At 51.4% G+C, this 57,671-nt stretch carries 52 protein-coding genes and 2 tRNA genes (1 of these 54 running past the window's edge); 11 read left to right on the forward strand and 43 right to left on the reverse strand.

Annotated elements, in window-relative coordinates; genetic code table 11:
• Position 1: 1 nt before the first annotated feature.
• From SC127_RS07850 to tam, 8 genes are all read right to left on the reverse strand, one after another.
• Positions 2 to 75: transfer RNA gene (locus tag SC127_RS07850), tRNA-Arg, on the reverse strand.
• An 8-nt stretch (positions 76 to 83) separates the two neighbouring features.
• Positions 84 to 176, reverse strand: a tRNA-Ser gene (locus tag SC127_RS07855).
• Between the two features lie 283 nt (positions 177 to 459).
• Complete coding sequence (gene csrA, locus SC127_RS07860) at positions 460 to 645, reverse strand: carbon storage regulator CsrA (protein WP_008927091.1); 186 nt, start codon at positions 643 to 645, stop codon at positions 460 to 462.
• A gap of 248 nt (positions 646 to 893) precedes the next feature.
• Positions 894 to 3,521: an alanine--tRNA ligase gene (gene alaS, locus SC127_RS07865; protein ID WP_332625926.1), complete on the reverse strand. Its 2,628-nt coding sequence runs from the start codon at positions 3,519 to 3,521 to the stop codon at positions 894 to 896.
• A gap of 135 nt (positions 3,522 to 3,656) precedes the next feature.
• A complete protein-coding gene (locus SC127_RS07870; protein ID WP_243079083.1) occupies positions 3,657 to 4,169 on the reverse strand; it encodes a regulatory protein RecX in 513 nt (170 codons plus the stop codon).
• 119 nt (positions 4,170 to 4,288) lie between these two features.
• Positions 4,289 to 5,359 (reverse strand): recombinase RecA, encoded by a 1,071-nt coding sequence (recA, locus tag SC127_RS07875; RefSeq protein WP_215845776.1) that lies wholly within the window; start codon positions 5,357 to 5,359, stop codon positions 4,289 to 4,291.
• A gap of 95 nt (positions 5,360 to 5,454) precedes the next feature.
• Positions 5,455 to 5,949: a nicotinamide-nucleotide amidase gene (pncC, locus tag SC127_RS07880; protein WP_243079082.1), complete on the reverse strand. Its 495-nt coding sequence runs from the start codon at positions 5,947 to 5,949 to the stop codon at positions 5,455 to 5,457.
• Positions 5,950 to 6,052: 103 nt separating this feature from the next.
• The gene (gene tam / locus SC127_RS07885; RefSeq protein ID WP_332625927.1) at positions 6,053 to 6,829 is read right to left on the reverse strand and encodes a trans-aconitate 2-methyltransferase; all 777 of its coding nucleotides are present in this window, start codon (positions 6,827 to 6,829) and stop codon (positions 6,053 to 6,055) included.
• A gap of 162 nt (positions 6,830 to 6,991) precedes the next feature.
• Between tam and SC127_RS07890 the strand changes: the two genes are divergently transcribed.
• On the forward strand, positions 6,992 to 7,879 hold the full coding sequence (locus SC127_RS07890; RefSeq protein WP_332625928.1) for a dihydrodipicolinate synthase family protein: 888 nt from the start codon (positions 6,992 to 6,994) through the stop codon (positions 7,877 to 7,879).
• Positions 7,880 to 7,914: 35 nt separating this feature from the next.
• On the opposite strand, the gene SC127_RS07895 is transcribed toward SC127_RS07890, so the two are convergent.
• Positions 7,915 to 8,250 carry a zinc ribbon domain-containing protein YjdM gene (locus SC127_RS07895; protein WP_332625930.1) on the reverse strand — a complete coding sequence of 112 codons (336 nt, stop codon included), beginning with the start codon at positions 8,248 to 8,250 and terminating at the stop codon, positions 7,915 to 7,917.
• Positions 8,251 to 8,333: 83 nt separating this feature from the next.
• The gene (gene mltB, locus SC127_RS07900; RefSeq protein WP_332625931.1) at positions 8,334 to 9,416 is read right to left on the reverse strand and encodes a lytic murein transglycosylase B; all 1,083 of its coding nucleotides are present in this window, start codon (positions 9,414 to 9,416) and stop codon (positions 8,334 to 8,336) included.
• A 366-nt stretch (positions 9,417 to 9,782) separates the two neighbouring features.
• Between mltB and mutS the strand changes: the two genes are divergently transcribed.
• Positions 9,783 to 12,326, forward strand: a complete 2,544-nt coding sequence (gene mutS / locus SC127_RS07905; protein WP_332625932.1) for a DNA mismatch repair protein MutS — start codon at positions 9,783 to 9,785, stop codon at positions 12,324 to 12,326.
• A gap of 197 nt (positions 12,327 to 12,523) precedes the next feature.
• Here the strand turns inward: mutS and SC127_RS07910 are convergent, their stop codons facing one another.
• The 14 genes from SC127_RS07910 to cysG all read right to left on the reverse strand — a co-directional run bounded on the left by SC127_RS07910 (position 12,524) and on the right by cysG (position 24,377).
• A complete protein-coding gene (locus SC127_RS07910) occupies positions 12,524 to 12,739 on the reverse strand; it encodes an SDR family oxidoreductase (protein WP_332625934.1) in 216 nt (71 codons plus the stop codon).
• A 184-nt stretch (positions 12,740 to 12,923) separates the two neighbouring features.
• Positions 12,924 to 13,916, reverse strand: coding sequence for an RNA polymerase sigma factor RpoS (rpoS, locus tag SC127_RS07915; RefSeq protein WP_215845769.1), 993 nt, complete (start codon positions 13,914 to 13,916; stop codon positions 12,924 to 12,926).
• Positions 13,917 to 13,967: 51 nt separating this feature from the next.
• Entirely contained in the window at positions 13,968 to 15,068 is a 1,101-nt protein-coding gene (gene nlpD, locus SC127_RS07920; protein WP_243079077.1) for a murein hydrolase activator NlpD, read from the reverse strand.
• Between the two features lie 166 nt (positions 15,069 to 15,234).
• Positions 15,235 to 15,861 carry a protein-L-isoaspartate(D-aspartate) O-methyltransferase gene (locus tag SC127_RS07925; protein ID WP_215845768.1) on the reverse strand — a complete coding sequence of 209 codons (627 nt, stop codon included), beginning with the start codon at positions 15,859 to 15,861 and terminating at the stop codon, positions 15,235 to 15,237.
• Positions 15,855 to 16,616 (reverse strand): 5'/3'-nucleotidase SurE, encoded by a 762-nt coding sequence (gene surE / locus SC127_RS07930; RefSeq protein WP_332625935.1) that lies wholly within the window; start codon positions 16,614 to 16,616, stop codon positions 15,855 to 15,857. Before surE ends, SC127_RS07925 begins: the two co-directional genes overlap by 7 nt.
• Before the next feature lie 287 nt (positions 16,617 to 16,903).
• Positions 16,904 to 17,944 carry a tRNA pseudouridine(13) synthase TruD gene (truD, locus tag SC127_RS07935; protein ID WP_332625936.1) on the reverse strand — a complete coding sequence of 347 codons (1,041 nt, stop codon included), beginning with the start codon at positions 17,942 to 17,944 and terminating at the stop codon, positions 16,904 to 16,906.
• A complete protein-coding gene (gene ispF / locus SC127_RS07940) occupies positions 17,941 to 18,423 on the reverse strand; it encodes a 2-C-methyl-D-erythritol 2,4-cyclodiphosphate synthase (RefSeq protein WP_279234025.1) in 483 nt (160 codons plus the stop codon). Before ispF ends, truD begins: the two co-directional genes overlap by 4 nt.
• The gene (ispD, locus tag SC127_RS07945) at positions 18,423 to 19,139 is read right to left on the reverse strand and encodes a 2-C-methyl-D-erythritol 4-phosphate cytidylyltransferase (protein WP_215845765.1); all 717 of its coding nucleotides are present in this window, start codon (positions 19,137 to 19,139) and stop codon (positions 18,423 to 18,425) included. Before ispD ends, ispF begins: the two co-directional genes overlap by 1 nt.
• 3 nt (positions 19,140 to 19,142) lie before the next feature.
• The gene (ftsB, locus tag SC127_RS07950) at positions 19,143 to 19,457 is read right to left on the reverse strand and encodes a cell division protein FtsB (RefSeq protein ID WP_215845764.1); all 315 of its coding nucleotides are present in this window, start codon (positions 19,455 to 19,457) and stop codon (positions 19,143 to 19,145) included.
• Between the two features lie 166 nt (positions 19,458 to 19,623).
• Positions 19,624 to 19,944, reverse strand: a complete 321-nt coding sequence (locus tag SC127_RS07955) for a DUF3561 family protein (protein WP_215845763.1) — start codon at positions 19,942 to 19,944, stop codon at positions 19,624 to 19,626.
• A gap of 53 nt (positions 19,945 to 19,997) precedes the next feature.
• On the reverse strand, positions 19,998 to 20,603 hold the full coding sequence (gene cysC, locus SC127_RS07960; protein WP_243079073.1) for an adenylyl-sulfate kinase: 606 nt from the start codon (positions 20,601 to 20,603) through the stop codon (positions 19,998 to 20,000).
• A complete protein-coding gene (gene cysN, locus SC127_RS07965) occupies positions 20,603 to 22,030 on the reverse strand; it encodes a sulfate adenylyltransferase subunit CysN (RefSeq protein ID WP_243079072.1) in 1,428 nt (475 codons plus the stop codon). The genes cysC and cysN overlap by 1 nt, the downstream gene beginning before the upstream one ends.
• A gap of 11 nt (positions 22,031 to 22,041) precedes the next feature.
• Complete coding sequence (gene cysD, locus SC127_RS07970; RefSeq protein ID WP_243079071.1) at positions 22,042 to 22,950, reverse strand: sulfate adenylyltransferase subunit CysD; 909 nt, start codon at positions 22,948 to 22,950, stop codon at positions 22,042 to 22,044.
• Between the two features lie 11 nt (positions 22,951 to 22,961).
• Positions 22,962 to 24,377 carry a siroheme synthase CysG gene (gene cysG, locus SC127_RS07975; RefSeq protein ID WP_332625938.1) on the reverse strand — a complete coding sequence of 472 codons (1,416 nt, stop codon included), beginning with the start codon at positions 24,375 to 24,377 and terminating at the stop codon, positions 22,962 to 22,964.
• Positions 24,378 to 24,632: 255 nt separating this feature from the next.
• Between cysG and SC127_RS07980 the strand changes: the two genes are divergently transcribed.
• Both SC127_RS07980 and SC127_RS07985 read left to right on the forward strand, forming a co-directional pair.
• On the forward strand, positions 24,633 to 25,652 hold the full coding sequence (locus SC127_RS07980) for an aminopeptidase (protein WP_215845759.1): 1,020 nt from the start codon (positions 24,633 to 24,635) through the stop codon (positions 25,650 to 25,652).
• Positions 25,653 to 25,661: 9 nt separating this feature from the next.
• Positions 25,662 to 25,946: a YciI family protein gene (locus SC127_RS07985; protein WP_243079069.1), complete on the forward strand. Its 285-nt coding sequence runs from the start codon at positions 25,662 to 25,664 to the stop codon at positions 25,944 to 25,946.
• Positions 25,947 to 26,116: 170 nt separating this feature from the next.
• Here SC127_RS07985 and cysH read toward each other — a convergent pair whose 3' ends face one another.
• Genes cysH through cysJ form a run of 3 tightly spaced genes read right to left on the reverse strand, consistent with a single transcriptional unit; the run spans position 26,117 to position 30,377 of the window.
• Positions 26,117 to 26,851 carry a phosphoadenosine phosphosulfate reductase gene (gene cysH / locus SC127_RS07990; protein ID WP_215845757.1) on the reverse strand — a complete coding sequence of 245 codons (735 nt, stop codon included), beginning with the start codon at positions 26,849 to 26,851 and terminating at the stop codon, positions 26,117 to 26,119.
• A complete protein-coding gene (cysI, locus tag SC127_RS07995) occupies positions 26,848 to 28,572 on the reverse strand; it encodes an assimilatory sulfite reductase (NADPH) hemoprotein subunit (RefSeq protein WP_215845756.1) in 1,725 nt (574 codons plus the stop codon). Before cysI ends, cysH begins: the two co-directional genes overlap by 4 nt.
• A complete protein-coding gene (cysJ, locus tag SC127_RS08000) occupies positions 28,572 to 30,377 on the reverse strand; it encodes an NADPH-dependent assimilatory sulfite reductase flavoprotein subunit (RefSeq protein ID WP_215845755.1) in 1,806 nt (601 codons plus the stop codon). Before cysJ ends, cysI begins: the two co-directional genes overlap by 1 nt.
• Positions 30,378 to 30,675: 298 nt before the next feature.
• Here cysJ and queD point away from each other — a divergent pair, with 298 nt between their 5' ends.
• Positions 30,676 to 31,035 (forward strand): 6-carboxytetrahydropterin synthase QueD, encoded by a 360-nt coding sequence (gene queD / locus SC127_RS08005; RefSeq protein ID WP_215845754.1) that lies wholly within the window; start codon positions 30,676 to 30,678, stop codon positions 31,033 to 31,035.
• Positions 31,036 to 31,235: 200 nt separating this feature from the next.
• Entirely contained in the window at positions 31,236 to 31,835 is a 600-nt protein-coding gene (locus SC127_RS08010; protein WP_243079067.1) for an inorganic diphosphatase, read from the forward strand.
• Between the two features lie 33 nt (positions 31,836 to 31,868).
• Here SC127_RS08010 and queE read toward each other — a convergent pair whose 3' ends face one another.
• Positions 31,869 to 32,540 carry a 7-carboxy-7-deazaguanine synthase QueE gene (queE, locus tag SC127_RS08015; RefSeq protein ID WP_243079066.1) on the reverse strand — a complete coding sequence of 224 codons (672 nt, stop codon included), beginning with the start codon at positions 32,538 to 32,540 and terminating at the stop codon, positions 31,869 to 31,871.
• 34 nt (positions 32,541 to 32,574) lie between these two features.
• On the opposite strand from queE, the gene SC127_RS08020 reads away from it, so the two are divergent.
• Entirely contained in the window at positions 32,575 to 32,703 is a 129-nt protein-coding gene (locus SC127_RS08020) for a hypothetical protein (protein ID WP_279234007.1), read from the forward strand.
• On the opposite strand, the gene eno is transcribed toward SC127_RS08020, so the two are convergent.
• The 5 genes from eno to rlmD form a co-directional block, all read right to left on the reverse strand.
• Positions 32,690 to 33,985, reverse strand: a complete 1,296-nt coding sequence (eno, locus tag SC127_RS08025; RefSeq protein WP_215845750.1) for a phosphopyruvate hydratase — start codon at positions 33,983 to 33,985, stop codon at positions 32,690 to 32,692. The two genes, SC127_RS08020 and eno, sit on opposite strands and share 14 nt — an antisense overlap.
• Before the next feature lie 76 nt (positions 33,986 to 34,061).
• A complete protein-coding gene (gene pyrG / locus SC127_RS08030; protein WP_215845749.1) occupies positions 34,062 to 35,699 on the reverse strand; it encodes a glutamine hydrolyzing CTP synthase in 1,638 nt (545 codons plus the stop codon).
• A 229-nt stretch (positions 35,700 to 35,928) separates the two neighbouring features.
• On the reverse strand, positions 35,929 to 36,717 hold the full coding sequence (gene mazG / locus SC127_RS08035) for a nucleoside triphosphate pyrophosphohydrolase (protein ID WP_332625940.1): 789 nt from the start codon (positions 36,715 to 36,717) through the stop codon (positions 35,929 to 35,931).
• Between the two features lie 426 nt (positions 36,718 to 37,143).
• Positions 37,144 to 39,375: a GTP diphosphokinase gene (gene relA / locus SC127_RS08040; RefSeq protein ID WP_215845747.1), complete on the reverse strand. Its 2,232-nt coding sequence runs from the start codon at positions 39,373 to 39,375 to the stop codon at positions 37,144 to 37,146.
• A gap of 32 nt (positions 39,376 to 39,407) precedes the next feature.
• Positions 39,408 to 40,724, reverse strand: a complete 1,317-nt coding sequence (gene rlmD / locus SC127_RS08045) for a 23S rRNA (uracil(1939)-C(5))-methyltransferase RlmD (protein ID WP_332625942.1) — start codon at positions 40,722 to 40,724, stop codon at positions 39,408 to 39,410.
• 89 nt (positions 40,725 to 40,813) lie between these two features.
• Here rlmD and barA point away from each other — a divergent pair, with 89 nt between their 5' ends.
• Entirely contained in the window at positions 40,814 to 43,543 is a 2,730-nt protein-coding gene (gene barA, locus SC127_RS08050) for a two-component sensor histidine kinase BarA (protein ID WP_332625944.1), read from the forward strand.
• A gap of 251 nt (positions 43,544 to 43,794) precedes the next feature.
• On the opposite strand, the gene SC127_RS08055 is transcribed toward barA, so the two are convergent.
• From SC127_RS08055 to SC127_RS08080, 6 genes are all read right to left on the reverse strand, one after another.
• Positions 43,795 to 44,934 carry a glycerate kinase gene (locus SC127_RS08055; protein ID WP_243079061.1) on the reverse strand — a complete coding sequence of 380 codons (1,140 nt, stop codon included), beginning with the start codon at positions 44,932 to 44,934 and terminating at the stop codon, positions 43,795 to 43,797.
• Positions 44,935 to 45,009: 75 nt separating this feature from the next.
• Positions 45,010 to 45,894 carry a 2-hydroxy-3-oxopropionate reductase gene (gene garR / locus SC127_RS08060; RefSeq protein WP_215845744.1) on the reverse strand — a complete coding sequence of 295 codons (885 nt, stop codon included), beginning with the start codon at positions 45,892 to 45,894 and terminating at the stop codon, positions 45,010 to 45,012.
• A 19-nt stretch (positions 45,895 to 45,913) separates the two neighbouring features.
• Positions 45,914 to 46,684, reverse strand: coding sequence for a 2-dehydro-3-deoxyglucarate aldolase (garL, locus tag SC127_RS08065; protein ID WP_215845743.1), 771 nt, complete (start codon positions 46,682 to 46,684; stop codon positions 45,914 to 45,916).
• 45 nt (positions 46,685 to 46,729) lie between these two features.
• Positions 46,730 to 48,061 carry a glucarate dehydratase gene (gene gudD, locus SC127_RS08070; protein ID WP_243079060.1) on the reverse strand — a complete coding sequence of 444 codons (1,332 nt, stop codon included), beginning with the start codon at positions 48,059 to 48,061 and terminating at the stop codon, positions 46,730 to 46,732.
• A gap of 10 nt (positions 48,062 to 48,071) precedes the next feature.
• The gene (locus SC127_RS08075; protein WP_332625946.1) at positions 48,072 to 49,418 is read right to left on the reverse strand and encodes an enolase C-terminal domain-like protein; all 1,347 of its coding nucleotides are present in this window, start codon (positions 49,416 to 49,418) and stop codon (positions 48,072 to 48,074) included.
• 9 nt (positions 49,419 to 49,427) lie between these two features.
• Entirely contained in the window at positions 49,428 to 50,774 is a 1,347-nt protein-coding gene (locus SC127_RS08080) for an MFS transporter (protein ID WP_215845741.1), read from the reverse strand.
• Positions 50,775 to 51,408: 634 nt separating this feature from the next.
• Here SC127_RS08080 and garD point away from each other — a divergent pair.
• A complete protein-coding gene (gene garD, locus SC127_RS08085; protein ID WP_243079058.1) occupies positions 51,409 to 52,968 on the forward strand; it encodes a galactarate dehydratase in 1,560 nt (519 codons plus the stop codon).
• 40 nt (positions 52,969 to 53,008) lie between these two features.
• Here the strand turns inward: garD and SC127_RS08090 are convergent, their stop codons facing one another.
• The 4 genes from SC127_RS08090 to syd form a co-directional block, all read right to left on the reverse strand.
• Entirely contained in the window at positions 53,009 to 53,455 is a 447-nt protein-coding gene (locus SC127_RS08090) for a flavodoxin (RefSeq protein WP_215845739.1), read from the reverse strand.
• A gap of 11 nt (positions 53,456 to 53,466) precedes the next feature.
• Entirely contained in the window at positions 53,467 to 54,246 is a 780-nt protein-coding gene (gene truC, locus SC127_RS08095; protein WP_332625947.1) for a tRNA pseudouridine(65) synthase TruC, read from the reverse strand.
• Positions 54,246 to 54,575, reverse strand: coding sequence for a YqcC family protein (locus SC127_RS08100; protein ID WP_243079056.1), 330 nt, complete (start codon positions 54,573 to 54,575; stop codon positions 54,246 to 54,248). Before SC127_RS08100 ends, truC begins: the two co-directional genes overlap by 1 nt.
• A gap of 591 nt (positions 54,576 to 55,166) precedes the next feature.
• A complete protein-coding gene (gene syd, locus SC127_RS08105) occupies positions 55,167 to 55,712 on the reverse strand; it encodes a SecY-interacting protein (RefSeq protein WP_243079055.1) in 546 nt (181 codons plus the stop codon).
• A 65-nt stretch (positions 55,713 to 55,777) separates the two neighbouring features.
• On the opposite strand from syd, the gene queF reads away from it, so the two are divergent.
• Positions 55,778 to 56,623 (forward strand): NADPH-dependent 7-cyano-7-deazaguanine reductase QueF, encoded by an 846-nt coding sequence (queF, locus tag SC127_RS08110; RefSeq protein ID WP_243079054.1) that lies wholly within the window; start codon positions 55,778 to 55,780, stop codon positions 56,621 to 56,623.
• A gap of 294 nt (positions 56,624 to 56,917) precedes the next feature.
• A protein-coding gene (gene ppnN, locus SC127_RS08115) for a nucleotide 5'-monophosphate nucleosidase PpnN (RefSeq protein WP_215845734.1) crosses the window boundary here: on the forward strand, positions 56,918 to 57,671 show its 5' portion. It continues 611 nt past the right edge of the window; 754 of the gene's 1,365 nt are visible here — the first part of the coding sequence; it begins with the start codon at positions 56,918 to 56,920; its stop codon lies off the right edge, out of view.

Below are 57,671 nucleotides of genomic sequence, written 5' to 3' on the forward strand. Positions count from 1 at the left end.
GTGCATCCAGGAGGATTCGAACCTCCGACCGCTCGGTTCGTAGCCGAGTACTCTATCCAGCTGAGCTATGGATGCATCGGAAATGGCGGTGAGGGAGGGATTCGAACCCTCGATGCAGCTTTTGACCGCATACTCCCTTAGCAGGGGAGCGCCTTCAGCCTCTCGGCCACCTCACCAAACGCGTTCTTCCGAACTGTGCTTCTGAACTTTACAACTGCTCATCGGCACTGCGTGGCGCACATATTACTTTCTGGGACTTATAAGTCAAACAAATTTTTCCCACTGCTTGTTCGATTGAACAAATGACAGGCAATTGGCGCAAAATGACGGCAAAAAGAGTGAATAATCAACAAAGAAAGCATGCTGAAGTTAAAAAAGAGGGGAATATTGGGATAAAGAAAAAGGTAGGGATTGGGGTGAAATCGGTAGCGCCTCGCAAAATGCGAGACGCTGAATCCGTTAAACGCTCGTTTGCTGAGTTTTTTCGGCCTGGATACGCTGATAGATCTCTTCGCGATGCACAGACACTTCTTTCGGTGCATTAACACCGATACGAACCTGGTTACCTTTAACACCCAGCACCGTTACGGTCACCTCATCACCAATCATGAGGGTTTCACCAACTCGACGAGTTAGAATAAGCATTCTTTGCTCCTTGAAAGATTAAAAGAGTCGGGCCTGTTCGGACTCCCGGCATTATCCATCATTAAACGCTGAACATAGACTATGACAATTACACCAATGTAGATCGATGCGCCAATACATTCTGCTGATAGTTAGTTTAGCCGAAATACACTACATCAACCTGACTTTGTCATTACCTACTGTACATCGCATGAAAAAGCGCCGGAACAACCGTTCTGACGCTTGCTGCGATGCATTGTTTTATTTCATTACAAACGGCTGGAAACCCATGCTTCAACGCCTGCCAACGCACCATTCAGTGCTGCGGCATCAGTACCACCAGCTTGCGCCATATCGGGTCGACCGCCACCTTTACCACCTACCTGCTGCGCTAACTCTGCGACAAGTTCGCCAGCCTTTACACGATCGGTTAAGTCTTTGGTAACACCGGCAATAAGAGATACTTTCCCTTCGACTACTGTAGCCAACACAATCACCGCTGACCCCAGTTGATTCTTCAGGTCATCAACCATTGTGCGCAGCATTTTTGGCTCTACGTTGCTGAGTTCACTTACTAATAGCTTCGTCCCTTTAACGCTTATCGCATTGCTGCTCAGTGAAGCACTTTCCTGAGCCGCCTGCTGATCGCGTAATTGCTGCAACTCTTTTTCCAGTGCGCGGACATGATCAACCAAACCGCGGACTTTTTCATTCAGGTTGCTGCTATTCGCTTTTACCAGCTGTGCAATGTCGTGCAACTGGGTACTTTGAGCATTGACCTGAGCCAATGCGCCCTCGCCCGTTATCGCCTCAATACGACGAATACCTGCAGCTGTTCCGGATTCAGCCTGAATACGGAACAGGCCGATATCTCCGGTGCGTGCTGCGTGCGTGCCACCACAAAGCTCAACAGAGAAATCACCCATCGTCAGTACACGAACGCGCTGGTCATACTTCTCGCCAAAAAGCGCCATTGCGCCTTTAGTTTTCGCAGCATCAAGATCCATGACTTCAGTTTCGACTGGCAGGTTACGTCGAATCTGGGTGTTAACGATATCTTCTACCTGACGAATTTCATCCGGTTTCATCGCTTCAAAATGTGAAAAATCGAAACGAAGATATTTGTCATTTACCAGCGAACCTTTCTGAGCAACATGGTCGCCCAATACCTGACGTAGTGCTGCATGTAACAGGTGCGTCGCGGAGTGATTCAGACGAATTCGCGCACGGCGCGCTGCATCCACTTCGGCATGAAGACGATCGCCTACGCGTAACTGACCTGAAGCCAGCTTACCGATATGACCAATAGCCTGACCATACTTTTGTGTATCGTGAACATTAAATTCAGCATTATTCCCTGTCAGCTTTCCGGTATCACCTACCTGGCCGCCAGACTCACCATAGAAAGGTGTTTCGTCCAAAACCACAACGGCATCTTGCCCAGCGCTAATTTCTTCAACCGCTTCGCCAGCGACATAAAGCGCTTTGACAGTCGCGGCTAAGTCGAGATGGTCGTAACCCTTAAAAGAGGACGCTGCGTCAATACGAATCACATTACTGTAATCTGAGCCAAACCCGCTCGCTTCACGAGCGCGTTGGCGCTGCTGTTCCATCGCCTTTTCGAAGCCGGCTTCATCAATTTTCAGATTGCGCTCACGGCAGACGTCAGCGGTAAGATCAGCCGGAAAGCCAAAGGTGTCATACAGGCGGAAAACGGTTTCACCATCAAGCGTATCACCTTGCAGTTTTGCCAACTCTTCATCCAACAGCATTAATCCACGCTCAAGCGTCTTAGCAAACTGCTCTTCTTCGCTTTTAAGAATGTTTTCAACCTGTGTCTGCTGACGAGCCAGCTCTTCCCCCGCCGTGCCCATCACTTCAATCAATGGTGCGACAAGCTGGTAGAAGAATGCATCTTTGGCACCCAGCATGTTTCCATGACGTACGGCACGACGAATGATACGGCGCAATACATAGCCACGGTTTTCATTAGACGGGATGACGCCATCGGCGATCAGGAAAGCACAAGAACGGATATGGTCAGCAATGACACGCAAAGATTTATTATTAAGATCGGTTGCGCCGGTGACTTTTGCTACTGCTTGAATCAATTTCTGGAACAGATCGATTTCATAGTTGGAATTAACATGCTGAAGAACCGCCGAGATGCGCTCCAGTCCCATACCCGTATCAACGGAGGGTTTCGGCAGCGGCAACATGGTGCCGTCAGCCTGCCGATTGAATTGCATAAAGACGATGTTCCAGATTTCAATGTAGCGATCGCCATCTTCTTCGGCACTGCCTGGCGGCCCGCCCCAAATATGATCACCATGATCATAAAAAATCTCGCTGCATGGGCCGCAAGGACCGGTATCACCCATTTGCCAGAAGTTATCTGATGCGTAAGCGCTACCTTTATTATCGCCAATACGGATTATACGCTCATGAGGAACGCCGATATCATTGGCCCAAATACTGTAAGCCTCATCATCGGTCTCATAAATGGTTACCCATAAACGCTCTTTCGGCAGTTTGAACCACTGCTCGCTCGTTAACAGTTCCCAGGCAAACGCAATCGCTTCTTTTTTGAAATAGTCACCAAAACTAAAGTTACCCAGCATCTCAAAGAAGGTGTGATGGCGCGCAGTGTAGCCCACGTTTTCAAGGTCATTATGTTTACCACCCGCACGCACGCAGCGCTGCGACGTCGTTGCACGTGAATAATCACGTTTATCCTGACCGAGGAAAACATCTTTAAACTGGTTCATCCCAGCGTTCGTGAACAGCAACGTTGGGTCGTTATTCGGTACGAGGGAGCTGCTGTCTACAACCTGATGTCCCTTGCTATTAAAAAAGTCGAGAAACGCTTGACGGATCTCAGCAGTGCTCTTGCTCATAAATATCCTGAATCACGCTAACGAACGTTCCGCCTCTTCAGGCAAGCCGTAACCGTACGGCTTACATGTTCAGAGGAACAAAAAAGTGGGAATAAGATAAATTTTCTTCAGTGGGAAGTAAAATTACATCGGCTTTTAGCCATCAATATTTCTAAAAATGGATTGAATATCTTCTGATAAAAAGCCTTTCGACTGTAGAAAGCGCTGCACTTTCGCCTTCTCTTTCCATTCTTTCGGTAAGGGGAGGCCAAATTTACGCTCAGCCAGTTGCGCAGCACACTCAGCCCAATCGATATTTGTTTCCTCCATTGCTATATCAATGGCATCACGATCGATTCCTTTTTGCGTCAACTCCATGCGTATGCGTTGCGGGCCATAACCTTTGCGACTACGACTTTGGATAAAGCGCTCAGTAAAGCGCTCATCATTTAGCCAGCCATTCTCTTGACACCAATCCAGCACCTTCTCCATTTGCTCTTCAGTGATGGTTTCGGGCGTTTTTTGCTGCATGTAGGCTGTTCGCTGTACTGACTGCTGCAGCTTGCGTTTTAGCTCTTCACGGCTGTGATCGCGCATGCCAAGTACGCGCATCGCACGATCGAGGAGACGAGGAAAAGAGATGATTTGTGGTTGAGGTTGTTCAGACATACTGCTCACCTTATACAAACGGAGTGAAATTATGGCGGCAGAGCAAAGCAGATGGAAGATAAAGAAAAGAAAGGCAGGAAAAACAAACGGGAGTGAATTTCTTCACTCCCGTAAACGCATTAGAAATCTTCGTTAGCTTCGCTCGCAACGTTTTCAGCGTCATCAACAGACTCAGTTGCTGGCGCAGATTCACCGCTATTATTAAGCAGCATATCACGCAGTTTCTGATCGATTTCGTTTGCGATTGCTGGATTCTCTTTCAAGAAGTTACCCGCATTCGCTTTACCTTGACCAATCTTATCGCCGTTATAGCTGTACCACGCACCCGCTTTTTCAATCAGCTTATGCTTCACGCCCAAATCGACCAGTTCGCCAAAGATGTTAATGCCTTCGCCATACATGATCTGGAATTCGGCCTGTTTAAATGGCGCAGCGATTTTGTTTTTAACCACTTTAACGCGCGTCTCACTACCGACGACGTTGTCGCCATCTTTAATCGCACCAATACGGCGGATGTCCAGACGAACAGAAGCATAAAATTTCAGTGCGTTACCACCGGTAGTGGTTTCCGGGTTACCGAACATCACACCAATTTTCATACGGATCTGGTTGATGAAAATCAGCAGAGTGTTGGACTGCTTAAGGTTACCAGCAAGCTTACGCATCGCCTGGCTCATCATACGTGCTGCAAGGCCCATATGTGAGTCACCGATTTCACCTTCGATTTCCGCTTTTGGTGTCAGTGCAGCAACGGAGTCAACAATGATAACGTCAACAGCACCTGAACGTGCTAACGCATCACAGATCTCTAACGCTTGCTCACCTGTATCTGGCTGAGAACACAGCAGGTTATCAATATCGACACCAAGCTTTTTAGCGTAAACCGGATCCAGTGCATGCTCTGCATCGATAAAGGCACAGGTTTTACCTTTACGCTGTGCTGAGGCAATAACCTGCAATGTCAGCGTCGTTTTACCTGATGACTCTGGTCCGTAGATTTCCACCATACGTCCCATCGGTAAACCGCCTGCACCCAATGCGATATCCAGAGAAAGCGAACCGGTAGAGATGGTTTCCACGTCCATTGAGCGGTCTTCACCCAGGCGCATGATAGTGCCTTTACCAAATTGCTTCTCAATCTGGCCCAGCGCGGCAGCTAAAGCCTTCTGTTTGTTTTCGTCAATTGCCATTTCTACTCCTAATCATGCCGGGTAAACACGCACTCTGGGTGCCTGCTCTCTTTCTGTTGCCGATAATTATACTGTATAGTCATACAGTATCAAGTTTAATTTACCAGAAATTCGCTATACAACGTTTGCAGTGCCCAAGCCACTGATTGGCGTCTTACGGCTTCACGATCGCCAGAGAAATGCTGACAAAAAGCCTTCACTTTTCCTTGCGGCGCCGCAAAACCAAACCAGACAGTACCGACCGGTTTTTCATCACTGCCGCCGTCCGGGCCAGCAATACCGCTAACCGAAACCGCAAACTCCGCCTGTGCTTCACGTTGCGCGCCCAAAGCCATTTCAGTCACTACAGCTTCACTTACCGCCCCATGCTGCGCCAATGAATCTGCCTTAACGCCAACAAGTTGCTGTTTCGCATCATTACTGTAGGTAACAAACCCACGCTCAAACCACGCTGAACTACCGCTGATGTCTGTTAATACTTTGGCAATCCACCCTCCAGTGCATGATTCCGCACAGGTTACTGTTGCTCCAATTTGCTTTAATCGTTCCCCAACTTGCGTACTCAGTATTAGCAGTTGTTGATCATTCATCGCTTATCTCCGTTTAGCTGTTAGCAAAATGGTGGAATGCACCCTTTTTTTCAAGCGCAGCGGCTCAAGGAATAATCAATTTGCGCACTGCTCCCCATAATGTTTAACGTATTTTCATCGCTACGATAAAAAGTCGTGGAAAGGCCAGCAAAACTTGGCCATCAGCGTGCTTAGGATAAGCCCGGCTCAATTGCTCATGATAATCTTTAAGAAACGCGTCCCGCTGAGTCTCATTAAGCGGTTGCAGAAAGGGGCGCAATCCCGTCGCTTGTAACCATGTGATAATAGCTTGAGCATCCGACATAACGTGATAATAAGTAGTACGCCAAATGTTGACCTCACATCCTGCCTTGGTCAGCAAATCATAATAATCATCGCTGGTAAGCAACTGCTTACGCTCTACAGCGTGCGCACTCATTAAGGCATTCCAGGACGCTTTTTCGGCAACTTTTCGCATCAATTGATGCGAAGGTTCATTAAGATTGTCTGGCATCTGAATCGCCAAAGTACCACCAGCGGCAAGCTGTTTAACCAAATGCGGTAATAAGGTTGAGTGTTCGCTTAACCATTGCAGTGATGCATTAGCATAGATAACGTTCTGCGGCACATCAGGCTGCCAGGTCTCAATATCAGCATTGAAAAACTCACATTGCGGTAAACGTATACGCGCTTGAGCGAGCATCGCCTCAGAAGTATCGATGCCCGTAACCAAAGCCAAAGGCCAAGAATCGACAAGTAGTTCAGTGCTGTTTCCGGGGCCGCAACCTAAATCGGTAACCTGTGAGACCTCATCTGCGTTGATTTGTGCCAGTAACTCTCTGGCAGGACGGGTTCTTTCTACTTCAAACTTGCGATATAGCTCTGGGTTCCAATCGTGCACGGCTCACCTCTCTCTTATCAGCTGATGCGCTCAAAAACGAGATGCTTAAAAAATGAAAAGTGCGATGCATACTCCATTTTTGCATTGAGCGCTGGCAGGAAATTTTTTACTTCTTTAAATTAAAACATCGTTTCATTTATAACCCTGATTCAGGAGTAGATCGTGACTACACCTTCAGAATTTGCTGGCGTCTGGTGCCCTTCCGTAACCCCTTTTGATGAAAAAGGCGCTGTAGACATTGAGGCGTTAGGCCGCCATTTTTCACGCCTGAATGCCTCAGGAATCGATACTCTATTACTGATGGGAAGTATTGGGGAATTTGCCTCATTAACACAGCAAGAAAGGCTTTTTTTGATTCGTGAAGCTCGCCAACTTTCTCCGCTAAAAATGGTGGCTAATGTCTCCAGCACTTGCATGGCCGATATTGTTGAGTTGGCTGATGCAGCCTGGAAAAGCGGATTTGATGCGGTAATGGTCTTACCGCCCTACTATTATGGGCAAACGCAGAATCAGCTAATGCACTACTTTGAAGCGCTTGATCAGCAGTTAGGGGGAAAATGGTTTGCTTATAACTTCCCTGCCCGCACAGGCTGCGATCTTACACCAGCATTGATCAGCGAGCTGGCATCAAAGTTACCCAATTTTGTAGGTATAAAGGATACAGTGGACTGTTTGTCGCACAACCGAGCCTTGATAGAGGAAACAAAAAAGGTGCGCGGCGATTTTGCTGTGCTTTCTGGCTATGACGAATATTTGTTACCGAATCTACTGGCGGGGGGTTCCGGCGTCATTTCTGGATTAAATAACATAGTGCCAGAACTTTTTGCCAGCGCTAAACAAGCTTGGCGTAGCGGTGATCTTGCCGAACTGGTACGTATCCAACAACGTATTGGCAAACTCATGGCGATTTATACGGTTGGGGATGATTTTGTGACAACCATTAAAACAGCGGTTTCACGCCGTTTCGACTCGATGACAAGTCACTCACGTAACTATGGTGGTGCGCTGAGTATTGAGCAATGCGCTGCGATTGATCGTCTGTTTGAATGACTATCTGAACGGGCGCATAACTGCGCCCACTCAATTTAGTTCTTTTTAACAAACTCTGATTTCAGTTTCATTGGTCCGAACCCGTCGATTTTACAATCGATGTTATGGTCGCCCTCAACCAACCGAATTCCTTTCACTTTGGTGCCGATTTTAAGCGGCACAGAACTGCCTTTTACTTTTAAATCTTTGATCACAGTAACATTATCACCATCGGCAAGAAGATTTCCGTTGGCATCTCGCACCACTAATTCATCGTTGCTATTTTGGTCTTCAGTTTGACTCCAGACGTGTCCGCACGAAGGGCAGTTGAGATTATCACCGTCCTGCCAAGTGTAATCGGCGTGGCAAAGGGGGCAAGCGGGTAAAGACATAACAACTCCTGAAAACATTGAGGCAATAAAGATGAAATTAAAGGCGCGCCATCATATAACCTTACGGTTACTAAGGACAGCCTTTACAACATCGAACCCTGCCGTGCTTTACTTACCGCTTCACCTAATTGCCATACCGCCATTGCATAATGTGTGCTGTGGTTATAGCGCGTTATGACGTAAAAGTTAGGCAAACCGTACCAATATTGATAGCTTGTCCCTAAGTCAAGTCGCAGCAAACTAACTTGATTATTGCCATTTAGCGATCCCTGTGGAGAAAGGCCGGATGCGGCAAGCATGCTCACGCTGTAACTGGTTTTGAAACCATCCTGAAGTAGAGGTGCCTGACCACTTGCCGGAACAGCAATGTTTTCGCCACTCCGCCAGCCATGCTGCTGGAAGTAATGCGCCACGCTACCAATCGCATCAACCGGATCCCAGAGATTGGCATGCCCATCGCCATTAAAATCAACCGCATATTGCTTATAAGATGATGGCATAAACTGACCATATCCCATTGCACCGGCAAAAGATCCGCGTAAATCTAACGGATCATCTTGTTCATTACGCGCCATCAGTAAAAAGGTCTCAAGCTCGCTGCTGAAGTAAGCTGCTCGACGCGGATAATTAAATGACAGCGTTGCTAAGGCATCCAAAATGCGCGTTTTTCCCATCACCCGGCCCCAGCGTGTCTCTACGCCAATAATACCGACAATGATCTCTGGGGGCACACCATAAACCTGCTGCGCCCGCTGTAACGCTTCTTGATATTGATCCCAAAACGCGACGCCATTTTGAACGTTATCCGGCGTTATGAATTTATTCCGATAACGAATCCATGCGCCGTTTGGTCCACTCGGTGGCGTATAGGAAGGGGCTTGACGATCCATAAGGCGCAAAACATAGTCCAGTCGCTTAGCCTGACCAATTACCGCATGAAGCTGTTGGCGGTCAAAACCATGTTTATCCACCATTTGGTTGATGAACTGCTCTGCTGCAGGATTGCCGGCAAAGTCACCAAACATGGGTTGAACCGCATGGGAAGGCTCAAGTAAAAATCCGCCTTTAGGCGCTTTTTCAACGGCCATTTCCTGTGGTGTTTGGGGCTTACTGCTACAGGCAGCAAGCAGAGCGATAAGCGGTAGATAAGCAACCTTAAAACGCATTCGACATCCATAAGCAGGCTCAAAAGGAACCGTCATGGTAATCGTTAGAACCAGCGACATACAGGCCAAATCGCTAAAAAAAGCGGATTTTCTATCATCTTTACGTATCACATGACGCTTTTGTGAGACATCTCGGCACGTTGTATATCTGTATCAAAAAAGCGTATTCCCACGTAACGTCCTTTGTTAAGTTCTTCGCTGAAAAGGGATGTCAGATGAAGCGCTGGCGTGAATAGTGGTAACATTCACAATTTGCACTCGACCAACCGGTTGTTGCACACATCCCCATAGAAACACTTTTTCAAGCGTGGCGGGAAAGAGGAAGAGGCAACTTTGAGTAAAAATGAGATGAAAGGAGCAGAGCAAATGGACTTCAGCACCCATACGCCAATGATGCAGCAATATCTACGCCTCAAGGCTGAGCATCCCGACATCCTGCTGTTTTATCGCATGGGCGATTTCTATGAGCTGTTTTTCGACGATGCAAAACGCGCTTCGCAACTGCTGGAAATCTCATTAACCAAACGTGGCGCTTCAGCAGGTGAACCCATTCCTATGGCTGGCGTGCCCTACCACGCCGTAGAAAACTATCTTGCAAAATTGGTGCAATTGGGTGAGTCAGTCGCTATTTGTGAACAGATTGGCGATCCCGCTTTAAGTAAAGGACCCGTTGAACGCAAAGTAGTCCGTATTGTGACGCCAGGTACGATCAGTGACGAGGCGCTATTACAAGAACGTCACGATAATTTGTTGGCCGCTATTGTGCAGAGCGCGCGAGGCTATGGTTTCGCTACGCTGGACATCAGTTCAGGTCGTTTTCGCCTGAGCGAACCCGCTGACCTGGAAACGATGGCTGCGGAGTTACAACGCACAAATCCGGCTGAACTGCTCTACCCTGAAGATTTCCAGGCAATGTCTTTGATTGAGCAACGTCGTGGCTTGCGTCGTCGCCCATTATGGGAATTTGAAATTGATACCGCCCGTCAGCAGCTCAATATGCAATTCGGTACGCGCGATCTCAGCGGTTTCGGTGTTGAGCAGGCCCATTTAGGTTTACGCGCTGCCGGATGCTTGTTGCAGTATGTCAAAGATACACAGCGTACCACTCTGCCCCATATTCGTTCGCTTAGCATGGAACGACAACAAGATAGCGTCATCATGGATGCTGCTACGCGTCGCAATTTAGAAATTACGCAGAATCTAGCGGGTGGCACAGAAAACACCTTGGCTGCGGTGTTAGACAAAACCGTTACGCCAATGGGTAGCCGCATGCTAAAGCGCTGGCTACATATGCCACTACGCGATGCTCGGATTATTAATCAACGTCAGGAATCTATCGCTGAATTGCAGGATCTCTGTGAATCCCTGCAGCCTGTATTACGTCAGGTTGGCGATTTGGAGCGTATTTTAGCCCGTCTGGCTTTGCGCACAGCACGCCCACGCGACTTGGCACGTATGCGCCATGCATTTCAACAACTGCCTGAACTTAACGTTCTGTTAGGTAGCGTAGAAACTACGCAGTTAAACACGCTACGTGAGCAAATGGGTGAATTTACCGCGCTACGAGAATTGCTCGAGCAAGCGGTCATTGAATCACCACCGGTGTTGATTAGAGACGGTGGCGTCATAGCACCTGGTTATAACGCTGAGCTCGACGAGTGGCGAGCACTGGCTGATGGCGCTACCGACTATCTCGACAAGCTAGAGATTCGTGAGCGAGAAAAGCTTGGGCTGGACACATTGAAAGTAGGATTCAATGCCGTTCACGGTTATTACATTCAGGTCAGTCGCGGGCAAAGCCACCAAGTGCCAATGCACTACGTACGCCGCCAAACGCTCAAAAATGCTGAGCGCTACATTATTCCCGAACTGAAAGAGTACGAAGACAAAGTCCTCACGTCAAAAGGCAAAGCGCTAGCATTGGAAAAAGGGCTATATGAAGCTTTGTTTGACCAGTTACTGCCCCACCTTGAAGCGCTGCAGCTCAGTGCTTCCGCATTAGCCGAACTGGATGTGCTCAGTAATCTGGCCGAACGCGCCTGGACGCTGAATTACTGTCGCCCAACGTTACAAGATAAGCCGGGAATTAAAATTACAGGCGGACGACATCCAGTGGTTGAGCAGGTGCTGAAAGAACCTTTTATCGCTAACCCACTCTCTTTAGCACCGCAGCGCCGTATGTTGATCATTACCGGACCCAATATGGGCGGTAAAAGTACCTATATGCGCCAGGCTGCACTTATTGCGTTGATGGCCTGGATTGGTAGCTTCGTACCCGCTGAAGAGACTGTAATCGGTCCGTTAGATCGTATTTTTACGCGCGTAGGTGCAGCAGATGATCTCGCCTCGGGCCGATCAACCTTCATGGTGGAAATGACCGAAACGGCTAATATCTTGCACAATGCCACCGAACACAGTTTGGTTCTGATGGATGAAATCGGGCGAGGTACTTCAACCTATGATGGCTTATCACTTGCATGGGCTTGTGCCGAAAATCTGGCAAACAGAATCAAAGCTATGACGCTGTTTGCAACCCATTATTTCGAGCTAACAACGTTGCCAGAAAAAATGGAAGGCGTCGTCAATGTGCACCTTGATGCAGTGGAGCACGGCGATACGATTGCATTTATGCACAGTGTTCAGGAAGGCGCGGCAAGCAAGAGTTACGGCCTTGCTGTGGCTGCGCTGGCAGGCGTTCCTAAAGAAGTGATTAAACGTGCAAGAAACAAACTAAAAGAGTTAGAAACGACATCGACACTAACGGCATCATCAACAGTTGATGGCTCTCAGCTCCCATTATTAGTTGAGGAAACCTCCCCAGCGGTAGAAGCACTTGAAGCACTTGATCCTGATACGCTGACACCGCGTCAGGCACTTGACTGGATTTATCGTCTGAAATCGTTGGTTTAATTTTTCCCGCACACGAGCATTATCGTGTGCGGGTACTTGTTATTCCGGGTTCTTTCTCTGGTGGATTTACTGCTTTTCTCAAATTCTGTCGTGACACTATTTACACGCACTAAACGACGCTTTATCCACCATCAACGACTCAATTTTGCCCAATGATGTGTCTGCTTCCGAACTGCGGGGATATAAAACCGCGCTGACTATTTATTCAGGTAAAGCAAAACGATGTGCGGGATTTTTAACTTCATTTGCTCGGCACGCCAGTAACGCTGACTACGTTCCGTTTCAATGTTTTTTGGCGAAATCGCATGGGCGGTAATACCGAACGGCCCAAGTTCAGTAGCCATTTCACGTATGAAAAAAATCATCCCCGCCTTATTGGTGTAATAAGCCGTATGTTCGCTCAAAGCAATCATGCTCGCCTGAGGGACAATGTAACGATTCTACCGAAACCGCATACTTTCAGCTTATTGACGCAACGCTGTACAAGGAAAAAAACAGGTAGGTTTTATGCTGCCATGTGAAATATGAGCATAAAAAAAGCGGTGATTAACATCACCGCTTTTCGCATTAAAACAGTACTAATTATTCATGAAACCGTTATTCACGAAAAAGTGCTTCAATGTTGAGGCCCTGCGCCTGCAGGATTTCACGCAGACGGCGTAAACCTTCAACCTGAATCTGACGTACACGCTCACGGGTTAAGCCGATCTCACGGCCTACATCCTCAAGCGTTGCCGCTTCATAGCCCAACAGGCCGAAACGACGCGCCAACACTTCACGCTGCTTGGCGTTCAGTTCGAACAACCATTTGACGATGCTTTGCTTCATATCGTCATCTTGCGTGGTATCTTCTGGACCGTTGTCTTTTTCATCGGCCAGAATGTCCAGCAGCGCTTTTTCAGAATCTCCGCCCAGTGGCGTATCAACTGATGTAATGCGTTCATTGAGACGCAACATACGGCTTACGTCATCAACAGGTTTATCCAGTTGCTCCGCAATTTCTTCCGCACTTGGCTCATGATCAAGCTTGTGGGAAAGTTCACGCGCGGTGCGCAGGTAAACATTCAGTTCTTTAACAATGTGAATCGGCAGACGAATCGTACGGGTTTGGTTCATGATTGCCCGTTCAATGGTCTGACGAATCCACCAGGTGGCGTATGTTGAGAAACGGAACCCACGTTCTGGGTCAAACTTCTCTACGGCACGAATCAGGCCAAGATTACCCTCTTCAATCAGGTCCAGCAAAGCCAGTCCACGATTGCTATAACGGCGGGCAATCTTTACCACCAGGCGCAAGTTACTTTCGATCATGCGGCGACGAGAAGCAATGTCACCTCGTAATGCACGGCGGGCGAAGAAAACTTCCTCCTCAGCCGTTAACAAAGGAGAATAGCCAATCTCCCCGAGATAGAGCTGCGTCGCATCTAAAACGCGCTGCGTCGCACCTTGTGACAATAACTCTTCTTCCGCTACGTCATTATCACTAGGTTCGTTTTCAACGAGAGCTTTCTCATCAAAAACCTCAGCTCCGTTCTCCTCGAATTCCGCATTCTCATGTAACTCGTTTACTTTCAGCGTATTCTGGCTCATAAGCGGCTCCTACCCGTGATTCCAAGGCAGAACACCATAGGTTCTGCCGGATTATCGCTGCGGTAAATAACGCAACGGGTTTACGGATTTCCCCTTGTAACGAATTTCAAAATGTAATCTTACTGAACTGGTACCGGTGCTACCCATGGTAGCGATCTTTTGCCCCGCCTTAACTTCCTGTTGTTCCCGGACCAGCATTGTATCGTTGTGGGCGTAGGCACTCAGGTAATCATCATTGTGTTTGATGATGATTAAATTACCGTAACCCCGGAGAGCGTTACCTGCGTAAACCACCCTTCCCGATGCGGTGGCGACAACAGATTGTCCGCGCGATCCAGCGATATCGATACCTTTATTGCCACCTTCCGCAGCAGAGAAGTTATCGATAATCTTCCCATCAGTCGGCCAACGCCAGCTTCCCACCGGCGTTGAACTGTTGGTCGTACTACTGACCGTGGGTGGTGCGGTAACGGCAGGAGCTGTTGTCGTTGCAACATTTGCTCCTTTCGATGGCAGAAGTTTACTGCCGCTCGAATTACCCGAATCATCAGAATACGTAATAACAGGTTGCTGTGCAACAGCGGCAGATTTAATTTGTGGCGATGTTGGGACGCCCCCCTGCGTTGCATCGGCGACGGTAATGGCATTGCCACCCGTGATCGGCTGACCAGAGGCATCACCGATCTGCAAAGTCTGCCCTACATTCAGGCCATACGGGGCTGAAACGTTGTTACGTTGGGCTAAATCGCGGAAATCGTTACCGGTAATCCAGGCAATGTAAAACAGTGTATCACCGCGTTTAACGGTGTAAGTTTCACCTGAATAGCTACCTTTCGGAATGTTCTGATAACTGCGATTGTAAACAATTCGCCCATTTTGCGTCTGTACAGCGTTATCTGCGCTAATCATTCCACTATTGCTTTGTTGGGAAGCTGTATTATTGCTTAACATTCCTCCCTGACTTGGCATTGCGGGTACACCGCCAGAAGGGGTGTTTGGCTGATCAGAAGCCGTGTTCATACCGCCGCCATCACCAATTTGGCTAATGGGTGCTTGTGAGTTATCGCCTGAGCTACAGCCCGCCAGCCAAAAACCTACCAGTGAAAGCGCCGCCAAACGGCGTAATTGAAAAATAGTGCTTCCCGTGCTCATTGATCCCCCGTGATGGCAACCCTGCTGTACCTGTCCTACTCTACTCGCCAGCACAATACTCTGTGCGGCGCGTTAAAATCTGATTTTTCATTGATGAAAAGGGATAGTAACAAGATCAAGTACGTGGTGCTATGAAACAGTTGTGAAGAAATACGTAGCAGAGGCCTTAAGCTAAATCGCCCTGAACTAAAGGAACAAACCGGACCGGTTCAATTATCTCTTCAACAAATTCCTCTCCCTTACGACGCAGGCGTTTCAGCACTTGCTGATCCTCGCCGACCGGGAGCACCATAATGCCGCCATCTGCTAATTGCGCCATCAGCGCAATCGGAATTTCGGGTGGGGCAGCCGTCACTATGATGGCGTCATAGGGGCCACGTGATGGCCAGCCTTGCCAACCATCGCCGTGACGTGTGGAGACGTTGTGCAGATCAAGTTGCTTTAAGCGGCGTTTGGCCTGCCATTGCAGACCTTTAATGCGTTCGACCGAATAAACATGATCGACGAGATGAGCGAGAATTGCAGTTTGATAGCCAGAGCCAGTGCCAATTTCCAGCACGCGAGAGTGCGGCTGTAGCTCAAGCAGCGCAGTCATGCGAGCTACCATGTAAGGCTGAGAAATGGTTTGTCCTGAGCCAATCGGCAGTGCCACGTTATCCCAGGCTTTATGTTCAAACGCTTCGTCGATGAATCGCTCACGCGGCACATCAGCAATGGCTTTGAGCAGGCATTCATCGTCAATGCCCTGCTGACGAAGTTGTGTCAACAACGTTTCGATGCGCCGGTTCACCATGCCAGATTTACCTCAGCGTTAACCAGCCAGTCAGAAAGAATATCCTGAGCCGCGTGTGCGGTAAGATCAACATGTAATGCAGTGACAGAGACGTAACCTTGATCCACCGCCGCGAAATCTGTATCAGGGCCTGCATCTAATTTTTTCCCCGGCGGTCCAATCCAGTAGAGCGTATTACCCCGCGGATCTTGCTGAGGAATAACCTGATCGGCCGGATGACGACTGCCACAACGCGTCACACGAATACCTTTGATCTGATCAAGCGGTAAATCGGGTACGTTGATATTGAGGATGCGGCCGGTCCGCAGCGGCTCACGCGTTAATGCTTTGAGCAGCGCGCAGGTTACCGCAGCGGCAGTGTCATAATGCTGATGACCATCCAGTGAAACCGCCAATGCTGGCAGTCCCAAATGTCGCCCTTCCATTGCCGCCGCGACAGTGCCGGAATAAATCACATCATCACCGAGATTAGGACCCGCATTAATACCCGAAACTACAATCTCAGGACGCGGTTGCATTAATGCGTTTACGCCAAGAAATACGCAATCCGTTGGCGTTCCCATTTGCACCGCAATATCCCCATTTTCATGGGTAAAGGTGCGCAGCGGCGTTTCCAGCGTCAGGGAGTTTGATGCACCACTGCGATTACGATCGGGTGCGACGACCTGAACGTCGGCAAATTCCCGTAATGCCCTGGCAAGCGTTTGAATGCCCGGCGCATGAATTCCGTCATCGTTGCTGAGGAGTATCCGCATTTCACCCTGACCTTTTTTGATTCAATCCAACCTCGCGGGCAGACAAGCAGAGATGCCTGTCAGCGAAAAAAGCCCATGTGGGGGTCTTTGCATTCTAGCGGCGGGAGAGGGGAAGTGGTAGACGTAAATAGTCCCATAACAGCGCTTTGCCGCAACATTACCCGATGAACGAACAATGTTACGGCAATCACCAAAGACGTTTAGCAGGACTTATGCGGCAAGCTGGCAACATAAAAACACCCAACACAATGCGGTAGGTCGCTCTTACGTTCAGCAATCGGCTAACTTTATTCGTCCAGGTTGGTGTTGTCAGCCGTATTGTTCAACAGCTCGCGTACCACGCTGGTGGCAAAGCTTCCGGCAGGAAGCCAGAACTGCATTTCCAGCGTTACGTCATCCCACCACGCCCAGCGCAGGTCGCGTGGCACCACTAACATTGCGCGACGGCCCGCATCAACGCGTTCACGATCGAGCAGAGAAATCAGCATCGATGAGTCCGCCAACGCTTGCTGCTCAAAGGCTAACGCTTCTGCTTGCGGACCCGGTTCACCGCGTCCTGGCATTGGCGCGGTAACGCGCAATTCATGCTGATCAACGCGCGCCTGCAATGCTTCAAGTTCGTCTGCCTGGGCGACAAACCAACTGCCGCGCCCGGCTAGCTGCAGTGCGTCGCCAGTCAATACATGGCTCAATCCGCCCTGCTGTTGCATGCGGGCGCTAGTGACCTGATTGAACAGCGCACTGCGAGCAGCAGAAAGAATCAGGCTGCGCTTATTACGATCGCGTAAGCGGATTTCATCGCGCGCCCATTGCTGCGCTATCGTCAGGTTATTACCGTTGTGACCAAAGCGCTGTTCGCCAAAATAGTTAGGCACGCCGGCATCGCGGATTAAAGCCAGCCGATGTTCAACCGCTTCGCGCTGGCTGACCTGACGGATCACAAGACGAAATGCATTACCCGCCAGCGCACCAATACGCAGTTTGCGCTTATGGCGCACAACCTGAAGAATTTCAACGCCTTCAAGCTCAAAGCCACGCAAGTCGGGCATGGCATTACCTGGCAGGCGGAAACAGAGCGTTTGTTCGGTAACAGCATGGCGATCTTTCATGCCCGCATAGCTCAGATCGCGCAGATGAATGCCGAGATATTTCGCCAGAGCCTCGGCAACAAAGCGGGTATTCGCGCCTGTTTTACGAATACGCACCAGCAGATGCTCACCTTCACCGTCTGGGCTATAACCGAGATCTTCCACCACCACAAAATCTTCTGGGTTGGCTTTAATCACACCGGTAGCGGTTGGCGTGCCGTGTAAATAGTGCAGCGTCATGCGGGCTCCGCTTTCAGCAGCAGCGCCACCGCTTCACACGCGATGCCTTCACCGCGTCCAGTAAAACCCAGTTTTTCAGTGGTGGTGGCTTTTACGTTAACCTGATCCATATGACACCCCAGATCTTCGGCAATATTTACCCGCATCTGCGGCACGTGCGGCAGCATTTTCGGCGCTTGGGCGATGAGAGTGACGTCAACATTGCCTATCTGATAACCCTTGGCCGCAATGCGACGCCAGGCCTCACGTAGCAAACCACGACTGTCAGCGCCTTTGAATGCTGGATCGGTGTCAGGGAATAGCTTACCAATATCACCCATTGCTACCGCGCCTAACAGCGCGTCGGTTAACGCATGCAGCGCCACGTCGCCATCGGAATGGGCAATAAAACCGTGCTCAAACGGAATTCGCACGCCGCCAATCACCAGCGGACCTTCTCCACCAAAAGCGTGAACGTCAAAACCGTGACCGATACGCATCATGCGCTCTCCTTTAATTGAATCTGACTGAGATAAAAAGCTGCCAGCGCCAGATCTTCTGGCCGGGTAACTTTGATGTTATCACTGCGTCCACTGACCAATACCGGATGATAGCCGCAATATTCCAGCGCCGAGGCTTCATCAGTAATGTTGGCATTTTCATTCAAAGCCCGCGTCAGGCAAGCGGTCAGCAGCGCGTGAGGAAAGTATTGTGGGGTTAATGCATGCCAGAGGTCTTCGCGTTCCACGGTATGAGCAATGGCTACTTTACCGGGTTCGCCGCGCTTCATGGTGTCGCGCACCGGTGCGGCCAGAATGCCGCCAACACGGCTTTGCTCACGAATTTGCAACAGACGCGAAAGGTCATCCAGGTGCAAACATGGACGTGCCGCATCGTGCACCAGCACCCAACTCGCGCCCTGCGCAGCCTCTAATCCTGCCAGCACCGACTCAGCACGCGTCTCTCCGCCCACCACGCGAATAACGCGTGGATCACTTGCCAGCGGCAGCGAAGCAAAGTGTTGGTCATCCGGGCTTACTGCAATGATGACCTGCTTGATAGCAGGATGCGAAAACAGGCGTGCAATGCTGTGTTCCAGAAGGGTGTGCTGACCAATCGTCAGATACTGCTTAGGACAAGTCGCCTGCATGCGGCTGCCGATACCGGCCGCCGGCACCACGGCAATCACATCCGCAAAAGAGGACACAGTGTTCATGTTTTATCGTTGTTGGTTTTGCGCAGCTTGCGCGTTACGTTTGTTCTGATCAGGAACCAGACGAAAGAAGGTTTCACCGGGTTTAATCATGCCCAACTCATTACGTGCGCGTTCTTCGATCGCTTCGGAGCCACCATTGAGATCGTCAATTTCGGCGAACAGCTGATCGTTACGCGACTTAAGTTTGGCGTTATTCGCCTGTTGAACCGCGACGTCATCATCAACGCGCGTATAATCATGGACACCGTTTTTCCCCAGCCACAATGAGTATTGCAGCCAGCCTAACAGCACCAATAGCAGTAACGTCAGTTTTCCCATCCCGCCCCCTAAAAACGGCCCAATCATCCCATAACTTTGCGCAGGACTCCACAACAGCAACGAAAATGGTCCGCTTTGCTGCATGTGTGTACAAAAGTGACGTCAAAGAAGTGAAATTAGCGGGTAAAGTTTTGTAACCAGCCGATGCGTTTGCACATCAACGTAATCACCAGCCGGAGAGGAAAGTGAACAATAGCCAGAACAGGCAGATAACAGAAATGACGGTAGCAAGTAAGGTCCACAGCAATTGACCCCGTAGCAACATGCTATACACGATCCCCATAATCACCGATACCGGCAGCAGCGCGAGAAAGAATGGCCAAGTATAGAGAAAGAAGAATAGCGTGTTGGAACCGTAGAGCAGGAAAGGGATTGCCAGCGCGCACCAGTAAGAAAGGAAGCCGATAATACCGCCTGGCAGTGACGAGCGAGGCTCATCATCAGGGCGTTCATCTTTGCGAGCCAACATAGGGGTAATATTCTGCATAAAAATCCTGGTGACCGAATGCGGCAAATCACAGGCGATTTGCCGCTCTCTTTTCAGGATCTGATGATATCGCGGTCACGCAGCAGGTCTAACAATTGGGCGGCGAGTTTTGTAACCAATTGTTCGCCATCAAGCTGAATTTCTGGCTGTTCTGGCGCTTCATATACGCTATCAATGCCAGTGAAGTTACGTAACTCACCGGCACGCGCTTTTTTGTACAATCCTTTCGGATCGCGCGATTCGCATACTGACAAAGGCGTATCAACAAACACTTCAACAAACTGACCTTTATCTAACAGATCGCGCACCATTTGCCGCTCGGCACGGTGGGGTGAAATAAAGGCAGTTAACACCACTAAACCCGCATCGACCATCAGCTTCGCCACTTCGCCAACCCGACGAATATTCTCTTTGCGGTCGTCATCACTAAAACCGAGATCGCGACACAAGCCGTGACGCACATTATCGCCATCGAGCAGATAAGTGCTGACACCAATACGATGCAGCGCCTGCTCAAGTGCCCCTGCCACGGTGGATTTTCCCGAGCCCGAAAGCCCGGTAAACCACAGCACCACGCCTTGATGGCCGTGCTGCTGCTCTCGCGATTCACGCGTTACCGGATGATCGTGCCACACCACGTTATCATCGTGTTGCGCCATTATTGACCACCCAACAGATCGCGGGCGTTCCAGTGTGGGAAATGACGGCGCACCAGCGCATTCAGTTCCAGCTCAAACGCACTGAACTCGCCAGTCGCGCGTGGCGCATCGACTTGCGGTTCATGGATCATGCCTGCGCCCACAGTGACGTTGCTGAGGCGATCGATAAAGATCATCCCGCCTGTCACCGGATTCTGCTGATACTTATCCAGTACCATCGGCTCATCAAACGTCATCTCAACTAAACCAATACCGTTCAGCGGCAGGCGGTCGACATCGCGTTTTTCCAACGAGTTGATCTCAACCTGATGAATCACTTTTTCTACGCGACCGCGCGCTTTCTTACCGGCGATTTTAATGTCGTAACTTTGGCCAGCCTGCAGCGGCTGTTCAGCCATCCACACCACGTCAATAGTGGCGGCTTGCACTACATTTAGTTCAGCGCTGGCATCCACCAGCAGATCGCCACGGCTGATATCAATTTCATTTTCCAACACCAACGTGATCGCTTCACCCGCGCCCGCTTCTTGCAAATCGCCATCAAAAGTCACAATGCGCGAGATGTTCGACTCAACGCCAGACGGCAGCACTTTTACACGCTGGCCCACTTTCACCACGCCAGACGCCAGCGTACCGGCGTAGCCGCGGAAATCCAGGTTGGGGCGATTAACATACTGCACCGGGAAACGCATCGGTTGATGATCGACCACGCGATTTAGCTCAACCGTTTCCAGCACGTCCAGCAGCGTGGGCCCGCTGTACCACGGCATGGTTTGGCTCGGTGACGCAACGTTGTCCCCTTCCAGCGCCGACATCGGTACAAAACGGATATCCAAATCTTCCGGCAGCTGCGCGGCAAAATCGAGGTAATCCTGTTTGATCTGCTCGAATACCTCTTGCTTGTATTCCACCAAATCCATTTTATTGATCGCCACTACCAGATGTTTAATCCCCAGCAGCGTAGAAATAAAGCTGTGACGGCGGGTTTGATCCAGCACGCCTTTACGCGCATCGATCAACAAAATTGCCAAATCACAGGTTGAGGCGCCGGTTGCCATATTACGCGTGTACTGTTCGTGTCCAGGCGTGTCGGCAATGATGAACTTGCGCTTTTCCGTAGAGAAATAGCGATAGGCTACGTCAATGGTGATGCCTTGCTCACGCTCAGCTTGCAGGCCATCCACTAGCAGCGCAAGGTCGAGTTTTTCGCCTTGGGTGCCGTGACGTTTGCTGTCATTGTGCAGCGATGAAAGCTGATCTTCGTAAATCTGTCGCGTGTCATGCAGCAGGCGGCCAATCAGCGTACTTTTACCGTCATCAACGCTGCCGCAGGTCAGAAAACGCAGCAGGCTTTTATGTTGTTGTGTGGTCAGCCAGGCTTCAACGCCGCCCTGGTCGGCAATTTGTTGTGCAATTACAGTATTCATCTGGCGTCTCCTTAGAAATAACCCTGACGTTTTTTCAGTTCCATCGAACCGGATTGATCGCGGTCAATCATGCGGCCCTGACGCTCGCTGGTAGTAGAAACCAACATCTCTTCGATGATCTCCGGCAGCGTTTGCGCTTGCGATTCAACAGCACCGGTCAGCGGCCAGCAACCAAGAGTACGGAAACGCACCATGCGCTGCTTGATCACTTCGCCAGGTTGCAGGTCAATACGATCGTCATCCACCATCATCAACATACCGTCGCGTTCCAACACCGGACGCGGCGCGGCCAAATACAACGGAACAATGTCGATGTTTTCCAGAAAGATGTACTGCCAGATATCCAGCTCGGTCCAGTTCGACAGGGGGAAGACTCGAATGCTTTCGCCTTTGTTGATCTGGCCGTTGTAGTTGTGCCACAGCTCAGGACGCTGATTTTTCGGGTCCCAGCGATGGAAGCGGTCGCGGAAGGAGTAGATACGCTCTTTAGCACGCGACTTCTCTTCGTCACGACGAGCGCCACCGAAGGCCGCATCAAAGCCGTACTTATTCAGCGCCTGCTTTAAGCCTTCGGTTTTCATGATATCGGTATGCTTTGCGCTGCCGTGAACAAAGGGGTTGATGCCCATTGCCACGCCTTCCGGGTTACGGTGAACCAGCAATTCAGCACCCATCGCTTTCACGGTACGATCGCGGAACGCGTACATTTCCTGGAATTTCCAGCCGGTATCCACGTGCAACAGCGGGAACGGCAGCGTGCCCGGAAAGAACGCTTTGCGTGCCAGATGCAGCATCACTGAAGAGTCTTTACCGATGGAATACATCATCACCGGATTGCCGAACTCCGCCGCAACTTCGCGAATGATATGGATACTCTCTGCCTCTAACTGACGCAGATGAGTGAGTCGTTTTTGGTCCATCGTTTTTCCTCTCAAGCCAGATTGACAACGGCGGACTCGCGAGTCCCCTGCTGTGCTGAATGTTGAAACCAGGCGAGCTGCCCGTGCAAATTGACCACTTCTCCAATCACTAACAGTGCCGGAGTGGGCGCAGATGCAGCCAGCGCCTCAAGCTGTTCTAAGGTACCGGTCAGCACCTGTTGATCTTGTCGCGTGCCGCGGCTGATGACCGCGACCGGCGTAGACGCGGCGCGCCCATGCTGAATCAACCCTTCGCTGATTTCAGCAGCCTTCACCGTGCCCATATAAATTGCCAATGTCTGACGCGCACGCGCCAAAGATGGCCAGTCGATGCCATCACCATCGGGACGGCAATGCCCGGTGATAAACAGCACGCTCTGCGCATAATCACGGTGCGTTAACGGAATGCCTGCATAGGCTGTCGCGCCTGCCGCCGCAGTAATGCCAGGCACCACCTGAAACGGAATGCCTGCCTGCTGCGCCGCCTGTAACTCTTCGCCGCCCCGACCAAAAATAAACGGGTCGCCGCCTTTCAGGCGCACCACGCGCTTGCCTTGCAGTGCCAGTTTGACCAGCATCTGATTGGTCTCTTCCTGCGGCACCGAATGCGCACCCGCGCGCTTGCCAACACAGATACGATCGGCATCACGGCGAACCAGTTCCAGCACTTCATCGCTGACCAGATGGTCATAAAGCACGACATCTGCCAACTGCATCACCTGCAAGCCGCGTAAGGTCAACAGACCGCTGTCGCCAGGCCCCGCGCCGACCAAAATAATTTCGCCCTGCTGATTCGGCTCGTCGTTGAGTTCACGATCAAGCGTCAGCTTCGCTTCATTCACATTGCCTGCTGCCATTTGGCTGGCGAACAAACCGTTAAAAGCGCGCTCCCAGAAACGACGGCGATCGGACATCCGCGTAAAGCGCTGTTTCACTTTATCCCGCCACTGTCCCGCAACCTCTGCCATTTGGCCTAAGTTAGCGGGCAATAATGCTTCGAGTTTTTCACGGAGCATACGCGCCAGCACTGGCGCGGTGCCGCTGGACGAGATCGCTACCACCAGCGGTGAGCGATCAACGATAGAAGGAAAAATAAAGCTGCACTTCGGTTGGTCATCGACCACATTGACCAGTTTTTGCCGTGCATTAGCCGTTTCGAATACCTGTGCATTTAGCGTATTGTCGTCAGTTGCCGCGATCACCAGAAACACGCCATCGAGCTGGGCGGGATCAAAATGCGTCGCCAGCCATTCCAGCTGTTGCATTTCCAACAGTTCATGAAGCTCGGGGCAAAGTTCGCGAGCAGCAATCTGCACGCGCGCACCCGCGCGACGAAGCAGTTCAATTTTCCGCGCCGCGATATCTCCACCGCCGACAACCAAAACCGGGCGGCCTTTGAGATCGGCAAAAAGAGGCAAATAATCCACGTTAACCTTAGTGTTGTAACTTTGCGTTAACGCGACTATACGTCCCGGTGTTAATCCAGATGAAATTACGAATTGGAATGAGTAGTTACTGAATGGAATAACGAATGCGAAAAGCTCAGAACAAAATGTGCTTAGCAAATGATCTTACTGGGCTTTCAGAGCGATTGAAATTGTGTAATCGGGGTCACAGTTTCATACTAAGCACAGAAAATTTTCGCTAATTTCTGTCATGAGATGAATTACAAGGAACGCCGTATGTTTGCCTCTTTCCGCCTGACCGCGCTCACTGCGCTGCTCTGTTGCGGTTTTATTTTTTCTGCCCAGGCTGCGACTGACGCGCCGGGTCAATTTGCTGAACAGCAAGTCCGTCATATCGCCACCTATTTCCCCGGTCGCATGAGCGGCAGTCCGGCCGAATTAATGGCCGCCGATTATTTAAAACAGCAGTTCACCTCGCTGGGTTTTCAGACTAATACTCGTCAGTTCAATACGGGTTACGACTGGCACGACGCTGACGGGAAAGCGCGTTGGCATAAACTCACCGCAACCTCGGTGATTGCGGCCCGTACAGGCAGCGAGCCGCAGGAAATTTTAATCGTCGCCCACCTTGATACATGGACACCACAAAACAGCAGCCAGGCGAATCAAAATATGGGCGGCCTGCGCCTGCAAGGTGTAGACGACAACGCTTCAGGTTTAGGCGTCATGCTGGAACTGGCGGAAAAGCTAAGCAAAAAACCCCTGCATTATGGAGTGCGTTTTGTGGCGCTTAGCGCTGGTGAAGTTGGTCTGCACGGCATGGATGATTACGTTGCGCGCATGAGCAATAAAGAGAAGAAAAATACGCTGCTGGTTATCGACCTTAATAGCCTGATAACCGGTGATCACCTTTATTTCAACAGCGGCCTGAATACACCACGCGCGGTGCGCAAGCAAACCAGCGAGCGAGCACTTTATCTGGCGCGTGAATTTGGTATTTCGGCAGCGAGTCATCAGTTAAACCGTAAAGATTACCCCGGCATCAATGCATTCGATAAAGCGGGCTTTCCGCTAATGGATGTTACCGCCAGCAACTGGGCATTAGGGGCTAAAGATGGTACTCAGCAGCGCAGCCGCACACACCACTTCCCAGACGGCACCACACGCCATCAGACCGAGCGTGATAATCTGGCTTATCTGGACCGCTGGTTACCGGGCCGCATTACTCTGCGCACCCGAGACAGCGTAAAAGTACTGCTGCCGCTGCTCAGCGAACTCACCAATCCCAAAGTATGAGGATCTGATATGTACGTGGTTTATCTGACCTATTTTCGCCCGGTAGAAGAAGTAGAAGCGTTGCTTGAGCCGCATATTCAGTGGCTGGATCGCTATTTTGATGCTGACGTCTTTATTGCAGCCGGAAGAAAAGATCCGCGTACCGGTGGCATGGTACTCGTTAAGGATATCGATCGTGCCCGACTGGATACTATCCTGGCGGAGGATCCGTTTGTCGCGGTGGCGAATTATGATGTCACAAAGATCAATGTAACGCGCGCAGCAGAGGCATTTGCTGCGTTAAAAGGAATTTAAGTTAAGGCGCTGGCTGTGGATTTTTGGATCTGTGCTGGCTTTTCCCCTCCCTGCCTTCCCCCCGCTTGCGGGGGAAGGAGACGCTGCCACATGCCGCTTCATCACTAACATATGGCAGCATCGCCCTCCGCCATTTATGGGGGAGGAGCGAGGAGGGAAGCAAATGACTATTAGCCTTCGTGCAATCCGCACTCACGCTTTAAACCAAAGAAACGCGTCTCTTCCTCAGCCATGCCGGGTTCCCACTTGCGCGTGGTATGCGTATCGCCAACCGAAAGATAACCCTGATCCCACAGCGGATGATATTTAAGATTATTATCCTGCAAATATTGGTGAATCTGTCGGTTATCCCAGTCGATGATCGGCAGCACTTTGAACACGCCGCGCTGCACGCCCAGCACGGGAAGATTCGCTCGGCTGCCTGACTGATCGCGACGCAGACCTGCAAACCAGGTTTGCGCGCCCAGCGTATCCAGACCGCGATTCATCGGCTCAACTTTGTTGATCTCGTTGTACTTCTCAATTCCTTCAACACCCTGCTCCCACAGCTTGCCGTAACGCGCTTCCTGCCAGGCAGGCGAAGTCTCTGCGCGAAACACTTTCAGGTTCAGGTTGAGCTGGTCAGCCAGCTCATCAATAAAACGATACGTTTCCGGGAACAGATAACCGGTGTCGGTCAGGATAACCGGTATATCCGGCTGTTGACGCGTAACTAAGTGCAGCGACACCGCCGCCTGAATACCGAAGCTGGATGAGAGCACGTAAGCGCCCGGTAAATTCTCCAGCGCCCAACTCACGCGCTCTTCAGCAGAAGATTTTTCCAGCTGAGCGTTGGTTGCGGCCAGCGCCATTGAGCGCTGTACCTTGGACATCTCATTCAGTGCTGCGAGGTCTAACTGACTCATTTTGCCTCCTGATCCCAAAAATCACGTGCTGGGTCCACTACCGGCGTCACAATCCCGGCGCGGATAACGAAGTCGCCAAAACCTTCTTCGCCCTGACGCTCTTTCGCCCAGCGTCCAACCAGCTCATCGATACTGCCAAGGATTTCACCCTCAGTAATATTTTCGCGATACATACGCGGGATGCGCGTACCTATGCGATTACCGCCGATGTGCAGGTTATAACGGCCTGGCGCTTTGCCCACTAAGCCGATTTCAGCCAGCATGGCACGGCCACAACCGTTGGGACAACCGGTAACGCGTAACACTATGTGCTCTTGGCCAACACCGTGTCCGTGCATGATCTCTTCGACTTTAGTGACGAAAGAAGGCAGGAAACGTTCAGCCTCAGCCATCGCCAGCGGACAGGTCGGGAAAGCCACGCAGGCCATGGAGTTTTCACGCTGTGGCGTGACGTTTTCCATTAAGCCATGTGCACGGGCAATCGCTTCGATCGCTGCTTTTTCGCTTTCCGGCACACCTGCCACAATCAGGTTTTGGTTCGCGGTCAAACGGAAATCGCCCACGTGTACTTTGGCAATTTCGGCGATGCCACTTTTCAGCGGACGGCCTGGATAATCGAGCAGACGGCCGTTTTCAATAAACAGCGTTAGATGCCATTTGTTGTCGATGCCTTTGATCCAGCCAATACGATCGCCGCGTGTAGTGAATTCGTAAGGACGAATCGGTTCGAAAGTTAAACCGGCACGCTTTTCCACTTCCGCTTTAAAAGTCTCAACACCAACGCGTTCCAGGGTGTATTTGGTTTTCGCATTTTTGCGATCGGTACGATTACCCCAGTCACGCTGGGTCGTTACCACCGCTTCCGCCACGTCGAGAATCTTCTCAACCGGCAGATAACCAAACTCACTGGCGGTGCGCGCGTAAGTGGCTTTGTTACCGTGCTCAATCGACAAACCGCCGCCGACCAGCAGGTTGAAACCAATCAGTTTGCCTTTCTCTGCCACAGCAACAAAGTTCAGATCGTTGGCATGCAGATCCACATCGTTATTCGGCGGGATCACCACAGTGGTTTTGAATTTACGCGGCAAGTAAGTTTCACCGAGGATCGGCTCTTCGTCGGTGGTCGCCACTTTTTCCTGATCCCACCAGATCTCCGCATAAGCGCGGGTACGTGGCAGCAAATGCTCAGAAAGTTTCTTCGCCCATTCGTACGCTTCCTGATGCAGCTCCGATTCAACCGGGTTTGAAGTGCAAAGCACGTTACGGTTCACATCGTTAGCGGTTGCCAGCGCATCAAGACCCACTTCATGCAGCATCTGATGCGTCGGCTTAACATTTTTCTTCAGGATGCCGTGAAACTGAAAAGTCTGACGGTTGGTTAAACGGATGCTGCCGTAAAGGGTTTTATCGGTGGCAAACTTATCGATAGCCAGCCACTGCGACGGCGTAATTATGCCGCCAGGCAAACGGCAGCGCAGCATCATAGCGTGACGCGCTTCCAGCTTTTGCTCAGCACGTTCGGCACGAATATCGCGGTCATCCTGCTGGTACATGCCGTGAAAACGGATCAGCAGAAAGTTGTCGCCAGTAAAACCGCCGGTCAGGCCATTGTCGAGATCGTCGAGGATGGTGCCACGCAGATAATTACTCTGCTTTTTCAGACGCTCGGCGTCCGCTAATTTGCCTTCGACAACCAGCGGTCCAGGGTGTTTTTCGCTCATTAGTAAACGTCTCGCTGATAACGGCGCTCAATGCGCAGCTCACTTAAAAATTCGTCGGCCGTTTCACGATCCATTCCACCGTGTTCGACCACCACATCCAGCAATGCCTGCTCGACGTCTTTTGCCATTCGGTTAGCGTCGCCGCAGACATAAAGGTGCGCGCCCTCTTCAATCCAGCGCCACACTTCCGCCCCTTTGGCGCGGATTTTATCTTGTACGTAAATCTTTTCCGCCTGATCGCGTGACCATGCCAGATCGATATTGGTCAACAGGCCATCTTTCACATATTTCTGCCATTCAACCTGATACAGGAAGTCTTCGGTAAAATGGGGATTACCAAAGAACAGCCAGTTCTTACCCGAAGCATCTTCATTCTCACGCTGCTGCATAAAGGCGCGGAACGGTGCAATACCGGTACCTGGCCCAATCATGATCACCGGCGCATCCGGGTTGGCTGGCAGACGGAAGTTATCGTTGTGTTCGATAAAGACGCGAATCTCGCCATCTTCTTCAATGCGATCAGCAAGCCAGGTTGAAGCTCCGCCGCCACGCTGGCGCTCTTCGATATCGAAGCGCACTGCACTGACGGTGATATGCACTTCCGTCTCTGTTTCGGCCTGTGAAGAGGCAATTGAGTAAAGGCGCGGCGTCAGCGGACGCAGCAGCGTAGTTAGCTGCTCGGCACTCAGCTCAGCCGGTGCCAAACGAATCATGTCGACAATTGGATAACACTGCGCGTATTTCTGCAGTTTAGCTTTGTCATCCACCAGCGACAGCAGCTCTTCGTTGCGCGACAGCGCCGCGTACTGCGCCACAATCTGCGCGGTATTCACCGTCAGTTCGAAATGTTTTTGTAATGCTTCTGCCAGTGGCAAAGATTTCCCGTTAACGTCAACCGGTTCATCGCCTTTCAGCCACACCAGCTCAAGCAGTTCCTTAACCAATTCCGCATCGTTTTCAAACCATACGCCAAGCGCATCGCCCGGCTGATAGCGCAAGCCAGAATCACCCAGATCAATTTCAATGTGGCGAACGTCTTTGTCAGAATCACGGCCCGTGATTTTCTGGTTTACCGCAAAGCTGGCGGTAAGCGGCGCTTCTTTAGTATAGGGACTGCTGGAAACTTCATTTACGCTGCCTGCGGCTGTGGCAGCAGCTTGCGCTGGCGACTCAGTAGGGACACGTTTTTTCAGAATTTCTGTCAACGCGCTGCGCCAGGCCGTGGCCTGATCTGCGTATTCAACATCAGCATCTACGCGATCCAGCAGCCGCTCCGCACCCAGCTCCGCCAGGCGGCTATCAAAATCTTTACCGGCCTGGCTAAAGAATTCGTAAGAGGTATCACCCAGACCAAACACCGCAAATACGGTACCGTCCATTTTCGGGGCTTTTTTCGACATCAGGAATTTATGCAACGCCACCGCTTCTTCTGGCGGCTCGCCTTCACCTTGAGTCGACGTCACGACCACCAACAGTTTTTCCTGACCGATCTGCTTGAATTTATAATCGCCCGCGTTCACAAGGTTGACGTTCAGTTTGGCAGCCAGCAAGTCGTCACGCAGTTGCTCCGCCAGTCGGCGTGCATTACCGGTTTGCGAGGCTGAAAGCAGTGTAATAGCTGGAATTTCAGCCTGCACAGGCGCCGCGCTGACGGCTACGCTGCCAGGCGTTTGATTGACCATTCCCCAGAAATAACCTGAGAGCCATGCCATTTGGGTAGTGGAAAAATCCGTCGTCGCCGCTTGTAAGCGAGCGAGTTGCTCCGGCGAAAGTGGGAGCATTGAACCTGGTGCCTGAGTCGTCATCGCGTTAAAAATTCCAGTATCAGAAGTCCGAACCGTAAAATGGCGGAAGAGTGGGTAGGTTACCGGGCCGTATATTAACGATTAAATACGCCTTCGACATAATAAATAACCAAAATGACTAAGTGGTTTTTCAGGTAAAGATAATCGGCAAAAGTGGTAAAAAAAGCGCTTATTTATCAGGCTATTAAACAAGCAGATGCAGAGAGAATTGAGCGAAAAAAGCGGCTTTGCGCTTTGCGGGTGCGAAAAATCTGCCTTTCAGGTAGAATTCAGCGGTTTTTAAAGTCTGAGAACCCTTATGTCTACCACGCTATTTAAAGAATTCCAGTTCGAAGCTGCACATCACTTACCGAATGTGCCTGAAGGACACAAATGCGGCCGTTTACATGGTCATTCCTTCCTGGTTCGTCTGGAAATTACCGGTGAAGTGGATGCGCATACCGGCTGGGTAATGGATTTTGCCGAACTTAAAGCGGCGTTTAAGCCGATCTACGATCGCCTTGATCACTACAATCTCAATGATATTCCCGGTCTGGAAAATCCTACCAGTGAAGTGCTGGCAAAATGGATTTGGGATCAAATGAAGCCGCGCTTGCCGCTGCTGAGTGCGGTGATGATCAAAGAGACCTGTACCGCAGGCTGCGTCTACCGCGGCTGATAAACGCTTTGCCTTTCACACTGCAGGTGCGCTAACCGCATTAATCGCGAGTTCGATAGGTTCTACTCGATTTACCGCCCGGTTGCCGCTTTCCTGCAGTTTGAAACGTCTGATCTCTGATTAAATGACTGCCTTCATCTTACTGTCATCTTTGCCCTCTACGTTGTGGTCTCTTTCATTAAAGATCAAGAGAATCAACGATGAATCTGGTAAAACGCCTTTCAATTATTGCTCTGCTTGTTTCAACCTCTGCCGCCGTCCAGGCGGAAAACGTGCTTCATTTCCCGCAGCCTGACAATGTACCGGAAGAGTTTTTCGCGGTAACCGAAATCCCGGCGGGTGGAATAATCAAATATGAAACCGATGCGAAAACCGGTTTTATTGTTGCCGATCGTTTTCAGTCGATGCCTGTTGCCTATCCCGCCAATTACGGTTCGCTGACGCAATCATTGGGCGGCGATAACGATCCACTGGATGTAATCTTTTACACTCGCGCGCCCTTGCAGCCAGGCACGTTGATCAAACTGCGTCCGATTGGTGTGTTGAAGATGATCGACGGTGGCGAAGAAGACGATAAAATCGTTGCGGTACCTGCCAGCAAAATCGATCCCACTTATGATGAGATCCAATCGCTAAGTGATCTGCCGAAGGTTGAAGTGCAGCGTTTAGAAGCGTTTTTCCGCGTCTATAAGCAGTTGCCGGATGGCCGCAAGAAAGTGGAGTTAAATGGTTTTCAAGATGCCGCAGCGGCGAAAACCGAGATTAAGAAAGCGTATGACGCCTGGAAGGCAAAACAGTAACGGTCAGGGCGGCGCATTGCCGCCCTATCCACATCAGGCAATATTCAGATATTTGTGCGTTTGCATCGACAAGCGCCAGTTGCGCGCTATGCACGTTTCGATACAGAGCTTGGTCGCTTCGTCTTTGCGGCTAATAGGCTGCAACGCAATGATGCGCGCCTTGCTGTCTTGCAGACCCGCCAGCAATTCATCTAATGCTTCCACATCGCGCTCACGTGCCACAGGATGTTTGATCTCATCGGCTCGGCTCAGCGCCTGCGCCAATACATCATAACCACCCCGCATGTTCACCTTCGGTGAAACGGTCACCCAGGTTTTTTCAGAGCACTGAATCTCATGCGTGCCGCTGGTTTCAATCTGACAATTAAAACCGGCTGATTCCAGCGCTTCAGTTAAGGGCCGCAGATCGAAAATTGCCGGTTCGCCGCCGGTAATCACCACGTGGCGGGCCGTCCAACCTTGCTGCTCAATGGCATTTAACAAAGTAGCCGCGTCAGCGTCGCCCCAGGCATCGCTTTCCACGGTTTTCACTAAAATATCGCCCAGCGACGTTTCCCGATCCGCCCGCTTTTCCCAGGTATGCTTGGTATCACACCAACTGCAGCCCACTGGACATCCTTGTAGACGGATGAAGATGGCTGGCACACCGGTGTAATAGCCTTCGCCCTGCAGCGTCTGGAACATTTCGTTAATCGGGTAGAACATTTTTTACTCGCTCGGAAAAATCAGGGCGCTGATTATGGCAGATTTACGCCTCACAACAACAGCTGCTGATGCTAAAAAAACAAAAGCCCCGCTCGCTGGCGGGGCTTTATCATCAGGCGTTGCCGCTTTTATGCGGCATCAGCAGCCGATTACTGACCTTTAACTTCTTTCAGGCCATTGAACGGTGCTTTTGAACCCAGCGCTTCTTCGATACGAATCAGCTGGTTGTACTTAGCAACGCGGTCAGAACGGCTCATTGAACCGGTTTTGATCTGGCCCGCTGCAGTACCTACCGCCAGGTCAGCGATGGTTGCATCTTCGGTTTCACCTGAACGGTGTGAAATCACCGCGGTGTAGCCTGCGTCTTTTGCCATTTTGATTGCAGCCAGGGTTTCGGTCAGAGAACCGATCTGGTTGAATTTGATCAGAATGGAGTTCGCGATGCCTTTATCGATACCTTCTTTCAGGATTTTGGTGTTAGTAACGAACAAGTCGTCGCCCACCAACTGAATTTTGTCGCCCAGCACTTTGGTCTGGTAAGCGAAGCCAGCCCAGTCAGATTCGTCCAGGCCATCTTCGATTGAAACAATCGGATATTGCTTGGTCAGATCTTCCAGGAAGTGGGTGAATTCTTCAGAGGTGTAAGCTTTGCCGCCTTCACCTTCCAGCACATATTTGCCGTCTTTGTAGAATTCTGATGCTGCGCAGTCCATCGCCAGAGTGATATCTTCACCCAGTTTGTAACCTGCTGCTGCTACCGCTTCAGCGATAACTGCCAGCGCTTCGGCGTTAGAACCCAGGTTTGGCGCGTAGCCACCTTCGTCACCTACCGCAGTGCTCATGCCTTTGCTTTTCAGCACTTTTGCCAGATGATGGAAAACTTCAGAACCCATACGGATGGCTTCTTTCAGCGTTTTCGCGCCAACCGGCTGGATCATGAACTCTTGAATATCAACGTTGTTATCTGCGTGCTCACCACCGTTGATGATGTTCATCATTGGCAGCGGCATAGAGAATTTGCCTGGCGTGCCGTTCAGTTCAGCGATGTGCTCATACAGCGGCTGACCTTTAGAGGCAGCAGCAGCTTTAGCAGCAGCCAGTGAAACAGCCAGAATGGCGTTTGCACCGAAGTTGGATTTGTTCTCAGTACCGTCCAGGTCGATCATGATTTTATCGATGTTCGCCTGATCTTTCGCGTCTTTGCCTTTTACCGCTTCAGCAATCGGACCGTTTACCGCAGCAACAGCTTTGGTTACGCCTTTGCCCAGGAAACGAGATTTGTCACCGTCACGCAGTTCCAGCGCTTCGCGTGAACCGGTAGAAGCCCCTGATGGCGCTGCTGCCAGACCTACGAAACCGCCTTCCAGATGCACTTCTGCTTCAACAGTCGGGTTACCACGTGAGTCGATAATTTCGCGACCGATGACTTTTACGATTTTGGACATTACGATTTTCCTCAGTACAAGTTAGTCAATCCTAAGACAAGCAACGCGCGAAAAGTTCGCGCGTTGCTCGTGAAACTTACTTCGCTAAACGCTTCTGGTACTCATGCGCGGCTTTTACAAAGCCAGCAAACAGCGGGTGACCATCACGTGGGGTCGACGTGAATTCCGGGTGGAACTGACAAGCTACAAACCATGGGTGATTCGGGATCTCAATGATCTCCACCAGCTGGTCGTCGCCAGAACGTCCCGCAATACGCAGACCTGCAGCCTCAATCGGCTTCAACAACATATTGTTGACTTCATAGCGATGGCGATGGCGCTCAACAATGGTGTCAGTACCGTACAGCTGACGTACTTTGCTGTCTGGCGTTAACTGACAAGGCTGGCTGCCAAGACGCATGGTGCCGCCGAGATCGCTCTGCTCAGTACGGACTTCAACGTTGCCGTTTTCATCACGCCATTCGGTAATTAACGCAACCACCGGATATTTACAGTCTGGCACAAATTCCGTGGAGTTGGCGCCTTCGAGGCCAGCAACGTTACGGGCAAACTCCATCAGCGCAACCTGCATGCCAAGACAAATACCTAAATACGGTACGTTGTTTTCGCGCGCATATTGCGCGGTCATCAACTTGCCTTCGACGCCACGGTAACCAAAGCCACCCGGGATCAGAATCGCATCTAAATCTTTCAGAATTTCGACACCGCGTGATTCAACATCCTGCGAGTCGATCAATTTGATATTTACAGTGACGCGATTTTTCAGGCCACCGTGTTTCAACGCTTCAATAACAGATTTATACGCATCCGGCAGTTCAACGTACTTGCCAACCATACCAATGTTGACTTCGCCGCCTGGATTCGCTTCTTCATAAATTACCTGCTCCCACTCAGCCAGATTGGCTTCCGGTGCGTTCAGGTTGAAGCGCTTACAGATGTAATCATCCAGGCCCTGCGATTTCAGCATGCCCGGAATCTTGTAAATGGAGTCAACATCTTTCAGCGAGATAACGGCTTTTTCCGGCACGTTACAGAACAGCGCAATTTTAGCGCGTTCGTTGGCAGGCACAGCGCGGTCGGAACGACAGATCAACACGTCCGGCTGAATACCAATGGAAAGCAATTCTTTCACTGAGTGCTGCGTCGGTTTGGTTTTCACTTCACCGGCTGCTGCCATGTAAGGTACCAGCGTCAGGTGCATGTACATGGTGTGTTCACGGCCCACATCAACTGCCATCTGACGAATGGCTTCAAGGAATGGCAATGATTCGATGTCACCGACGGTACCGCCGATTTCAACCAGAACCACGTCATGGCCTTCGCCGCCTTCAATAATGCGTTCTTTGATGGCGTTAGTGATGTGCGGAATGACCTGAATCGTCGCACCCAGATAGTCGCCACGGCGCTCTTTGCGCAAGACTTCTGAGTAGATTCGGCCTGTAGTGAAGTTGTTGCGACGCGACATGTGCGTGCGAATAAAACGCTCGTAGTGACCCAAATCCAGATCGGTTTCGGCCCCATCGTCGGTAACGAAGACTTCACCGTGCTGCGTTGGGCTCATGGTACCCGGATCCACGTTGATGTACGGGTCCAGTTTCATGATGGTCACGTTCAGACCACGTGCTTCGAGAATGGCTGCGAGGGAGGCTGCGGCAATGCCTTTACCCAGAGAGGATACAACCCCGCCGGTCACAAAAATATAATTCGTTGTCATGCTGAACCTGAGAGTTTAGGTTTAAAGACGGTGGAATAACCAGGACGGGAAAACAGTATACTGGAAACCGCTATCAGCCACAATTGATGAATCACTGCCATCCTCCAACGCAATGCTGCGGCTAACATAACGGATAGCAGTAAATGAAAGTTTGATGTATGTCACAAAGTTACTGTGACGCTGAATCGTGTAAGCTTAATTGGCTATTTTATGCGCAGAGGTGGAATAATCAGCTTTTCTCTCGCGTTTTAACCTGTTGCCAGGCTTCTTCCATTTGTTCCAGCGTTGCACCCGGCATGCTCAGACCTTGCTCAGCAATGATTGATTCAACCTGACGAAAACGACGTTCGAATTTATCATTGGCTTTTTGCAGGGCGGTTTCTGCTTTACTGCCCAAATGCCGTGAAAGATTCACCGTAGCAAACAGCAGGTCACCAATCTCCTCTTCCAGCTTTTGCTCATCAATCACCGATTGCTGCGCTTCATGCATCACTTCGTCGATCTCTTCATGCACTTTATCGACGACCGGGCCTAATGTCGTCCAGTCGAACCCAACGTTGTGACAACGCTTCTGAATTTTGTGCGCGCGCATTAACGCCGGCAGCGCTTTGGGAATGTCGTCGAGCGCGGAATGCTGCGCTTTTTCTGCACGCTCGGCGGTTTTGATGGCTTCCCAGTTTTTCAAAACTTCAGCGCTGTTATCCGCTTTGACATCAGCAAAAATATGCGGGTGGCGACGCTCCAGTTTATCGCTGATGGCGTGGCAAATATCGTCAAAGTTAAAGCGATCTTGCTCGTTGGCCATTTGCGCGTAGAACACAACCTGAAACAGCAGATCGCCCAACTCGCCACGCAGATCATCAAAATCTTCACGCTGGATGGCATCGACGACTTCGTACGTCTCTTCTAATGTGTAAGGCGCAATGCTGGTAAAGGTCTGTTCGCGATCCCACGGACAGCCGTGTTGCGGATCGCGCAGGGTTTTCATAATGCCCAGCAGGCGATCAATTGAATTCATGGGGAAGATCCTTTGGGGAATGATTTTGAGTTGGATTTTATGCGTTTTATTACGCTGTCTGTCTTCTGAAGTGCGAGGTTGTTTGTCCCCCACCTCGGTCCTCCCCCATAAATGGGGGAGGAAGATGCTGCAATATGTCTGCTCTATACCTGCATGTGGCAGCGTCTCCTTCCCCCGCTACGCGGGGGAAGGTCGGGATGGGGGGCAGCACGCAGATGAGGTTGTTTGTCCCCCACCTCGGTCCTCCCCCATAAATGGGGGAGGAAGATGCTGCAATATGCCCGCTCTGTAGCTGCATGTGGCAGCGTCTCCTTCCCCCGCTGCGCGGGAGAAGGTCGGGATGGGGGACAGCCAGCATGCTCTTTCCTGCTAGCACGCTCTTTCCTGACAGCACACTCTTTCTGACAGCAAACTAAACGCGCATCATCAATGCAAACGGCGGGCATCAATGATATCGGAGACCTGATTCAGGCGCGCCAACACGCGGCCCAGCACCTGCTGGTTATAAATCTCAATATCCATATCAATCGTTGCCAGCTGCTTTTTAGTATCGCTGCGGCTGGAGACGCCCAACACATTCACTTTTTCGTTGGCGAGAATGGTGGTGATGTCACGCAGCAACCCGCTGCGATCGTTGGCCGTCACGCGCACCACCAGCGAGTAGCCGCTGGAATAGCTTTCTCCCCACACAGCATCAACGATGCGCTCTGGTGCATGGGAAATTAGCTCAGCAAGCTGATCGCAGTCGGCGCGATGAATCGAAATACCGCGTCCGTGAGTAATAAAGCCCACAATGTCATCGCCAGGAATCGGCTGGCAGCAGCGTGCAATGTGATGCATTAAATTGCCGACGCCTTCCACCACCACGCGTCCGCTCTCTTTACGCGACGGCGCTGAGTAGGATTTTTGCGTCAGCTGGCGCAGCGCTTCACGATCCTGCTCTTCAGCACTCGGCTTGTTAAGCTTGGCCTGCAGGAAGTTTGCCATCTGATTAAGACGAATATCGCCCCCGCCAATCGCGGCGAGCAGCTCTTCTAGCGAGGTGACGTTATAGCGCGGCAGCAGCAGTTTTTCAGCTTCTTTCAGGCTGATATCCATCTGGCTCAGTTCGTTGTCCAGAATCTGCCGTCCGGCGAGAATATTCTTGTCGCGATCCTGCTTGCGGAACCAGTTATGAATCTTAGAGCGACCGCGGCTGGTGGTGATAAAACCCAGATTAGGGTTGAGCCAGTCGCGGCTTGGATTCGGCTGTTTCTGGGTGATTACTTCAACCTGATCACCCATCTGCAATTGATACGTAAACGGCACAATACGACCGCCAATCTTCGCGCCAATGCAGCGATGACCGATATCACTGTGTATGTGATAAGCGAAGTCCAGCGGCGTTGAACCCGCTGGCAGATCAACCACGTCGCCTTTGGGTGTAAAGACATAAACGCGATCGTCAAAGACCTGGCTGCGCACCTCTTCCAACAGCTCGCCAGAGTCAGCCATCTCTTCCTGCCAGCCGATCAGTTTACGCAGCCATGCAATGCGCTCTTCGTGGCCCGCTGAGCCGCGCGCATTGCTGGAAGAAGGCCCTTCTTTATATTTCCAGTGCGCCGCAACGCCCAGTTCGGCATCTTCATGCATCTGGCGGGTACGTATCTGAATTTCAACCGTTTTGCCTTTCGGGCCCAGCACTACGGTGTGAATGGATTGATAGCCGTTGGGCTTTGGATTGGCGACGTAATCATCGAACTCGCTGGGCAGATGGCGATAAAGCGTATGCACCGTGCCTAATGCGCCATAACAGTCTTGCAGACGCTCAGCCACAATACGCACTGCACGCACATCAAACAGTTCATCAAACGCCAGCGACTTTTTCTGCATCTTACGCCAGATACTGTAGATATGTTTTGGGCGCCCGTACACTTCAGCGCGTACGCCCTCTTTTGCCATCTCTTTACGCAGATTATCGACGAAATTTTCGATGTACTGTTCGCGGTCAATGCGGCGTTCATGCAACAGTTTGGCGATGCGCTTGTATTCATCAGGATGCAGATAGCGGAAGCAATAATCCTCCAGCTCCCACTTCAGTTGACCAATGCCGAGTCGGTTGGCCAACGGCGCATAAATATTGGTGCTCTCTTTTGCTGCCAGCACGCGCTCATCTTCCGGCGCGTCTTTCATTTCGCGCAGGTTCATGATGCGTTCGGCTAATTTCAACACCACGCAGCGGAAATCTTCTACCATCGCCAGCAACATGCGGCGAACATTATCCACCTGCTCGGAGGCCATTGAGTCATTATGAATGGCTTTGAGCTGGCGTATCGCATCCATGTCGCGTACGCCGTGTACCAGCGAGACAATGCCTTTGCCGACCGCTTGCTCAAGTTCCTCTTCACTCACCACTTCATCATTTGCGAGTGGGAAAATGAGCGCGGCACACAGGCTGTCGATATCCATACTGAGCATCGAGAGGATTTCGACCATCTCAATACCACGCCACAGCAGCAGAGATTGATCCGGATGGTTGTGCGTTTGGGCTTCACAATAGCGCCAGGTTTCGGCAAGTCGTTGACATGATTGCGGGTTGATCATGCCAAGACTGGCGATCCACTGGTCGAGGGCAAACTCCCCCGCCGTATTTAAATGCGCACTTCTAACCGCAACCATATCCTCTCCTGCACACCGATCTTAATGATCGCTTATGTTTTTTTGAACAGCACCATGGATTCGAGATGACGGGTATGTGGGAACATATCCAGCATCGCGACCCTTTCCAATTGGTAGCCCGCCAACAGCAATGTCTGGCTGTCGCGAGCGAGTGTCGTGGGATTACACGAAACATAGACCACACGTTGTGGTGCAAGTTTAACCACATGCGTCATCACGCCTGCGGCACCGGCACGCGCCGGATCGAGTAATACCTTGTTAAATCCTTGCGCCGCCCACGGCTGGCGCGAAACATCTTCCTCCAGGTTATGCTGGAAAAAGCTGACATTTTTAAGACTATTCAGGTCCGCATTATACGCTGCCTGCCGTACTAATGCTGCAACGCCCTCCACACCAACCGCATTTTGTACGACTTTTCCTATCGGAAGTGTGAAGTTTCCCATGCCGCAAAACAGATCTAATACGCGATCGTCTGGTTGCAGATCCAGCCAGTCAATTGCCCGGGCTACCATCTGTTGATTGACCGCATCGTTTACCTGAATAAAATCTTGCGGACTGAAGGTTAACTTAAGTTTGTGTGATTGATAGAACGGTTGGTTATTACTTAGAGCCGTTAAGTTTTCGCTGCCGTCATCCAAAAACATCATCAACTGATGCTTATGCGAAAAGCGTTCCAGTTTTTCTCTGTCGTCGACATGCAGCGCATCAAGATGACGTAAAACCATCAGCGGGCCATTATCTGCCTGTACCAGCTCAACATGTCCCAGCCTTTTAACCGCTTTTAACTCACGCAGACACTGGCGTAACGGCGTGATCAACGCCTCAAGTTCGGGCGTCAAAATGGGGCATTGCTGAATATCGACCAGATCGTTACTGGCTTCCTGACGAAACCCCATTCGCAGCTGTTGGCTTTTGTTTTGCCATTGCAATCCCAGCCGTGCTCGGCGGCGATAGCCCCAAGGTTCTCCGGCAATAACTTCATCCACGGCCACTACGCGTTGCGCTTCTTTACTTAACATCCGGCTTAGCGCTTGCGCTTTACTCTGCTGCTGTAAAACAACATCAACATGCTGCTGTTGGCAGCCACCACAGGTATTAAAATGTGGGCAGCGCGGTGTAACGCGTGCCGGGCTGCTGCTTAACAAGCGCGTGACTTTCGCTCGGGCAAATTGGCGCTTATCCTCAGTTAAGGTAATTTCTGCCTGTTCGCCTGGCAACGCACCGCTGACAAATATCGTTTTGCCTTGGTGCCGTGCGACACCTTGTCCAAATGGATCAAGGTCTTCGATGGTGACGGTAATCCGTTGTTTGGTCGTCACGCGCTGTTTTGCGGTGTAAAATTGCGCCATAGTGTTGTTAATTCTCTTTCTCAAAAATCGGCGTGCATGGGTTTACCGACGGGATGCACAAGGATGTAAATGCCGGAGTCAGCCGTATTATGACGAAATACAGCCTGCGGGCGCGAATGATGATTTTAATATTGGCCCCAACCTTAATGGTGGGCCTGTTGCTCAGCTCTTTCTTTGTCGTGCACCGCTATAACGAACTGCAGCGACAAGTCATGGATGCTGGCGCGAATATCATTGAACCCCTGGCAATTTCCAGCGAATACAGCATGACGTGGCATAACCGCGACACGATGCGCGAGCTGGTTAGCCTGCTGCATCGGCGTCATTCCAATATTGTCCGTGCGATTTCGGTTTTCGACAATAATAACCAACTCTATGTCAGCTCAAATAACAAACAAAACCTCAGCCTGTTGCAGAAAGAAGATATCAACGCCCTGCCAGATGATGTCTCAATGGAACGGCACGGCAACGTCTTAATTTTACGCACACCCATAACGTCTGAACGTTATGCGGTAGATGAAATCCCCAGCGAAGATGCAAAACCTTCTGGCAATCCACTGGGATATGTCGCGATAGCGCTCGATCTGCAATCAGTGCGCTTGCAGCAATACAAAGAAGTCTTTGTTGCCACGCTGATGTTGCTGTTCTGTTTATGCATCGCCATGCTGTTTGCTTATCGTCTAATGCGTGACGTAACCGGCCCGATTCGCAATATGGTCAGCACCGTTGACCGCATTCGCCGCGGCCAACTCGACAGCCGCGTTGAAGGCTACATGCTGGGTGAGTTAAGCATTCTCAAAAATGGCATCAACGCGATGGCGATGTCGCTGACTGCTTACCACGAAGAGATGCAGCACAATATCGATCAGGCTACCTACGATCTGCGTGAAACGCTGGAACAATTAGAGATTCAGAACGTTGAGCTGGATCTTGCGAAGAAGCGTGCACAGGAAGCGGCACGCATCAAATCTGAATTTCTTGCCAATATGTCGCACGAGCTACGAACGCCGTTAAATGGCGTGCTCGGTTTTACCCGCCAGATGCTGAAAACCCCGCTGCGCACTACGCAACGCGACTACATGCAAACCATTGAGCGCTCTGCCAACAATTTGCTAAGCATCATCAACGACGTGCTCGATTTTTCAAAACTGGAAGCGGGCAAACTGGTACTGGAGTCTATTCCGTTCCCCCTTCGCGCCACGCTGGATGAAACGCTGGTGTTACTGGCACCTTCTGCGCATGACAAAGGGCTGGAATTAACAGTGGTGTGCGACAGCAGTGTGCCAGACAACGTGATTGGTGATGCGCTGCGCCTGCAGCAGATCCTGATTAACCTGATTGGCAATGCGATCAAATTCACCGAAAAAGGCACCATCGATCTCAAAGTAGCGCAACGCGCTATTACCCCTTCGCGTATCGAACTGGAAATTCAGGTACAGGATACGGGCATTGGTATTTCTGAGCAGCAGCAAATGCAGCTATTTCAGGCGTTTCGTCAGGCTGACGCCAGCATTTCACGTCGTCATGGCGGCACTGGCTTGGGTTTGGTCATTACGCAAAAGTTGGTGAATGAGATGGGTGGTGAAATCACCTTCCACAGCCAACCGGATCAAGGTTCCACCTTCCGAGTGAGAGTGCAGCTTGATCTCAATCCCAATGCCCCGAGCATGCCTCGCGTGTTAGACGCCTTGTCTCATTCGCGCATTGCTTATGTAGAAGCCAATACCCGTGTGGCGAAAACCGTGTTGAAGATGCTGAGTATGACGCCGTTGCAAATCGATTACAGCGAAACACTGGAAGGGCTGAGTGAAGATCACTACCCGCTGCTATTAATGGCGATGCCAGTGAATGTTACTCAACATCAGTTGCTGGCCGATGAGCTGATTAATGCGCTGCTGGATCGCGCTGACAACGTACTGCTGGCGCTGCCAAGCCCAATGATGCTGCTGGCCGACGAGCTAAAAGTACGCGGTATTGATGGCTGTATAGCCAAACCGATCTCGCAGACGCGCCTGCTGCCAATGCTACTGGATTTGCATACCCGCCAGTTAAACGAACTGCCCGCCTCACCGCGTTTGCCGCTGGCAGTAATGGCCGTGGATGATAATCCTGCCAACCTCAAATTGATCGGTGCACTGCTGGAAGAGCAGGTGCAAAAGATCGTGTTGTGTAACAGCGCAGAACAAGCGATTCATCAGGCGCGTTTACAGCCGTTAGATGTCATCTTGATGGATATTCAAATGCCGGATATTGATGGCATCCGCGCCAGTGAAATTATTCGTACCCTGCCTCAGCATGCGCATACACCGATTGTTGCCGTAACTGCGCATGCGATTGATGGCGAGCGTGAACAGCTTATCAAAGCGGGAATGAATGATTACCTTGCCAAGCCAATTGATGAGAGCAAGCTCAGTCAGCTGCTGGCGCGTTACACGCCAACGCCAACCGTGCAGACGCCAGAGCTGCCGCAAATTCTGCCCACGCTGGATTGGGCATTAGCGTTACGCCAGGCCGCCAATAAGCCCGATTTAGCCCGAGATATGCTGCGTATGCTGCTGGAGTTTTTACCGGAAGTGCACGAGAAGATTGCGCTGTTTATCGCTGCTAACGATGTGACTGGGTTGCGTGAAATTATTCATAAACTGCACGGTAGTGCCAGTTATAGCGGTGTGCCGCGCATGAAGCAGTTGTGTCATCAACTGGAAAAGGAGCTGCTGCAGGCCAGTGATATTGACGCGCTTGAGCCGGAGCTGCTGGAGTTGCAGGATGAGATGGAGAATGTTGCAAAAGAAGCGCGGCGAGTTCTGCATCTGGCGTAAAATAAGCGCGATTTCTTAAGCTTTGTTAGGTGCTGTTGATTTCGCTTCTCGGTCCGTTGAGTCTGAGGTCGTTTATCCCCCATCCCGGTCTTATCCGCTGAAGCGGAGGAAGGCGACACTGCCGCATGCAGGCATAAAATTGACAGGTTCAGCACAGGTACAAGTAAGTGCAGAGGTGACTTAGGGCAGCGTCCTCCTCCCCACGGGTAGGGGAGGATTAAAATTGGGGAGAGCGCACACCAGCAAAATACTTATTTAAACCCACCAATCTTCAACGTCGCCGCAACATTACGCGCTGTCAGGTGAACATTTTTTTCAGCATTCGCCAGCGCATCGTCCAGTGAACAGATGCTGTAAAGCACGCTAAACACCGCGTCTAGTCCGTGTTCATGCACCACACCCACGTCAGCCGTTAAACTGCCTGCAATGCCTATCACTGGCTTGCCAAAGCGTTTGGCTACACTCGCTACGCCAATGGGTACTTTACCGTTGATGCTTTGACTATCAATACGCCCTTCGCCGGTAATGACTAAATCAGCGTCTTTAACCTGCTCCGCCAGCCCCAACGCCTCTGTGACAATCTCAATGCCGCGTCGCAAATCAGCCTGACAAAATGCATGCAGTGCCGCACCCATACCGCCCGCCGCGCCGCCGCCGGGAATGTGCAGTACATCAATATCTAAATCCCGCAGAATGATCTGCGCGTAATGCGCCAGTGATTGATCGAGCTGTTTAACAAGTTCCGGCGTTGCCCCTTTCTGCGGACCAAAAATCGCGGATGCACCCGCATCACCGGTTAAGGGATTGGTGACATCGCAAGCCACTTCAAATCGGCACTGCTTGATTCGCGCATCTAATGCTTCAATATCAATGCTGGCTAATTCTGGCAGCGCTCCGCCGCCATAACCGATCTCTTTGCCTTGCTGATCCAGCAAGCGTGCACCCAGCGCCTGCATCATGCCGGAGCCACCGTCATTGGTAGCACTGCCGCCAATACCGATAATAATGTGCTCCACGCCCTTATCGAGCGCGTTTTTAATCAATTCGCCAGTACCAAATGAGGTCGTGGTCAGCGGATCGCGCTGCGCCGCAGGCACCAGCTCCAATCCGCTTGCCGCCGCCATCTCGATATACGCGGTACGCTCGTCACCAGAAAGGCCATAGAAAGCCTCAACCTGTTTGCCAAGCGGACCTGTAACCTTCAACCTGACGATTTTCCCTTCCGTCGCCGCCACCATCGCTTCAACCGTGCCTTCACCACCGTCGGCGACCGGTATTTTGACGTAATGCGCATCAGGAAAGATCTCACGGAAACCCGCTTCAATCGCTGATGCCACATCCAGGGCGGATAAACTCTCTTTATATGAATCCGGTGCGATAACGATTTTCATAGGCAATCCGAGCGCTGTTGATGGTCTGAAATGATTTCATAGCCAGCCCGGTATCCGCAGATACCGGAACCCCCTTTAGCGGGAAATCTCAACCTTCGCTAACTTCTCATAATAGCAGGCGAGCGCGCTGTGGTCGGAGGAGCCCTGTCCATCGTTGCGCAGCGCCTGCATCATTTCCATCACGGCGGCCGTCAGCGGCAAATGCGCGCCAATGCCGTGCGACGTATCGAGTGCATTGGCGAGATCTTTGATATGCAGATCGATACGGAAGCCCGGTTTGAAATTACGATCCATCACCATCGGTGCTTTAGCATCCAGCACCGTGCTGCCCGCCAACCCACCGCGAATGGCCTGATAAACCAGATCCGGGTTTACCCCCGCTTTGGTTGCCAGAGACAACGCTTCAGACATCGCCGCAATATTCAGGGCAACAATCACCTGATTCGCCAGCTTGGTTACATTACCCGCGCCAATATCGCCGGTATGCACCACCGAGCCCGCCATCGCTTTCATGATGTCGTAGCACTGATCAAACACCGCCTTGTCGCCCCCAACCATCACAGACAACGTGCCTTCAATGGCTTTGGGTTCCCCGCCGCTGACTGGCGCATCCAGCATTTTGATCTGTTTTTCTGCCAGCGCATCGTGAATCTCTCGGCTCGCCAGCGGTGCAATTGAACTCATGTCGATCACAATCAAGCCAGGTTTGGCGCCGTGAATAATGCCGTTTTCGCCAAGGCAGGCTTCTTTTACCTGCGGCGAGTTCGGCACCATGGTAATCACCACATCCACTTGTTCGGCGACCTCTTTTGGTGATTTCGCCACTGTCGCGCCTAACTCAACCAGTTCAGCTTCATTTTCTGGATGGTGATCGCGCACCACCAGCGAATAGCCCGCTTTCGCCAGGTTTTTACTCATTGGCTTGCCCATGATACCCAGGCCGATAAATCCAATTTTCATTATGTTGCCTCTTGGTTGATTACTTCTTAAATTTGTCGCACAGCGCCTGCGTTGCGTTGCGGAAAACACCTAAATCACTGCCGACCGCCACAAAGCTGGCGCCCCACTCCAGATAGCGCCGGGCATCGGCTTCAACCGGTGCCAGAATGCCGCTGGGTTTGCCCGCTGCTTTAGCGCGCTCGAAAACGTGCTTAATCACTTTCAGCACATCTGGATGCGCTGGCTGGCCGAGATAGCCCAGCGCCGCAGAAAGATCGCCAGGCCCAACAAAAATACCGTCCACGCCGTCAACCGCCGCGATAGCATCAATATTGTCTACTGCTTGCTGCGTTTCGATTTGTACCAGCACCGTGATGTTGTCATTGATGGTGCTGTTGTACTCCGGCAAGGTTCCGTACATGTTGCTGCGGTGCGATACCGATACGCCGCGAATACCCGCGGGTGGATAACGCGTAGAGGCAACAGCGCGGATCGCTTCTTCTTCGGTCTCAACAAACGGCACAAGGAAGTTATAAAAACCGATATCCAGCAGACGTTTGATGATCACCGGTTCATTACAGGGCGGACGCACGACGGGCGCGCTGTGGCTGCCTTTCAGCGCCATCAGTTGCGGCACAAAAGTGGTGATGTCGTTGGGCGCATGTTCCCCATCCAGCACCAGCCAGTCGAATCCGGCCAGTCCTAACACTTCGGTGCTTAATGGATTTGCCAGTGCACACCAACTGCCAATCAGGGTTTCACCTGCCAGCAAACGACGACGAAAGCTGTTCGGCCAGGCTGCATTACTCATGGTTTTACTCCTGTTGCATCGGCTCCCCTGCGGAAGCCAAAAAGGTTAGCGCACAAGGCACGGACGTTTATTGTCAAAGGTCCAGCCTGGCACCAGGAACTGCATTGCTTGCGCATCGTCGCGCGCGCCGAGACCGTGTTTTTGATACAACGCATTAGCCTGCATCACCTGATCCATATCCAGCTCAACGCCCAATCCCGGTTTTTGCGGCACCTGTACCATGCCGCCTTTGATCTGGAACGGTTCTTTTGTCAGGCGCTGATTGCCTTCCTGCCAGATCCAGTGCGTATCAATGGCGGTAATTGCGCCGGGCGCTGCCGCAGCAACGTGGGTGAACATCGCCAATGAGATATCGAAGTGGTTGTTGGAGTGCGAACCCCACGTCAGGCCAAAATCGTGGCACATTTGCGCCACGCGCACGGAACCTTGCATGGTCCAGAAATGCGGATCGGCCAGCGGAATATCCACTGATTGCAGCGAAATGGTGTGCCCCATCTGTCGCCAATCGGTGGCAATCATGTTGGTTGCGGTTTGCATGCCGGTTGCGCGACGGAACTCCGCCATGACTTCGCGTCCTGAATAGCCTTGCTCTGCGCCGCACGGATCTTCTGCATAGGCCAGCACATCTTTCAGCTGCTTACCCAGCAAAATAGCTTCATTGAGTGACCACGCGCCGTTGGGATCGAGCGTTATGCGCGCTTCGGGGAAACGCTTCGCCAGCGCGGTCACGGCTTCAGCTTCTTCGCCACCGCGCAGTACGCCGCCTTTCAGTTTGAAATCATTGAAGCCATATTTTTCATATGCGGCTTCAGCTAAACGCACCACGGTATCGGGCGTCAGCGCTTCTTCATGACGCAGGCGATACCAGTCGCACTTGTCGTTTTCCTGGCTTTGATAGGACAACGACGTTTTATTGCGATCGCCAATGTAGAACAGATAACCCAGCATTTCGACGCGATCGCGCTGCTGACCATCCCCTAACAAAGAGGCGACATTGACACCCAAATGCTGGCCCAGCAGATCCAGCAGTGAAGCTTCAATGCCGGTTACCACATGAATAGTGGTGCGCAAATCAAAGGTTTGGTTGCCGCGACCGCCTGAATCACGGTCAGCAAAGGTACTGCGCACCAAATTAAGAATATTTTTGTATTCACCCACCGTTTTGCCGATCACCAAAGAAGCGGCATCTTCCAGCGTTTGACGGATCTTTTCACCACCGGGAATTTCTCCCACCCCGGTATGGCCGGCGTTGTCTTTAATGATAACGATATTGCGGGTGAAAAAAGGGGAATGCGCCCCGCTCAGGTTAAGCAACATGCTGTCGTGACCGGCAACCGGGATGACCTGCATGGATGTGACTTTAGGGGTAGAACTCATCTGCTGCTCCTTAAGCTGTCGCACGGCCAAATGCCGGGCGTTTGCGGTCGAATGTCCAACCAGGAATCAGATACTGCATCGCCGTGGCATCGTTGCGCGCCCCGGCGGGCAGTGATTTATACAGTTCGTTGGCTTTGCGCAGTTGATCCCAGTCCAGCTCAATGCCCAGCCCAGGCGCATCCGGCACGGCGATTTTACCGTTGCGGATTTGCAGAGGATTTTTGGTCAGGCGCTGATCGCCCTCCTGCCAAATCCAGTGGGTATCAATTGCGGTAGGTTTACCCGGCACCGCCGCGCCAACGTGGGTAAACATGGCCAGTGAAATATCGAAATGGTTATTAGAGTGACAGCCCCACGTCAGGCCCCACTCGTCACAGAGTTGCGCCACGCGAACGGCCCCACTCAGCGTCCAGAAATGCGGATCGGCCAGCGGAATGTCTACCGCATTGAGCATCACGGCGTGGTTCATCTCACGCCAGTTGGTGGCAATCATGTTAGTGGCGACCGGTAAACCGGTGGCACGACGGAATTCCGCCATCACTTCGCGACCTGAATAACCTTGCTCTGCACCGCACGGATCTTCAGCGTAAGTCAGCACATCCTGCATGCCTTTACACAACCCGATGGCTTCGTCCAACAGCCAGGCACCGTTGGGATCGACGGTAATACGCGCATCCGGGAAGCGCTTTTTCAGTGCGGTTGCGGTTTCAATCTCCTGCTCGCCTGGCAGCACGCCGCCTTTGAGTTTGAAATCTTTGAAACCATATTTATCCTGCGCGGCTTCGGCTAAACGCACCACCGCGGCGCTGTCGAGCGCCTCCTGATGACGCAGGTGATACCAATCATGGCTGGCATTTTCGCCCGTCAGATAAGGCAAATCGGTTTTGCGTCGGTCGCCGAGGTAAAACAGATAACCGAGCACGGTAACTTCATCGCGCTGCTTGCCCGGTCCAAGTAATTCCGCGACCGGCACGCCAAGGCATTGCCCCAGCAGATCGAGTAGTGCGGCTTCCAGTGCAGCCACTGCATTGACGCGCAACTCGAAAGTCCATGCGCCTTTGCCGAAGGTATCGAAATCTGCCGACTGATTACCTTTGTGCACCTGCTGTACCAGCCGATTCATACGGGCAATCTGCTGGCCTTTGACCTGCGGAATGGCTTCTACCAGCGTCTGATAAATGGTTTCACCGCCCGGCGCTTCCCCTACGCCGGTATGTCCGGCGTTGTCGGTCAGCACCACGATGTTGCGGGTAAAGCAGGCGTTATGCGCACCACCAATGTTCAACAGCATGCTGTCGTAACCCGCGACCGGAATCACCTGCATATCAGTGATAATCGGCGAACTTTGCGTAGTCATGTTCCGTCCTTATGGCCTGGTTTTCAGTTCAACGCGTTTGATATCGCCCGCAATCACCAGGAAGCTAAATGCGGCGACAAAGGCATGGATACCGACATAAATCAACGCGCCTTCGAAGGAACCGCTGGTGGCAATGATGTAACCGATGGCGATAGGCGTCACGATGCCGGAGAAGTTACCGAACATATTGAATAAACCACCGCTCAGGCCGCTGATCTCTTTTGGTGCGGTATCTGCCATCACCGCCCAGCCCAGCGCACCGATGCCTTTACCGAAGAATGCCAGCGCCATGAAGAACACCACGACCCATTCGGTGTCGGTGTAGTTACACATCACCATCGAAATAGACAGCAGCATGCCGAGCACAATGGGCGTTTTACGCGCAATATTCAGTGAACCGGTTTTACGCATCAGCCAGTCCGAAATCACGCCACCTAACACCCCACCAAGGAAGCCGCAAATTGCCGGGATTGAGGCGATAAAACCGGCTTTCAAAATCGACATACCACGCGCCTGAACCAGATACACCGGGAACCAGGTAATAAAGAAGTAAGTTAAGGCGTTAACGCAATATTGGCCGAGATAAATCCCCAACATCATGCGCGAAGTCAGCAGTTGTTTGATTTGAAACCACTTCTCGTCCCAGCTCACTTTGTGCTCGGACTTTTTGGCATCCATATTGATCAATGCACCACCCTGCTCCATATACTCCAGCTCGGCTTTATTCACGCCCGGATGATCGGTGGGATCGTGGATCACTTTCAGCCAGATAAAGCTGAGGATGATGCCCAATCCACCCATGAACCAGAACACGTGTGCCCAACCAACCTCAGAGACCAGCCAACCCATGATAGGTGCGAAGATCACTGTGGCGAAATATTGCGCTGAGTTGAAGATAGCCACTGCCGTACCGCGCTCCTGTGCAGGGAACCAGGCGGCGACAATGCGGCTGTTGCCAGGGAAGGATGGCGCTTCAGCCAAGCCGACCAGGAATCGCAACATAAACAGCGAAACGATGATGCCAAAGCCGCTGAACACATCGACGAAACCCTGTAGCAAGGTAAACAACGACCAGGTAAAGATGCTCCAGAAGTAGACGCGTTTTGAGCCGAAGCGGTCGAGCAGCCAACCGCCAGGAATCTGGCCAATGACATAAGCCCATGAGAACGCAGAGAAGATGTAGCCCAGTCCGACCGAATCCAGACCGATATCTTTGGACATCGCCGAACCGGCAATCGAAATGGTGGCGCGGTCCCCGTAGTTGAATGAGGTGACAATAAATAACATCACCACAATCCAGTAACGCGCATGGGTACGTTTTTGTACCGACTCCGCGGTCTGGCTATAACTATTCATGATGCACTCCTGAATTGCATACCCTTAATAATTCGAGTCGCAGGAAGACGGCAAGCTCGTGAAACCCTGGAAACTTACTTGTTAAGTGCCCGGGGTGAGCAAGCGCAGGCAACACACCAGCGGCTCGAAGTGTGACGGATATAGCGTTCACGACTTTCGCTCTGACTGCATACACATCGCGTTGGGTATCAGAGAGAAGTTGGGTTAAACACGGCGATTTTTTTATTGGCAAATCGAAAGTACGTCGTGACAAATAACCTAACGTTGGATAACGGAAATCAGTATATGAACAGGATTTAGCGCTGACACTGGATAAACGCCTGAGAATAACGCGGCGTTAATATCAATTATCTGGCGTTTGCACATATGGCTGCGGCACGGCTCACGGAACCCGGAAATAACCTCCCGATTTGGTGCAAAACAGCGTTCAAAGAATGGGCTTTGTGAGATTCTTCACTTGCTTTTGGTTGTTCACACTAAATCAGCGTTTGAAAACGCCTCAAAGCCAGACAGTTGCACAATGCGTGGCCAGCAGCGTCTCCTTATACTGAAGTCGGCAAATACTGAGCGTGTGACAAGTAACATCATTACACCGCGCCGCAAAAGTACGGCGCGAATGACTGGAAGGTGAGCGATGACCCTGAATCCGACTGAACAACCGCTCTACATCAAAGTACATGAAGCGGACAACGTCGCCATTGTGGTGAACAATCAAGGTTTACCGGCAGGCACGACTTTTGCCGATGGCCTGACACTGACCGAGCATGTGCCGCAAGGTCACAAGGTGGCGCTGAGCGCGATTGCTAAAGATGGCGAGATACTGCGCTACGGCGAGGTGATTGGCTATGCGCTGCGAGACATTGCACAAGGGAGCTGGATTGATGAATCGCTGGTGGCGTTACCCGAAGCGCCACCGCTGGCCAGCTTGCCGCTAGCCAATAATATTCCCCCCGATCTTCCTGCACTCGAAGGTTATACCTTTGAAGGCTACCGCAACGCAGATGGCAGCGTCGGTACGCGCAATCTTTTGGGCATTACCACTAGCGTGCATTGTGTCGCGGGCGTGGTGGACTTTGTCGTGCAGCTGATAGAGCGCGATCTGTTGCCTAAATATCCCAATGTTGATGGCGTGGTGGCGTTGAATCACCTTTATGGTTGTGGCGTGGCGATCAACGCACCCGCTGCGGTGGTGCCGATCCGCACCATCCATAATCTGGCGTTAAACGCTAACTTCGGTGGCGAAGTAATGATTGTGAGTTTGGGCTGTGAGAAGTTGCAGCCGGAGCGCCTGCTGACCGGCACGCCTGATGTGCAGGCTATTTCATTAGATGACAATGACATTGTGCGTCTGCAAGATGAAAAGCTGGTGGGATTTGGTGCGATGGTCGATGAGATTTTGCAGGTCGCGGAACGCCATTTAAAACGTCTGAATCAGCGTCAGCGCGAAACGTGTCCCGCTTCTGAACTTGTTGTGGGTATGCAATGTGGCGGTAGCGATGCCTTTTCCGGCGTGACGGCTAATCCCGCCGTTGGATTTGCTTCTGATTTGCTGGTGCGCTGCGGTGCAACGGTGATGTTTTCTGAAGTGACTGAAGTGCGTGATGCCATTCATCTACTGACGCCACGCGTAATAAATGAAGAAGTTGGTAAGCGTCTGTTAGAAGAGATGGCCTGGTATGACAATTACCTCGATCAGGGACAAACCGATCGCAGCGCCAATCCTTCGCCAGGTAATAAAAAAGGCGGTCTGGCGAACGTGGTGGAGAAAGCGCTGGGGTCAATTGCTAAATCGGGTCGCAGCCCTATTGTTGAAGTGTTGTCAGCGGGTCAACGCCCGACGCGTCGGGGATTAATCTATGCGGCAACACCCGCCAGCGATTTCGTTTGCGGCACGCAACAATTGGCATCTGGCATTACGCTGCAAGTTTTTACCACCGGACGTGGAACGCCTTACGGTTTGGCGGCGATTCCGGTGATCAAAATGGCGACGCGTAATGCGCTGGCTGAGCGCTGGCACGATCTGATGGATATTAATGCTGGCACTATTGCGACCGGCGAAGAGTCCATTGAACAGGTTGGCTGGCGGTTATTCACGTTGATTCTGGAGATTGCCAGCGGCAGGAAACAGACATGGTCAGATCGTTGGGGAATTCGTAATCAGCTGGCGGTATTCAATCCTGCTCCGATAACCTGATGATAAAAGCGCGCTTTCCAGGGTGAAAGCGCGCATCTCATTACAGCAGTTTGCCCCAGCTTTCGACCCACGGTGATGTCACCGTTTCAGGCTCAGGATTCTCTGTGGCATCTACCAATAAAATCTCACCCACGCGTTGTGCACTTTGCTCTTGCAACAGTGCATCGAAGGTTTTACCTGCTCCACAGAAATGATCGTAGCTGCTGTCACCCAACGCAATCACGCCATAACGCAGCGTTGGCTGATAACCTAACTTCTCTTTCACCCCGTTGACCAGCTCGGCAATGCTGTCTGGAAAATCGCCCTGGCCTGTGGTGGAAGTAATCACCAACACCACATCATTGCTGTAATCATTCCACTCCGCCAGCGTTGGGTCCTCAAACACGTTTACGTTGTGGCCTTGCTCTTGCAAAATCGGTTCTGCTTCTTCTGCGACCAGCAGCGAATTACCGTAAACCGTGCCTACAAAAATGCCTATCTTTGCCATGAGCGCTCTCCTTATTCTGAACTGATATCCTGGCGTGGCTGCGGCTCAAACTCAACCCTCGGAACCTCAGGGATGAGATTCTGCCAGCCAAAGTGATTCATCAGGTTTTGCCACACTGAATCCAGTCCGGCGCGGATCATCAGCGGTTCACCCGTGATGGGATGTGTCAGCGATAAACTGCTGGCGTGCAGCATTAATCGGTTTGCACCAAAATGCGCAGCCGCACCGCGATTCTGCTTTAAATCTCCGTGCGCGCTGTCGCCGATGATCGGATGGCGCAGGTGCGACATATGGCGTCTTAGCTGATGTTTGCGCCCGGTTTTCGGCGATAACTCGACCAGACTGTAACGTGCGGTGGGGTAACGCCCTACCGGCAGCGGCATTTCTGCTGTTGCTAACGCCCTGTAATCGGTGACGGCTGGCTGCGCGATACGCTCTTCACTGGCAAACTTATCGGCGATTTTGTCCCGCTCTTCCATCAGCGGATAATCCAGCGTGTCGCTGCTTTCCAGCCAGCCTCGCAGTACCGCGTGATAGGTTTTTTGTATCTGATGATGTTCAAATTGCAGCGAAAGCAACCGCCCTACCTCGCTGGACAACCCCATCAGAAGCACACCGGAAGTAGGTCGATCAAGACGGTGAACAGTAAAGACGTGCTGGCCGATTTGATCGCGTACCGTCTGCATCACAAAGACTTTTTCATTGCGATCGAGCCAACTGCGGTGTACCAGCCAGCCTGCGGGTTTGTTAACCGCCACCAGCCACTCATCTTGATAAAGAATTTCTAACATCAGACGGCATCGTCCATAAACAACGCGTCGAGCTGACGCAGCGTAAGTAATAACAGCGGGCGGCCCGCCTGCGCAGGCGCTAACGCCATCTCAAAATAAGGGGCGATAGCGAAGTTCTTCGGCAGTGGTTGCTGTGCGGCGATTAAAGCGTGCATGTGGGGAATAAGCACCCATTGCAGCCATTCCAGTGGTTCCAGGGTGTCGAGACAAAAAGGTTCACGACTCTCGAAAGCGCTGGCCTGGGGCGACGTCGTTTGCCAGAGATCGTGCTCAAGCATTATCGCCTCAACCTGCTCCAGCCGTTGCGTAATCAATTGTTCCGGCGTCATGCGCCACCTCCAGCGAGCAGTAAAAAAAGGGGCGGCAAGCATATCACTTGTTAACGTAGGCACAAAAAAAGGGAGCACTGTATAAACAGTGCTCCCGGTTCGTTTGCAGCTTTCCTGCTACGTTTATGCTCCCTGCTCTTCCATGACAACTGGTCCACGTGCATTCCTGCCGCCCATCTTCTTGATGAATCCTTAGCATCCTGGCCCGCCACCTATTCTAAGAGGCTCTCATTCTCCATCCTGGAGGTGTCCCTGTCTCAATCCTGAGTGTCCTGCTTCATCCGGTGAAGCCTTCCTTGTGCCGTAAACTCCGTTACGTTCCCGCCTCATGGCTTAACATCATCCTGACGATATCTTTTGTCCTTAGCGTCCTGCTAGTGCGAAACATTCTGACAGAATGCTTCGCGTAAACAAGCTACTAAAAAACGTAACGCCATTAACTTATTGCTACTATTTCGGACTAATGCCATTAAGTCGATGATTCACAATCTTTTTACATTGGAGACATCTAGAAGTCTTATGCATTTTAAGATGATCTCTCACAGCGCCTGTAAGAGATATCTCACAAACAAAGCGGGCAATCTCTGCATCTCATAGACTAAACGGTTGTAAATGCTTAAGAAATATCTCAATATTTTCTGAAAGAATGCGATGATTTTTACGGCCAGGCTGTTCAAGAATAATTTCGCCGCTCAGATTACTCAGCGAGATGATTTCCTCTTCCGATTCTGTCGTGGCAATAAACAGCGTGGGCGGTAATTTCAGCCGGCGTTTCATAACCAAATGCCCGATCAAATTTTCCTGCAAACGCAGGAAGTCTTCTTCACTCCAGACCTGTAACAGGGTCAACTGTTGCTGTTCGAAACGCGCTTGCATATCTCCGGCAAACTGACTGGTGTAAAAGGCCGTGATGGCGGGCTGCAACTCAATATCCAACGCTCTTTCCACTGCATCAAGCGAAGGTGGCAGGCTGAATGGCTGAGGTTGCCACAGTACGCGATCGTTGCGTTCTTCAATAACGCACGGCGACGGAACACCAGTAAGCTCAGCACTGGCAGGAGCATGGCCATAAAGTTGTTGCCAAACCTGGCAATATCGGGTGGTAAAGTCGTGTAGCGCTTCAGCAGTTTGCTGCATCGTTCATATTCTCACTTCTGATGGGTTACACTTACCCACTTTGTTTAATTTTGATGGAAACCGTTATGTCTTCTCACGAACAGGATCAGGCGTTAAGCAACCTGACGCTGGGCAAACCCACAGCCTATCACGATCGCTATGACAACAGCTTGTTGCAGGCGGTTCCGCGTAGCCTGAACCGTGAACCGCTAGGCCTTTTTCCCGATAGCCTGCCGTTTTCTGGCTCAGACATCTGGACGCTGTATGAGCTGTCGTGGCTCAACAACAAAGGCCTACCGCAGGTTGCTGTCGGTGAAGTGGTGCTCAGTGCAAGCAGTCGCAATCTTATCGAGTCGAAAAGCTTCAAGCTTTATCTTAACAGCTTTAATCAGACCAAATTCGCCGACTGGGGCGAAGTCCGTCAAACGCTAGAGCGCGATCTGCGTGCCTGCGCAGAAGGTGATGTAACGGTCGCGCTGTTTCGACTCAGCGAAGTTGAGGGTCAGCCCATCGGTCATTTCGAGGGTTACTGCATTGATGAACAAGATATCGAAATCGACGATTATCGTTTCAATGCTGATTATTTGGCCGATGCAACCGGCAGCGAAGTGGTTGAAGAGACGCTGGTAAGCCATTTACTGAAATCCAACTGTTTGATCACCAACCAGCCTGATTGGGGTTCGGTGATGATTCACTATAAAGGCCCGCGCCTCGAACGTGAAAAGCTGTTGCGCTATCTGATCTCTTTCCGCCAGCACAACGAATTTCATGAACAATGCGTTGAACGCATTTTTAATGACATTCTGCGCTTCTGTCATCCAGAACAACTGACGGTCTATGCACGCTATACGCGACGCGGTGGATTAGATATCAATCCGTGGCGCAGCAACGTGCCTTTCTCTCCAGGTTATTCACGCCTGGTTCGTCAATAGTTTGCGAGATCACTCGCAGGCTGTGCTTAGCGCATACGGATCCGCTTGAGCTGTTCCTGCTGACAAGGCTACTCTGAACACGGCGGCGAACGTTGGGTTCGTCGTCCAGAGAGTTTTAATCAAAATAATTCGGGTTGCAGGGCGACAGCAAACGGGCACATCGCAGACGCTGAATCAAATCGGCAAATGGGAAAACAAGTGATGCTAGCGCCGCTGTGGCTTGAAGCGTGAAGGGTATTTCGTCACTGCATTTGCAGTGCCACCAATCACCCAGGCGGGTGTAAAGGAGTTTACATGATCACTCATATCAGCCCACTTGGCTCCATGGACCTGCTCTCTCAGTTAGAAGTCGACATGCTGAAACGCACGGCCAGCAGCGATCTTTACCAGCTGTTCCGTAACTGTTCTCTCGCCGTGCTCAACTCCGGTAGCCAGACTGACAGTAGCCATGAACTGCTTTCCCGCTTTGAAAACTTTGACATCAATGTGTTGCGCCGTGAGCGCGGCGTAAAACTTGAGCTGATCAACCCGCCGGAAGAGGCGTTTGTGGATGGGCGTATCATTCGGTCATTACAGGCCAACCTGTTTGCCGTATTGCGCGATATTTTGTTTGTGAGTGGCCAGCTTTCGGGTTCGGGACGCTTTCAAAATCTCGATGCGGATGACTCAGCCAATATCACCAACACGGTCTTTTCAATTCTGCGTAATGCGCGTGCGCTGCATATCGGTGAATATCCCAACACTGTGGTGTGCTGGGGCGGCCACTCGATTAACGCGGTCGAATATCAGTATTGCCGTAATGTCGGTACGCAACTCGGCTTGCGCGAACTGAATATTTGCACCGGCTGCGGTCCTGGCGTCATGGAAGCGCCGATGAAAGGCGCGGCGGTGGGCCACGCGCAGCAACGCTATCGCGACAGCCGTTTTATTGGGTTAACTGAACCCTCTATTATTGCCGCCGAACCGCCGAATCCGCTGGTGAACGAATTAATCATCATGCCGGACATTGAAAAACGCCTTGAAGCGTTTGTGCGAATGGCACATGGCA

It is taken from the genome of Pantoea sp. T14, assembly GCF_036663535.1.
GTDB lineage: Bacteria > Pseudomonadota > Gammaproteobacteria > Enterobacterales > Enterobacteriaceae > Pantoea > Pantoea phytostimulans.

Coding starts and splice junctions, on each gene's coding strand:
- csrA (WP_008927091.1), bottom strand. CDS start 645: ATGCTTATTCTAACTCGTCGAGTTGGTGAAACCCTCATGATTGGTGAT.
- SC127_RS08100 (WP_243079056.1), bottom strand. CDS start 54,575: ATGACGCCGGAACAATTGATTACGCAACGGCTGGAGCAGGTTGAGGCG.
- queF (WP_243079054.1), top strand. CDS start 55,778: ATGTCTTCTCACGAACAGGATCAGGCGTTAAGCAACCTGACGCTGGGC.
- cysC (WP_243079073.1), bottom strand. CDS start 20,603: ATGGCGCAACACGATGATAACGTGGTGTGGCACGATCATCCGGTAACG.
- SC127_RS07980 (WP_215845759.1), top strand. CDS start 24,633: ATGTTTGCCTCTTTCCGCCTGACCGCGCTCACTGCGCTGCTCTGTTGC.
- SC127_RS07895 (WP_332625930.1), bottom strand. CDS start 8,250: ATGTCTTTACCCGCTTGCCCCCTTTGCCACGCCGATTACACTTGGCAG.
- garD (WP_243079058.1), top strand. CDS start 51,409: ATGACCCTGAATCCGACTGAACAACCGCTCTACATCAAAGTACATGAA.
- gudD (WP_243079060.1), bottom strand. CDS start 48,061: ATGAGTTCTACCCCTAAAGTCACATCCATGCAGGTCATCCCGGTTGCC.
- rpoS (WP_215845769.1), bottom strand. CDS start 13,916: ATGAGCCAGAATACGCTGAAAGTAAACGAGTTACATGAGAATGCGGAA.
- SC127_RS08075 (WP_332625946.1), bottom strand. CDS start 49,418: ATGACTACGCAAAGTTCGCCGATTATCACTGATATGCAGGTGATTCCG.
- pncC (WP_243079082.1), bottom strand. CDS start 5,949: ATGAATGATCAACAACTGCTAATACTGAGTACGCAAGTTGGGGAACGA.
- nlpD (WP_243079077.1), bottom strand. CDS start 15,068: ATGAGCACGGGAAGCACTATTTTTCAATTACGCCGTTTGGCGGCGCTT.
- cysD (WP_243079071.1), bottom strand. CDS start 22,950: ATGGACCAAAAACGACTCACTCATCTGCGTCAGTTAGAGGCAGAGAGT.
- queD (WP_215845754.1), top strand. CDS start 30,676: ATGTCTACCACGCTATTTAAAGAATTCCAGTTCGAAGCTGCACATCAC.
- truC (WP_332625947.1), bottom strand. CDS start 54,246: ATGTTAGAAATTCTTTATCAAGATGAGTGGCTGGTGGCGGTTAACAAA.
- SC127_RS08010 (WP_243079067.1), top strand. CDS start 31,236: ATGAATCTGGTAAAACGCCTTTCAATTATTGCTCTGCTTGTTTCAACC.
- surE (WP_332625935.1), bottom strand. CDS start 16,616: ATGCGGATACTCCTCAGCAACGATGACGGAATTCATGCGCCGGGCATT.
- SC127_RS07925 (WP_215845768.1), bottom strand. CDS start 15,861: ATGGTGAACCGGCGCATCGAAACGTTGTTGACACAACTTCGTCAGCAG.
- alaS (WP_332625926.1), bottom strand. CDS start 3,521: ATGAGCAAGAGCACTGCTGAGATCCGTCAAGCGTTTCTCGACTTTTTT.
- cysH (WP_215845757.1), bottom strand. CDS start 26,851: ATGAGTCAGTTAGACCTCGCAGCACTGAATGAGATGTCCAAGGTACAG.
- cysJ (WP_215845755.1), bottom strand. CDS start 30,377: ATGACGACTCAGGCACCAGGTTCAATGCTCCCACTTTCGCCGGAGCAA.
- SC127_RS08080 (WP_215845741.1), bottom strand. CDS start 50,774: ATGAATAGTTATAGCCAGACCGCGGAGTCGGTACAAAAACGTACCCAT.
- mltB (WP_332625931.1), bottom strand. CDS start 9,416: ATGCGTTTTAAGGTTGCTTATCTACCGCTTATCGCTCTGCTTGCTGCC.
- cysI (WP_215845756.1), bottom strand. CDS start 28,572: ATGAGCGAAAAACACCCTGGACCGCTGGTTGTCGAAGGCAAATTAGCG.
- garR (WP_215845744.1), bottom strand. CDS start 45,894: ATGAAAATTGGATTTATCGGCCTGGGTATCATGGGCAAGCCAATGAGT.
- truD (WP_332625936.1), bottom strand. CDS start 17,944: ATGACGCTGCACTATTTACACGGCACGCCAACCGCTACCGGTGTGATT.
- SC127_RS08090 (WP_215845739.1), bottom strand. CDS start 53,455: ATGGCAAAGATAGGCATTTTTGTAGGCACGGTTTACGGTAATTCGCTG.
- SC127_RS07870 (WP_243079083.1), bottom strand. CDS start 4,169: ATGTCTGAACAACCTCAACCACAAATCATCTCTTTTCCTCGTCTCCTC.
- eno (WP_215845750.1), bottom strand. CDS start 33,985: ATGTCCAAAATCGTAAAAGTCATCGGTCGCGAAATTATCGACTCACGT.
- rlmD (WP_332625942.1), bottom strand. CDS start 40,724: ATGGCGCAATTTTACACCGCAAAACAGCGCGTGACGACCAAACAACGG.
- mazG (WP_332625940.1), bottom strand. CDS start 36,717: ATGAATTCAATTGATCGCCTGCTGGGCATTATGAAAACCCTGCGCGAT.
- relA (WP_215845747.1), bottom strand. CDS start 39,375: ATGGTTGCGGTTAGAAGTGCGCATTTAAATACGGCGGGGGAGTTTGCC.
- SC127_RS07955 (WP_215845763.1), bottom strand. CDS start 19,944: ATGCAGAATATTACCCCTATGTTGGCTCGCAAAGATGAACGCCCTGAT.
- recA (WP_215845776.1), bottom strand. CDS start 5,359: ATGGCAATTGACGAAAACAAACAGAAGGCTTTAGCTGCCGCGCTGGGC.
- mutS (WP_332625932.1), top strand. CDS start 9,783: ATGGACTTCAGCACCCATACGCCAATGATGCAGCAATATCTACGCCTC.
- syd (WP_243079055.1), bottom strand. CDS start 55,712: ATGCAGCAAACTGCTGAAGCGCTACACGACTTTACCACCCGATATTGC.
- pyrG (WP_215845749.1), bottom strand. CDS start 35,699: ATGACAACGAATTATATTTTTGTGACCGGCGGGGTTGTATCCTCTCTG.
- SC127_RS08055 (WP_243079061.1), bottom strand. CDS start 44,934: ATGAAAATCGTTATCGCACCGGATTCATATAAAGAGAGTTTATCCGCC.
- queE (WP_243079066.1), bottom strand. CDS start 32,540: ATGTTCTACCCGATTAACGAAATGTTCCAGACGCTGCAGGGCGAAGGC.
- ftsB (WP_215845764.1), bottom strand. CDS start 19,457: ATGGGAAAACTGACGTTACTGCTATTGGTGCTGTTAGGCTGGCTGCAA.
- SC127_RS07985 (WP_243079069.1), top strand. CDS start 25,662: ATGTACGTGGTTTATCTGACCTATTTTCGCCCGGTAGAAGAAGTAGAA.
- SC127_RS07910 (WP_332625934.1), bottom strand. CDS start 12,739: ATGATTGCTTTGAGCGAACATACGGCTTATTACACCAATAAGGCGGGG.
- garL (WP_215845743.1), bottom strand. CDS start 46,684: ATGAGTAATGCAGCCTGGCCGAACAGCTTTCGTCGTCGTTTGCTGGCA.
- barA (WP_332625944.1), top strand. CDS start 40,814: ATGACGAAATACAGCCTGCGGGCGCGAATGATGATTTTAATATTGGCC.
- SC127_RS08020 (WP_279234007.1), top strand. CDS start 32,575: ATGGCAGATTTACGCCTCACAACAACAGCTGCTGATGCTAAAAAAACA.
- ispD (WP_215845765.1), bottom strand. CDS start 19,139: ATGAACACTGTGTCCTCTTTTGCGGATGTGATTGCCGTGGTGCCGGCG.
- cysN (WP_243079072.1), bottom strand. CDS start 22,030: ATGAATACTGTAATTGCACAACAAATTGCCGACCAGGGCGGCGTTGAA.
- ispF (WP_279234025.1), bottom strand. CDS start 18,423: ATGCGTATCGGTCACGGTTTTGACGTTCACGCTTTTGGTGGAGAAGGT.